The organism is Armatimonadia bacterium (assembly GCA_039679385.1).
GTDB lineage: Bacteria > Armatimonadota > Zipacnadia > Zipacnadales > JABUFB01 > JAJFTQ01.
This window is the reverse complement of record JBDKVB010000134.1, coordinates 1-43,182: the sequence shown is the minus strand read 5'-3', so window position 1 is coordinate 43,182 and position 43,182 is coordinate 1. Positions and strand designations below refer to the sequence as shown.

At 65.7% G+C, this 43,182-nt stretch carries 36 protein-coding genes; 15 read left to right on the top strand and 21 right to left on the bottom strand.

Annotation, left to right across the window (positions count from 1 at the left end; genetic code table 11):
* Nucleotides 1–476 (top strand): glycoside hydrolase (locus ABFE16_15065; GenBank protein ID MEN6346619.1); only part of this gene is annotated, 476 nt, incomplete at its 5' end.
* A gap of 53 nt (nucleotides 477–529) precedes the next feature.
* On the opposite strand, the gene ABFE16_15060 is transcribed toward ABFE16_15065, so the two are convergent.
* On the bottom strand, nucleotides 530–1,606 hold the full coding sequence (locus ABFE16_15060) for a uroporphyrinogen decarboxylase family protein (protein ID MEN6346618.1): 1,077 nt from the start codon (nucleotides 1,604–1,606) through the stop codon (nucleotides 530–532).
* A gap of 48 nt (nucleotides 1,607–1,654) precedes the next feature.
* A complete protein-coding gene (locus ABFE16_15055) occupies nucleotides 1,655–3,367 on the bottom strand; it encodes a hypothetical protein (GenBank protein ID MEN6346617.1) in 1,713 nt (570 codons plus the stop codon).
* A 122-nt stretch (nucleotides 3,368–3,489) separates the two neighbouring features.
* Here ABFE16_15055 and ABFE16_15050 point away from each other — a divergent pair, with 122 nt between their 5' ends.
* The gene (locus tag ABFE16_15050) at nucleotides 3,490–5,946 is read left to right on the top strand and encodes a glycoside hydrolase family 38 C-terminal domain-containing protein (protein MEN6346616.1); all 2,457 of its coding nucleotides are present in this window, start codon (nucleotides 3,490–3,492) and stop codon (nucleotides 5,944–5,946) included.
* On the opposite strand, the gene ABFE16_15045 is transcribed toward ABFE16_15050, so the two are convergent.
* Complete coding sequence (locus ABFE16_15045) at nucleotides 5,879–6,877, bottom strand: polysaccharide deacetylase family protein (GenBank protein ID MEN6346615.1); 999 nt, start codon at nucleotides 6,875–6,877, stop codon at nucleotides 5,879–5,881. The two genes, ABFE16_15050 and ABFE16_15045, sit on opposite strands and share 68 nt — an antisense overlap.
* A 126-nt stretch (nucleotides 6,878–7,003) precedes the next feature.
* On the opposite strand from ABFE16_15045, the gene ABFE16_15040 reads away from it, so the two are divergent.
* The 8 genes from ABFE16_15040 to ABFE16_15005 all read left to right on the top strand — a co-directional run bounded on the left by ABFE16_15040 (nucleotide 7,004) and on the right by ABFE16_15005 (nucleotide 16,716).
* Entirely contained in the window at nucleotides 7,004–7,672 is a 669-nt protein-coding gene (locus tag ABFE16_15040; GenBank protein MEN6346614.1) for a GNAT family N-acetyltransferase, read from the top strand.
* Nucleotides 7,665–9,113, top strand: a complete 1,449-nt coding sequence (locus ABFE16_15035; protein ID MEN6346613.1) for a PIG-L family deacetylase — start codon at nucleotides 7,665–7,667, stop codon at nucleotides 9,111–9,113. The genes ABFE16_15040 and ABFE16_15035 overlap by 8 nt, the downstream gene beginning before the upstream one ends.
* Before the next feature lie 131 nt (nucleotides 9,114–9,244).
* Nucleotides 9,245–9,862: a sigma-70 family RNA polymerase sigma factor gene (locus ABFE16_15030; GenBank protein MEN6346612.1), complete on the top strand. Its 618-nt coding sequence runs from the start codon at nucleotides 9,245–9,247 to the stop codon at nucleotides 9,860–9,862.
* Between the two features lie 5 nt (nucleotides 9,863–9,867).
* Complete coding sequence (locus ABFE16_15025; protein ID MEN6346611.1) at nucleotides 9,868–10,665, top strand: hypothetical protein; 798 nt, start codon at nucleotides 9,868–9,870, stop codon at nucleotides 10,663–10,665.
* Nucleotides 10,662–11,060 (top strand): hypothetical protein, encoded by a 399-nt coding sequence (locus ABFE16_15020; GenBank protein ID MEN6346610.1) that lies wholly within the window; start codon nucleotides 10,662–10,664, stop codon nucleotides 11,058–11,060. Before ABFE16_15025 ends, ABFE16_15020 begins: the two co-directional genes overlap by 4 nt.
* A gap of 5 nt (nucleotides 11,061–11,065) precedes the next feature.
* Nucleotides 11,066–12,940: a M48 family metalloprotease gene (locus ABFE16_15015; protein ID MEN6346609.1), complete on the top strand. Its 1,875-nt coding sequence runs from the start codon at nucleotides 11,066–11,068 to the stop codon at nucleotides 12,938–12,940.
* Nucleotides 12,941–12,955: 15 nt separating this feature from the next.
* Nucleotides 12,956–13,498, top strand: coding sequence for a hypothetical protein (locus ABFE16_15010; protein ID MEN6346608.1), 543 nt, complete (start codon nucleotides 12,956–12,958; stop codon nucleotides 13,496–13,498).
* Nucleotides 13,499–13,542: 44 nt separating this feature from the next.
* Nucleotides 13,543–16,716, top strand: coding sequence for a CHAT domain-containing tetratricopeptide repeat protein (locus ABFE16_15005; GenBank protein ID MEN6346607.1), 3,174 nt, complete (start codon nucleotides 13,543–13,545; stop codon nucleotides 16,714–16,716).
* A gap of 46 nt (nucleotides 16,717–16,762) precedes the next feature.
* On the opposite strand, the gene prmC is transcribed toward ABFE16_15005, so the two are convergent.
* The 18 genes from prmC to ABFE16_14915 all read right to left on the bottom strand — a co-directional run bounded on the left by prmC (nucleotide 16,763) and on the right by ABFE16_14915 (nucleotide 36,330).
* Entirely contained in the window at nucleotides 16,763–17,641 is an 879-nt protein-coding gene (gene prmC / locus ABFE16_15000) for a peptide chain release factor N(5)-glutamine methyltransferase (protein MEN6346606.1), read from the bottom strand.
* Nucleotides 17,641–18,720, bottom strand: coding sequence for a peptide chain release factor 1 (gene prfA, locus ABFE16_14995; protein MEN6346605.1), 1,080 nt, complete (start codon nucleotides 18,718–18,720; stop codon nucleotides 17,641–17,643). Before prfA ends, prmC begins: the two co-directional genes overlap by 1 nt.
* Before the next feature lie 156 nt (nucleotides 18,721–18,876).
* Nucleotides 18,877–19,953 carry a DUF1385 domain-containing protein gene (locus ABFE16_14990; GenBank protein ID MEN6346604.1) on the bottom strand — a complete coding sequence of 359 codons (1,077 nt, stop codon included), beginning with the start codon at nucleotides 19,951–19,953 and terminating at the stop codon, nucleotides 18,877–18,879.
* A gap of 73 nt (nucleotides 19,954–20,026) precedes the next feature.
* Nucleotides 20,027–20,248, bottom strand: a complete 222-nt coding sequence (gene rpmE, locus ABFE16_14985; protein MEN6346603.1) for a 50S ribosomal protein L31 — start codon at nucleotides 20,246–20,248, stop codon at nucleotides 20,027–20,029.
* 170 nt (nucleotides 20,249–20,418) lie between these two features.
* Nucleotides 20,419–21,792 carry a zf-HC2 domain-containing protein gene (locus ABFE16_14980; GenBank protein MEN6346602.1) on the bottom strand — a complete coding sequence of 458 codons (1,374 nt, stop codon included), beginning with the start codon at nucleotides 21,790–21,792 and terminating at the stop codon, nucleotides 20,419–20,421.
* A 140-nt stretch (nucleotides 21,793–21,932) separates the two neighbouring features.
* Nucleotides 21,933–22,718 (bottom strand): hypothetical protein, encoded by a 786-nt coding sequence (locus tag ABFE16_14975; protein MEN6346601.1) that lies wholly within the window; start codon nucleotides 22,716–22,718, stop codon nucleotides 21,933–21,935.
* 121 nt (nucleotides 22,719–22,839) lie between these two features.
* Nucleotides 22,840–23,622 carry a zf-HC2 domain-containing protein gene (locus ABFE16_14970; protein MEN6346600.1) on the bottom strand — a complete coding sequence of 261 codons (783 nt, stop codon included), beginning with the start codon at nucleotides 23,620–23,622 and terminating at the stop codon, nucleotides 22,840–22,842.
* A 9-nt stretch (nucleotides 23,623–23,631) separates the two neighbouring features.
* Nucleotides 23,632–24,216 (bottom strand): sigma-70 family RNA polymerase sigma factor, encoded by a 585-nt coding sequence (locus tag ABFE16_14965; GenBank protein MEN6346599.1) that lies wholly within the window; start codon nucleotides 24,214–24,216, stop codon nucleotides 23,632–23,634.
* Between the two features lie 212 nt (nucleotides 24,217–24,428).
* Complete coding sequence (locus ABFE16_14960) at nucleotides 24,429–25,130, bottom strand: hypothetical protein (GenBank protein MEN6346598.1); 702 nt, start codon at nucleotides 25,128–25,130, stop codon at nucleotides 24,429–24,431.
* A 55-nt stretch (nucleotides 25,131–25,185) separates the two neighbouring features.
* Nucleotides 25,186–26,019, bottom strand: a complete 834-nt coding sequence (locus tag ABFE16_14955) for a 4Fe-4S binding protein (GenBank protein MEN6346597.1) — start codon at nucleotides 26,017–26,019, stop codon at nucleotides 25,186–25,188.
* A gap of 189 nt (nucleotides 26,020–26,208) precedes the next feature.
* On the bottom strand, nucleotides 26,209–26,358 hold the full coding sequence (locus ABFE16_14950; protein ID MEN6346596.1) for a CD1871A family CXXC motif-containing protein: 150 nt from the start codon (nucleotides 26,356–26,358) through the stop codon (nucleotides 26,209–26,211).
* A 76-nt stretch (nucleotides 26,359–26,434) separates the two neighbouring features.
* On the bottom strand, nucleotides 26,435–27,271 hold the full coding sequence (locus tag ABFE16_14945; protein ID MEN6346595.1) for a sugar phosphate isomerase/epimerase family protein: 837 nt from the start codon (nucleotides 27,269–27,271) through the stop codon (nucleotides 26,435–26,437).
* 85 nt (nucleotides 27,272–27,356) lie between these two features.
* A complete protein-coding gene (locus tag ABFE16_14940) occupies nucleotides 27,357–28,415 on the bottom strand; it encodes a Gfo/Idh/MocA family oxidoreductase (protein MEN6346594.1) in 1,059 nt (352 codons plus the stop codon).
* 209 nt (nucleotides 28,416–28,624) lie between these two features.
* Nucleotides 28,625–30,964 carry a POTRA domain-containing protein gene (locus ABFE16_14935; GenBank protein MEN6346593.1) on the bottom strand — a complete coding sequence of 780 codons (2,340 nt, stop codon included), beginning with the start codon at nucleotides 30,962–30,964 and terminating at the stop codon, nucleotides 28,625–28,627.
* 86 nt (nucleotides 30,965–31,050) lie between these two features.
* Complete coding sequence (locus ABFE16_14930) at nucleotides 31,051–32,331, bottom strand: HEAT repeat domain-containing protein (protein MEN6346592.1); 1,281 nt, start codon at nucleotides 32,329–32,331, stop codon at nucleotides 31,051–31,053.
* Nucleotides 32,332–32,433: 102 nt separating this feature from the next.
* On the bottom strand, nucleotides 32,434–33,597 hold the full coding sequence (locus ABFE16_14925; protein ID MEN6346591.1) for an LpqB family beta-propeller domain-containing protein: 1,164 nt from the start codon (nucleotides 33,595–33,597) through the stop codon (nucleotides 32,434–32,436).
* A gap of 62 nt (nucleotides 33,598–33,659) precedes the next feature.
* Nucleotides 33,660–35,669, bottom strand: coding sequence for an FAD-binding protein (locus ABFE16_14920; GenBank protein MEN6346590.1), 2,010 nt, complete (start codon nucleotides 35,667–35,669; stop codon nucleotides 33,660–33,662).
* 73 nt (nucleotides 35,670–35,742) lie between these two features.
* On the bottom strand, nucleotides 35,743–36,330 hold the full coding sequence (locus tag ABFE16_14915; GenBank protein ID MEN6346589.1) for a GNAT family N-acetyltransferase: 588 nt from the start codon (nucleotides 36,328–36,330) through the stop codon (nucleotides 35,743–35,745).
* Between the two features lie 388 nt (nucleotides 36,331–36,718).
* Between ABFE16_14915 and ABFE16_14910 the strand changes: the two genes are divergently transcribed.
* From ABFE16_14910 to ABFE16_14890, 5 genes are all read left to right on the top strand, one after another.
* On the top strand, nucleotides 36,719–37,411 hold the full coding sequence (locus tag ABFE16_14910) for a response regulator transcription factor (protein ID MEN6346588.1): 693 nt from the start codon (nucleotides 36,719–36,721) through the stop codon (nucleotides 37,409–37,411).
* A 222-nt stretch (nucleotides 37,412–37,633) separates the two neighbouring features.
* Nucleotides 37,634–38,644: an FHA domain-containing protein gene (locus tag ABFE16_14905; GenBank protein MEN6346587.1), complete on the top strand. Its 1,011-nt coding sequence runs from the start codon at nucleotides 37,634–37,636 to the stop codon at nucleotides 38,642–38,644.
* A gap of 45 nt (nucleotides 38,645–38,689) precedes the next feature.
* A complete protein-coding gene (locus ABFE16_14900) occupies nucleotides 38,690–39,562 on the top strand; it encodes a sugar phosphate isomerase/epimerase family protein (GenBank protein ID MEN6346586.1) in 873 nt (290 codons plus the stop codon).
* Between the two features lie 36 nt (nucleotides 39,563–39,598).
* On the top strand, nucleotides 39,599–40,924 hold the full coding sequence (locus tag ABFE16_14895; protein ID MEN6346585.1) for a DUF2961 domain-containing protein: 1,326 nt from the start codon (nucleotides 39,599–39,601) through the stop codon (nucleotides 40,922–40,924).
* A gap of 113 nt (nucleotides 40,925–41,037) precedes the next feature.
* Nucleotides 41,038–42,996, top strand: coding sequence for a hypothetical protein (locus tag ABFE16_14890; GenBank protein MEN6346584.1), 1,959 nt, complete (start codon nucleotides 41,038–41,040; stop codon nucleotides 42,994–42,996).
* Nucleotides 42,997–43,182: the final 186 nt, after the last annotated feature.

Genomic DNA, 43,182 nt, shown 5'->3' with positions numbered 1-43,182 from the left:
CCGGGGTGTACGTCGGCACGTCGCCCTTCCGCCTGCCGGAGGAGTACATACGCTCCCAGTTCGACCCGGCGATCCGTGTCCCGCTGCGGGAGTTGGTCTATCACGACAGCACCTGGGTCACCTGGCGCTGGAACCATACCCCAAACCGCTGGGAACAACGCGAGTACTGGGACGACTGGGACCTCCTGCACCTGATCAACGCCCAGATGCCGATCTTCATCCTCTCGGCCCGGGATCTCCCGAGCCAGGCTGAGCGCGTCCTGAAGACCTATCGCGATGTCTGCGGGTTTCTGGAGAAGGTCGGGGGAGTGGAGATGACCGATCACCGCTTCCTGACGCCGGACCGCACTGTGCAGGAGTCGCGGTTCGCCAACGGCTGGGCCGTCGTGGTGAACTTCAGTGCCGAACGAGCGTATCAGTCACCCGAGGGGCGCCAGGTCCCTCCGCGGGGCTTCGTGACCTACCAGACGCAGTAGCCGACTGCCGGACCGCCTGCTTCTGCGGGAGGACCCTGTGGTGCCCAGGACGCTCACGCTTTGGCACGTCCGTCCCACCACCACGTTCGGAAGTCGCGCATGGCCTCGAGCACGGCGTCCACGTTCTCTGCCGGTGTCGGCGGGTAGACTCCGCAGATAAGCTCCAGGCCCCCCTCCGGCGCGCCGAGGGTCCTGACCTCGTACTCGATCAGTTCCCGAATCTCCTTGCGCGTGCCGAAGGGCACGATCTTCTGCCGGTCCACATCGAGGCGGATGCAGAACCGACCCTTCACCTCGCGGGCCAGGTTCTCGATGCCGTTGCACAGGTCCTGCGGGTTGATGATGTTCACGCCGGCGAAGCGGAACTCGTCCATCAGCCCCATGATGTTGCCGTCGCTGTGCAGCGCCACCAGCATCCCGGCCTCAGCGCAGGGGGCGATGAGCTTCTCGTAGGCGGGCGTGATCCACTTGTGAAACATGGCCGGACTGAGGAGCGGCGCGGACTGCGCCCCGAGGTCCTCCCCCAGGTTCATCAGGTCCACGCCCATCGCCACGTACTGCTCGACGATCTTTTGATTGTGCTCCACCAGCAGGTCAAGGAGTCCCTGCAGCCGCGGGGCCTCCGTGGCCATGTCGATCATCAGGTTCTCGAAGCCGCGCAGGTACGTCAGGCGCATGAACAGGAACCCATGCGGCACTCCGCCGACCGTCAGGTTACCCCGGGACTTGGCCTCGGCGACTCGACGCGCTGTCTGCTCCCAGTCCACGGGGCCTCGATCGCCGGTCACCAGCGGGTCCGGCGGCTGCCAGGTTTCCAGCGCCGCCCAGTCGGTTAGGGGATGCTCGACGACGACGCCCTCCAGGCCGTCGATGGCGCTCTCCCAGACACAACCCCAGGCATCGCGGAACCTCTCCCCTGCCCGGTGGGCGTTTCCGAAGTCCCAGTGCTCGTAATCCCGCTTACCCTTCTCGAAGCCCGGGTACATCCAGGGATGCCGCACCAGAACATCCTCCAGATCGCCGCGGAGCTGGTTCCAGGAGGCCCCGGAAATGCTCACCGTGCACGGAAGGTACTCCGGCCCGCCAAAGCGCGCGTTGCGAAGGTAGTTCTCCCGGTGGGTCAGACCCATGAGTTCCGCCCTCTCTCCGTGGCGTCTGGGCACAGCGCTTGGGCATCGCTACTGCTGCTGTTGTTGCTGCTGTGACGAACCCGGCGTCGACGTCTCGTCCTCCTCTTCCTCGCCCTCGCCGGCCACAGGCAGGACGCCGGCCAGCATCGGCCGATCGTTGCGCAGCCAGTAGTAGTGCCGGTTGATGCGAACCAGCGTGTAGTTCGCCTGGAGGAAGCAGCGTAGACGAGTGGCGTCCTTCTCCCCGATGATCCCCACCATCCTGAGACGGTCCGCCAGGGTGCCATCAGTCTTCTCGGCTTCGGCCTTCTCCGCCTCGGTCTTCTGACTCGTCGACGTCTCCGTGGAGGTGCCCTTCTCGACCAGCGTCGCATCGCTGGACCCGGCCAGTACGAGCACCGGTCGCGTCTCCACGATCTTGTCGACGATACCGATCAGCCGGGCCTTGATCTCCGGCTTGTGAACCCACTTGTACCACTGCCAGGGTTGGTTCAGATCCGTGGCGTCGCGGGCGGAGATCGGGTGCTCTGAGGGCACAAGGACCACCGGCGCGCCGTCGGCCGTGGCGTTGAGAGTGGCGATCTCGTCCCGCCCGCTCAGGTAGGGTAGCTTCGGGCCGAAGTAGGCAAGGACGAGAAGCGTCGGCGCCAGGTAGACCGCGCCGATCAGGCCTACCACCCAGCCTCGCCGCGAGTTCCACAGGTAGGTCAGGGCCCGCTGAGCTTCGCCTGCCCCGACGGCGACGGATAGCAGGCCGAAGACCTGGCCACCGTACAGGAGCTTGTGGAAGGGCTGGACGAAGATCATCAGGACCGAGGCCACCAGTGCCGCAGCCATCACTCGGTCCCCAGGGCGCAGCTTGCCCCAGCGGTCTGCCCGGACTCGCACGAGCCACGCCCCGACGAGCAGCACCAGCAGCAGCGGGAACTCGCCGCCGAGGCGCAGCTTCGGGTCCTTGTTGTACTGCACGACCCAGAACAGGAAGTCGCCCACCAGTCCGTGGAAGGCCAGCCACAGCGCCAGCGGCGCGAGGCCGGCCAGGAACCCCATCAGGTGCGCTGCCACCACCTCGGCCGTCCGCCGTGCTCCCAGGCCTTCCCACAGAATCACCACCGGCAGCACAGCTACCAGCGGCAGGTGCTTCGGCGTGAAGGCCCCGGCAATCCCCAGCAAGGCACCACTGGCGAACACCGGCCAGGGCGAGCGCGTGGAGACCAGGAGGAGCAGTCCGCCGAGAGCAAGGGCATTGGCGAACAGATCGGGACGCAGGTCGTGGAACTCAAGGGGAGATGCCAGGCCCAGGCACAGGAAGGCCGTGCAGGCGACTGTCACCGGGACCCGTGCCAGCCGGCGGGCCAGGAACACGACCAACACACAACCCAGCGCGCTCACACTGAAGGCGACAACCCGGGCGAAGTCGCAGACGATGCCGGTATGCCCCAGCAGGCGGACGACCGGCCCCAGCAAAATCCATAGCAGCGGGGAATGGTGCTGCCAAAAGTCCCTGAAGGGGAGCAGCCCGTTCCCCACAAGCCACGAGGAGTGCATGTGCTCCATCTCGTCCCAGTCCGGCGCGCGACACAGACACAAGCCCACCAGCGTGCCGGCAATCAGTACGCCCAGACCAATCGGTCCCGCATACCGGCGCACGCGTGCGGGCACGAAGCGCGAGACCCAGGCGAGGAAAGCCGCCGCCGCGATAAAGCACAGAGCTGCCTTGGACAGGTTTACGGAGAGGGGTTCAATCCACAGTGCGATCATTGACGTGACTCATGCAATCCGTGAGGGTTAGGGCTCTTCCTTCCCTCCAGGGAAGGTTGATGCTCGGCCGCTGCCGAAAGACAGTAGGACGCGTCTTGTGCCCCAGGCTCGGAGGGATAGGGATGACGGAAAAGCAACAGCATGACTTGTCGCGCTACACGGTACACATGATCGGCAACGCCCACATCGACCCGGTTTGGCAATGGCGATGGGAGGAAGGACGCCAGGAGGTCCTCGACACCTGCCGGGCTGCCATCGACCGCATCCTCGACACCCCGGGCTTCATCTTCTGCCGCAGTAGCGCTGCCTCCTACGCCTGGATCGAGGAGACCGACCCAGAGCTCTTCGCCGAGATCAAGCGCTGGATAGCCAGGGGACGCTGGTGTGTGGTGAACGGCTGGTGGGAGCAGCCGGACTGCAACGTGCCTGGTGGCGAAGCCCTCGTTCGTCAGGGCCTCTACGGACAACGCTACTTCCACTCACGCTTCGGTGTCATGGCCCGGACCGGCTGGAACGTCGACACCTTCGGCCACGCTGCTACGCTGCCCCAGATCCTCCGCAAGCAACGCATGGGCTCCTACTGCTTCTTCCGCCCCGATCCCGGCGAGAAGCAGCTACCCTCTGCTCTTTTCTGGTGGCAGTCTCCCGACGGTAGCCGGGTCCTTGCCGCACGAGCGCCAGGACATTACTGTACATGGGCGGACGAGATCGGGCAACGGATTCTTGACGCCGTCTCCCAGACTCCGAAGGGTCTGCAGGACGTCCTGTGCTTCTATGGTGTCGGCAACCATGGCGGCGGTCCCACCAAGGCCAACATCGCCAGCATCCTGCAGGTGCAGGCCGACCCCAAGGGTCCCGACGCGATCTTCAGCACACCGGACCTGTACTTCGAGAAGGTCGCGGAGCGCGCTGACAAGTTGCCGACTGTCGCCGAGGAACTGCAGTACCACTCCCGCGGCTGCTACACCGCAGTCTCCGCCATCAAGCAACACAACCGTCTCAGCGAGAACCTGCTCCTGCAGGCTGAGAAGCTCGCGGTCCTGGCGAACCAGCTCACCGATCTCCAGTACCCGGCCGAGTCACTGCAGGCGGCCTGGAAACGTGTGCTCTTCAACCAGTTCCACGACATCCTCGCCGGAACCAGCATCCGGCCTGCCTGTGATGATGCGATCGAAGACTACCGCGAAGCCGAGACCACGGCAACCAGGATCGCCCGCGGCGCCATGACACGGGTCTCGGCAGCCATCAACACCGCCGGTCAGGGACGTCCTCTTGTTGTTTACAATACCCTTTCCTGGCGCCGAACGGAAGTGGTCGAGACCGAAGTGACCTGGCCGAATCAGGACGACCGCGTCCGTATGGTCGACGACGCCGGGGAGCCGATTCCCTTCCAGATCCTCCACAGCACCATCAGCGGACGCGGCATGACCCTCGGTGTGGCCTTCCTGGCTGAGGTGCCGGCCTGCGGCTATCGCACCTACCGCATGGTGCCGGCCACGACGGAGGCCGAGACGCCCGAGACGAACTGCCCCTTCAGCTTCGGGACTAGCTACCTGCAGACCCCGCTGTACCGCGTGGAGTTCGACGCGGAGAGCGGCTACCTGACGCGCCTGCTCGACCGACGTACCGGGAAGGACCTCCTGGCGGGTCCGGCAAACGTGCCGGTGGTCATCGACGACCCCTCAGACACCTGGAGCCACGGTGTGCCCGCCTTCCGCGAGGAGATTGGGCGCTTCCGGGCAGTCAGGCCGCCGGAGATCGTCGAGGCCGGTCCCGTGCGGGCACGCATGATCGTGGAGATGGCCCACGGCGACTCGCGATTGCGTCAGGATATCCGATTCTATGCCGCCGTGCCGCGGATCGACGTGCGGCTCTGGGTCGACTACCACGGACACCACGAGTTCCTGAAGCTCGACTTCCCCACTCGCCTTGCGGAGCCCGAGGCGACCTACGAGGTGCCCTACGGCTACGTGACCCGTCAGCCCACGGGCAACGAGGAGCCTGCCCAGCGCTGGGCCGACGTCAGTGGAAGGCTGGCTGAGGACGTGCAGGCCGGGCTCGCCATCCTCAACGACGCGAAGTATGGCTATGACGTCTGCGAGGGGCAGCTGCGGCTCAGCGTTCTGCGTACGCCGATCTACTGCTTCCACGACCCGGCCAAGGTCGACCCGCGCCGCCGCTACGAGTTCACCGACCAGGGCGTCCAGGAGTTCACCTACGCGCTCCTGCCGCATGCCGGTGACTGGCGTGAAGGCGACGTCGTCCGCCAGGGTCAGCAGTTGAACCACCCGTGCCTGCTGCGCGAGGAGCCGGCCCATTGCGGAACCTTGCCACCCGCCGCCTCACTGGCCGAGATCGAGGCGCCGAACGTGATCCTCGAAGTCCTCAAGCAGCAGGAGGATGGTCGAGGCTGGTGCCTGCGGGCCTACGAGACCACCGGCGCCGAGACCGAGACCAGCATGCGCTTCGGCCCCGATGCGGTCTACCCGCTGCACTTCGGCCCCTGTGAGATCAAGACCCTGGTGCTGCAAGACCGCAAGCTCGTGGAAACCGACATGCTGGAGTGGACAGAGAGCTGAGGGCACTCCGGGGACTCACCTTCGGCTTGGAGGCATCAGGCGGCATCTGCTGCAACATCTCAGGCACGGTGACGAACTCGAAGCCACGGCTCTTGAGGTACTCAAGCACTCGCGGCAGGACCCTCGGCGTGTAGCCATAGCCGTCGTGCATGAGGATGAGGTCACCATCCTTCACGCCGTGAATCCGCTCCATGATCCGGTCGGGCTTGAGGCCCTGGCTGTCTCCGGAGTGCAGGCTCCACAGGACGACGGTGTACCCAAGCGCGTTGGCTGCATGGGCCACGTAGGTGTTGTAGAACCCGAAGGGCGGGCGCAGGATCGTCGGGGTCGACCCGGTGAACCGCTTCACCGAGGCCCCACCTTCCCGGATCTCGTTCTGCACTTGCTTCTCGCTCAGCGTGCGCAGGTTAGCATGAGTGTAGGTGTGGGTGCCGATACTGTGCCCGTCCGCAATCTCCTGCTGCACCAACTCAGGATAGCGGTCTGCCATCTCGCCGACCACGAAGAACGTGGCCTTCACCTTGTAGTGCTTGAGGGTCGCCAGCAGTCGGGGTGTGTACCCCGGATGCGGGCCGTCGTCGATGGTGAGCGCGACCCAGTGCCGACTGCGGGGACCGTGGACCACCTTCGCCACTTGCGGTGCTCGTCGCACCGGTGCCTCAACTGCCGGCCCCGAGGCGGCAGGCTCAAGCGAGTTCTCCAGTACCGAAGGGGTCGGCGGCTCCGCTGCCGTCGGTGCGGGACTGGCCTCACCCGGTGCCGCAGGCCCAGGATGGGAGTCGGCACCACGAGCCCCGGTATGGTAGCATCCAGGGAGCACCCACAGCATCGAGGCCGCCAGGAACAGTAGCAGTCCCAGGCCGCGTTTACGAGGTAGACTAAGGGCGCTGCAGGTGATGGCAGGCAGCGAAGGTCGCAACTCACAGTTCATGCTGCACTTCCTGGTCCCCCGGAGGGTACTCCCATCCTTCCGGTAACGCCTTCCGCCGACATCTAGACTTCCCACACGTACACCAGTCCGCAACTCCAGGCCCCGGCCTCAGACAGGAGACCTGCCTTGCAGGAGTCCCTCGAGATCAGACAGGCCACCGTGCAGGACCTCCCGGCCATCGCAGAGGTCTTCCTGGCTGCTTTCCCCGAGAGCGTTGAGCACTACGTCGGCCACCCGATCGGGCCCCAGGTGATGGCCGATGTCTTCGCCATCTGCCTTGAGGCCGAGCCCAGGGCGCTCCTGGTCGGTACGGTCGAGGGTGTAGTCTCCGGCTACGTCTTTGCCCCACGGCGTCTCTCGCGCGTCTTCCGCGTGGCTGTGTTCCGTGGCCATATCTTCCGCCTGCTCCTCCGCTGGCTCACCTTCAGGTACGGGATCGGTCTTCGTCCCGCGGTGGTGGCCGTGAGGAACTGGCTGGCCCTGTGGCACGAGTCCCGACAGCCCGAACTGCACAGCGACGCCCGTATCTTCTCCGTCGCGGTACGTCCGGACCTTCAGGGCCAGGGGCTCGGCGGGCAACTGGTGGCGAAGGCCGTGGAATACCTGGAGAGCCTTGGCGCTCACCTGATCCGCCTGGAGGTGCGGCCGGGCAATGAGCCCGCGATCCGCATCTACGAGCGCGTGGGCTTCGTCCAGCGTGGCACCACAAGGGACACTCAGGGCGAATGGCTGATCATGTTGCGTGACCTCCGTACAGCCGGCGGCGCTCCCTCAGAGGAGACCGACCATGCCTAGGCGTCGCTGGCTATACTGGCTGATCCCGGTGGTCCTTGTCATGCTCCTCGGCGAGGCAGGGCGCCGTCTGGCCCTGTCTCATTCCCTCTACGAGCTGAACCGGCACTCGGAGCCCCCGCTGGAGCTGATGCAGGAGCCCCGGGCGGGCGAACGGATCCTCATCTTCGCTCCCCATCCCGACGACGAGACCCTCAGTTGCGCCGGGCTGATCCAGCGTTCCCTGCTGACGAAGGCGCAAGTGCACATCGCCCTGATGACCAACGGTGAGTACCCCGAAATGTCCGTGGTGCTCTTCGAGGAGGCCTTGCGGCCAAGCTCTGCCGCTTTCGTCCGCCTGGGCTATCGGCGTCAGCAGGAAACACTGAAGGCGATGGAGTACCTGGGGCTGCCCGAGTCCGCCGTCACCTTCCTGGGCTATCCCAACAACTACCTCAACCAGATGTGGCTTCCCAACCACTGGTCCCGGGAGTACCCCGTGCGATCAGTGAGAACGCGGACCACACGCTCACCCTACACCAACACGTTCTCCCGTAGCACGCCCTACGCCGGGGAGTGCGCCCTTGCCGACATCAAGACGCTGCTGAAGCGTCTGCAGCCTGACGCCGTCATCACGCTCCACCCCAACGACATACACGTCGACCATTGGCCAACCTACGCCTTCGTCCGCTACGCCCTGGAGGAGCTGACACTGGAGGGCGAGAGCTTTGCCGGCCGCTGTCGCACCTACAGCTACCTCATCCATCGTCCTCATTGGCCGACGCCGAGGCGCTACCGGCCCTGGCTTGCCCTGGAACCGCCTGCGCGCCTGGCCTCCGGCAGCGACACCCGGTGGCTTGCCTTCCCGCTCACACTGGGGCAGACCATCGACAAGCGCAAGGCCATCCTGTCCTACCGTACGCAGGGCGGAGGCATCGACCCACTGCTGACCTCCTTCGCCCGCGCAAACGAGCTCTTTGGCGAGGTCGGGGTCCGCACCTGGCCCGGTCGACGCTTCGTCCCGCCGCAGGTCGTGATCAACGATCCCATCGCAGACACAGACTCCTCGGCCAGGTACCCCAGGGCCGACCTGCGCATTGTCACCGTGTCGCGGGCGAACCGTCACCTCATCGTGGATCTCATCACACGGCGGAAGCCCTCGCGGTCCTACGGCTACCACTTGTCAATCAACTTCGGTGGTACGAGCGCCAAGAGCCGGGTGGCCGCAGCCTACGACTGGCAGGGAGACAGCCTGCGCGGCGTTCTGTTTCGCAACGGCGACCTCACCGAGGTGCCGCCCGAAGCCTGCCAGGTCGCCTACACTTCCACCGGCGTCGCTCTGATTGCCCCCTGGCCGGCCGTCGACGACGGTCCGGGCTTCTTCATGATCCGCGCCTGGTCCACCCGCGGCAAGCGTGTGGTTGACCAGACCACCCTCGCCACCTACCGCATCACCCAGCCCTAGCCTCCTTGCTTCGCTCCCAGAGATTCCTCCGTCTACCGGGAAGAAAAGCCGCCGTGACTGCACCAACGAATCGCGGCCCCGGATGATACAATAGTGGGAGTTCGTGGCTTGACCATCAGCGGAGGACCGCTATGGCCCAGGAGCTCAGCCCACGAGACGTCCGGAGAGCCCAGCAGGGCGACCAGGCCGCCTGCGAGCTGGTCACCCAGCACTGCCGGGGCATCTTCGAGCGCGCACTCTCAAAGCGAGGCGTGCCGCCCGAGGCCCGCGAGGAGATCCTTCAGGAAACGCTCCTCGTCATCCTCCGACAGCTTGCCGGGTTCCAGTGGCGAGCGCGTTTCGAGACCTGGGCGTTGGCGGTTCTCTTCAAGACCCAGATGCGGTTCCACCAGCAGGAGGCGACACGCAGTCAGCGCTACACCCTCGAGAGCGAGATGGGTGCCGAGGAGGACCCGGAGGCCTTCGAGCGGGTCGGCGGAGCCAACGGATCGACCGGCAATCCTGAGCGCCTCACCTTGCAGTCGATGCTCAGACAGGCTCTAGCCGACTGCCTCCAGCCGGTCGCTCTCGAGATGCGCGAAGTCTGGGTCAGGCATCGCTTCCACGGTCAGCAGCACAACGAGATCGCCGAAGCGCTCCACCTGAGCATCAACACCGTGGGCACGCGCGTGTACCGGACCGACCGAAAGCTGCGGGACTGTCTGGAGAAGAAGGGCTTCACCGCCGACACCCTTGGGGTCGGGAGCTGAGAGCCATGGACACACCTACCCCGGACGACGGGTTCTGGAAGGCCGTCACGGATCAGGTGGGAGACGAATGCCCCGCCTTCACGGCCGAGGAACTCGCGCGGTACGCCGAAGGACGGATGCCCAAAGGCAAGGCGCAGGTGATCAAGGCCCACCTGCAGATGTGCGACCAGTGCCGGCGCCTGGTCGGCGAGCTCACTGCGGAGGTCGCGCCGCCGGTCTCAGTGCGCTACCGTTTCGAGCCGGCCGTGGGACGTCGCTGGGCCCTCGCCTCCCTTGCAGCGACGGCCCTGGTCTTGCTCGTGGTGACGGTCCTCGGCCCCGGACGGTACCTGCTTCCGCCGCCAACTGCCCCTCACGTAACTGCACCCTCCGTCACGCCGCCGAGTCCTCCCCAGGTCGCACCGCCTGTTCCTTTGCCTGCTTTCGCACCACGAGTTCAGATGGCGGCAGCCCGGCATCCGCTGCCTCGGACGCGTCGGGCACCCCGGCGCGCGCCGTCGCGACCGCAAGGCGTCAGGCCTTCAGCTCCGGCCGAGACCACGCCGACACCACCCCAGGAGCTTGTCAACCCAATCGCACCTTCCGCTCTCCTGGCCTTCGCGGAGCCAACCAGCCCGCGCAAGCCCGTGACCGTCGACCTCGACCGCATGGCCCGGGAGGGCCTCGTCAACGACCTCGACAAGGGCGCAGTAAGGCGCTTCGATGTGGAGGAGACCGAAGGCCTTCGCCGCGACACGCCCCGGGCGACGGCGCTGCTGCAGTCCCTCGAAGCCGCCGAGAACGCGGAGGTGCGCCAGCCATGACACGCATCGCCCTGGTGATGGTGGCCGCTGCGCTCCTCTGCGGGTCAGGCTACGCTGAGGAGGTCTCGCTGCCGGCAACTCCGACGACCACGCAAGTCTTCCCCGCGGTCGAAGCGCCGGGACCTCATGGCTGGACCTTGAGCGGCCTCGCAGTCGAAGCCGCCTTCGCCTGCAATCCCTGCCCGCGTCCCTGCGCGCTCTCGAAGTCGCCTTGCAGGCTCAGTCCTACCGGGCTGACGGCGTCGCTGGTTCCCAACACACTTCCGCACGCCGGTGCCCTGCTGACGACGCTCAGCGCGTCACCAACACGTGTGACCTTGCGCACCAACGATCTGACGGCTCTGAGGTGGCTTCAGGTAACGAGGCAGCCAACCGGGCCTGGACTGAGGAGGTGAGATCGATGCGCCGCCTGGCACAGATGGCTTTGGCTCTGTCCCTGCTCGCAACCGTCGTCACGGCCACCTTCGCCGAGACCACGCACCCGGTCTCGTGGTGGCAGGCTCGTGCGGAGGAGGCCTTCGCTCGGCTGTGGTCCGCTACGGAGGCACCTGCCTGGCTTGCCGGACGGCCCACGGTGACCATCCGTCCCGATGACGACCCGAACGCTGCTTCTCGCATACTGGGTGGTACGCCGGATCACCTGGAGATTGGCATCTCGGTGAACCTCGGCCTGATAGACAAGGCTGCCGATGACAGCGTCGATGCCCTGGCCTGTATCCTGGCCCACGAGCTGGCCCATGTGGTTCTCGGACACCACCTGCAGGAGTCCCGCGACCGTCTCCGCGCTCTCCAGCAGGAGGATGTCGTCTTGGAGCTGGCCACCTCGCGGGAGATGGAGATCGAGGCCGATGCTCTCGGGGCCAAGCTCGCTGCCAGTGCCGGCTATGACCCCGGCGGCACGGTCCTGGCCTTCTCTCACCTGCGCGAGCGTCTTGGCGACAACAGCTTCTGGGAAGCCCTCGGCGGCGACCATCCCACCTACACCGAGCGTCTCGCCGCCCTTGACAAGATCAGCGCAGAGCTCTGGCAGGCGGCCCTTGACTTCGAGGTCGGCGTGGACCTGCTTCGCGCCGGCAACTACCCCTGTGCCGAGCAGTGCTTCCGTGGCGCTCTCGAGACCTTCCCCAAGTCGCCCGAGGTCCACTGCAATCTTGGCTACTGCCTGCTGCTGCAGTACTACCGCGAGCTCCCCGGCGACTACTGGGAGCGCTGTGATCTCGGCCAGCCGGTGCCCATCGGGTATGCCACCTTCCTTCCGGTCGAGCCGCGACGCGCAGGTCTCACGCCGGAGCAACTCGCTGCCCTGCGCAGGAAGTGGGAAGAGGCCGTCGGTCACCTCAAGGAAGCGCTGACGCTCCAGACCGAGTACCCGCTTGCGATGGGCAACCTTGCCTACGCCTATCTGATCGCACCGGACGGTCCTCTGGCGGCCATCGCGAAGGAGACCATGGCGGCCGTGCCGCTGGAGCGCCATGCCGAGGACACTCGCTGGGCGATGGCAAACAACATGGCGCTGGCGCTGAAGCTGCTGGGCCAGCCGGACAAGGCTCTGGAGCTGCTCCGTCTGGCGCCGGAGTTGGTGTCCAGCGATGCGCCCGCAGCTCTGGCCAAGTCGCCCACTATCAACCTGGCCCTTCTGCTGGCCGGTCAGGGCACGGAGGCCGAGCGCCAACAGGCCGCCGGTGAACTCGAGACCGCACTACGTGAGCTCCCCTACCCGAGCGCACAGTGGCAGTACACCTACCCGCGCTATCTCTCCCTCTGCCGCAGCCTGGGGCGTGAGCCGAGACCCGAGAGCAAGCTCCTTGCGCCTCGGCCCAGGGAGGTCAGCGTCCACTTCCTCTGCCGCGAGGCGGCGCTGTACCTGGGCACGAGCTTGCAGGCAGTGGTGCGCCGACTGGGAAGTCCCGAAGCAGTCGTGCCCTTTGGCGGCAAGTCTGGACCGGCGGCTGCGGGAGCGTCTGCTCCGCTCGCGAGCTGGCGCTACCTGTCCGACGGTCTCGAGTTGACCTTCTTCCACCAGTCGCTGATCCGCGCCCGCCTCACGGGGAGCAGCACAGCGGTCGCCGTCGTCTCGGTCGATGGAGCCGAGACCGGTCGCCTGCGCCTCGGCGACCCGGTGGCGAGTCTGGACAAGCTCCTCCCGACCTTCGATGCCACGGTGCGTCTCGGCGACGGTCGCCCGTACCGCTACTACTCCGGCGCCCGTCTGGCGGTTCTAGTCGACGCCGGCAAGATCAAGGCTCTGGCCCTGACCCAGGGCCCAATCTCCTAGTCCAGGGTGATTGCGATGCTCGCGCCCAACCGCGCTCCTAGCTCAATATCGCAGGGCAACCGCACCAGGGCCGTCGTATGCCTCGCCCTTGCACTGGTGGCGATACTGGGTGCCCTGACTCAGCTTGCCTGGTGCGAGGAACCGGCGGCAACGACTCCGCCGACGCCACCTCCGCCGGGCAAGCTGGAGACGCTCCTCAAGGCCACTGGCCTCCACTACATGATGGAGGACCCCACCACCGGCTGCCTGCTGATGCGCGGCGACAACGGCCTGCAACTGGTCGTTGTCCGCCTTCACGAGAACCGAGCGGTGGCCTACGCCGATATCGTGGCGGCCAAAGACGAGGACGTGCCGACTGCCCTGTGGCGCAAGGTCGCCCAGGTGAACGCGGGGCCCTGGCTGTCGCATGTGGGCTATGAGGACGGCATGTTCTTCGCCGGTTGCGGCGTCGAGGAGACGCACATCAACGACAAGCTGCTACGCGCGATGGTGATGGAAGTCGCGGGGATGGCCGACGAGCTCAAGCCCGTCTTCAAGGACTTGCTCGCCGTGGAGTAGCTGCGCGGGAAGGACGCCCGACGCCCTTCAGGGGATGGTTGGCGATGCTGCGCGCCCTGATCTGCACGCTTCTGTTAGGCTTCACCGGCTTCGTCGCCTGCGCGGCTGACGAGGTTGAGCAGGCTCGCGCCGAGTTCCGTGCCGGGCTGGAGGCCGACCGGGCCGGAGACACACCGGCCGCTATCGCCCACTGGACCGCCGCCCTGACCAGCCTCCAGCGAGTTGTGGGCACCGAGGCCCTTCAAGCCGGCTGCCTGTACAACCTCGGCACCGCCCAGACCCGAACCGGTCAGCCCGCAGCGGGTCTTCAGCGTCTCTCCGAGGCGCTGGACCTGTACCGGCGCGTTCCGAACACGACCTGGGAGCAGGCCCAGTGTCTCCAGGCGACCGGAGACGCCCGCGGACACCTCAAGGACAGCGCCGGGCAGGAGTCCTCCTGCGAGCAGGCCCTCAGCCTCTACCGGCAAGTCCCACAAGCCGAAACGGAGCAACTCCAATGCCTCCTCACCCTCGGCGTGCTGGCAGGCGACCGCGGGCAACACCAGCGGCAGATCGAGTGGCTTGAGCAGGCCGTCGAGTTGGGCCGCAAGACGCCGGGCACGGAGTCCCTCCAGGTCGACGCACTGCGGGACCTTGGCGTCGCCTATGGGCGACTGGGCGATCTGGAACGCAAGATCTCTCTCACGCAGGAGGCGCTGCGTCTTGCCGAAGGCCAACCGAACTCGGCCCGCAAGCAGGCTGAAGTCCTCCAGAACCTTGGCAGCGCCTACTGTGAATCGGGGCTCTCGCAACGCTCCGTGGACACCACTCTCAGGGCCCTAGAGCTGTATCAGTCCCTCCCCGACACAGCCCGCCAACAGGCCTCCTGCCTGCAGAACCTTGGCGCGGCCTATGGCGACCTTGGCGATGCCGCCGGAGAGTTGCAGGCCTACCAGAAGGCGCTTGCCCTCTACCAGTCGGTGCCCGGGACGGTCCTCGAGCAGGCCTCCTGCCACAGCAACCTGGGCATCGCTCTGCTGCGGGCCGGACGCAACGAGGAGGCGCTCAACTCCCTGCGCCAGTCGGAGACCAGCCTGCGTGAGATGGCCCGAACACTCACTGCTGCCGGTGCGACCTGGCTCCCGGAGGACCTGTACAAGGTCGAGGCCGGTCTCGGTGAGGTCCTGCGCCGTCGCGGACAACCCGGCGACTACTACGCAAGCTACCGGCACTTCGCCCGCGCGGTCAACCTCATCGAGCAACTGCGGACCCGTGCCGCCACGACGCCTGCCCTGCGTGCCGGTCACTTCGGCCAGAGAAGCTGGGTCTACGACCAGCTCCTCGAACTGCTCCTCAAGATGCGCCACAGCGGCCTGCCGCTGGTCCCGCAGGAGCTCGGCGAGAAGGAGCCGAGCTTCTGGACCGGCTTCGGCCTGCCCGTCCCCTCACTGTGGCAGGGCTGGTCGAGTTACGAGGAAGCGATTCTGCACTTCTCCGAGAGCGCCCGTGCCCGGGTCCTCGGCGACTGTCTTCTCGCCTTTGCGGCCCTGTCGCCGGACGCGCGAGCCCAGAGCCCCTGGACAGAGCTAGCCGACCTGACCGACCGCGAGGCGCTGCTAACCTCCCGGCTGCTCAGCACGCCCGGCGCCCCGGCGCAGCAACTCGCCCTTCGCACGGAGCTTCAGGAGGTGAGTGCTCGGCGTCGCAGCGCGGAGATGGCCTGGTCCGACACACTCTTCACCCGGCCGCTCGCGCCGCACCTCATCACTCTCGACGGACTGCGCCGCAGCCTTCCGACCAGCGCGGCGCTGCTGGAACTCAAGCTCCTCCGCGGACGGCTTCTCGCGATCCTCGTCACCCGCGACGGTCTCAGCCTCCGCGAAACCCCAACCCTCTCAGCCGGAGCAGGCGACGAGCTCTTCACTGGTCACGTCCGCGAGCTGGTGGGCCAACAGGTCCTGGGCCGACTGCATCAGGCGCGTCTCCGGGCAGGACAGGCGGCCGGTCTGCCACCCGACACCGAGGGGCTCCTGACTCCGCAGGAGCTGGCCGCCCAGTTCACCCTTGAGGAGCTTGTCTGGCTGCTGCGACAGCCGATGGAGGCCCTCGGCAAGGGCACAGAAGCGCAGCGCACCGAGGCCCTGACCTGGCAAGACCAGCATCTGCGCGTCGCGGCTGCTCTCTATGACCTGACCTTGCGCCCAGTGGAGGATGAGCTGCAGCAGACCGGGGCCGCCACGGTCGCCGTCGTGCCCGATGGTCCGCTGTGCTACCTGCCCTTCGGAGCCCTGGTGACCACCTTCGCACCCGAGGTGGACGAGGCCCCTGCGGGACGGGTCTTCGCGGCGCCCTCAGTCCAGTTCGCCGCCGAGCGCTGGGCCTTCCACGTGCTGCCTTCGGTCACGGTCTATCAGATGCTGCAGGAGGCCTGGGCTACCAGGCCTGCGCCCTCACCGAACCTGTGTGCCTTCGCCGATCCCGTCCTGACCCTGGCCGATGCGCGGGCTCGGACGCGTGACCGGCCCATCCCGACACCGAAGGTTCTGGCTTTCTCTCCCGCTTCCCTGGATCCGCTGCCGCCCTTGCCCGGCACGCGTCTTGAGGCCCAGGCGGCTCTCTCAGCGGCCCCAGGCCCGGCAAGCCTCTACGAGACGCCTGAGCAGGTGCGCTGGCAGGGCAACCTCGGCCTGCTCTCCTGGGCAGCTTCTCCCTCGCTGCTGCAGGCGCCAGAGCTCGACCGTTTCGGCTTCCTGCTCCTCGCGACCCATTGCGTCCTCTACCCCGATCGGCCGCAGCACTCTTTCCTGGCCCTCACGAATCCCGGTCTGCGTGGTTCGCAGGCGAGTCTCCCCTCGCCCGGTGACGGACGCCTCTACGCCCCCGCGATCCTGGGGCTGCGGCTGAACGCCCGCATGGTGACCCTCTCAGCCTGCGACACCGCCCAGGGAGCCTATGCCCGAGGTGAGGGCATCCTCGGCCTGGCCGTCGCCTTCATGCTCGCTGGATCACAGGCCGTCACCGCCACCCTCTGGGGCGTTCCGGATGAAGCGACTGCCGACCTGGTGGGCCGCTACCACGCTCTGCTTCTTCGCGGCGCTGACCCGCCTCTGGCCCTGTGCGAGGCTCAGCGCGTCTTCCTCCGGCAGGCACGAGAGGCCTACCAGCGGGCTCCAGACTCAGCCGCCGCCAGGTACGCCCATCCCTACTACTGGGCGGCCTTCTCTCTGCTTGGATCGTGAGGCAAGGGGGAAACACAGGGGAACGACGGACAACAGGTGGAGGGACTCAGGCGTTCCGCGCAGCCCAGATGACCCGCGGCAGACCCGCCAGGTCTAGCTCTACGTGCCAGGACCAGCCGGGCAGCAACTCCTCGAACAGCCGCCCCAGCGGCTCGTCTTCGTCCACTCCGAACTCAAAGGCCACCAGCCGCAGTGACGGCAAGGACGCCACCTGGGGCAGTATCCGCCGGTAGAACTCCAGGCCGTCATGACCGCCTTCCAGCGCCACACGGGGCTCCGCCTGCGAGACTTCCGGCTCCAGCGTCGGCACTTCGCCCGCGGGTATGTACGGGGGATTCGAGACCAGTACAGCGATTCGGTCCAGCAGCCCGGCGGCCTTCAACGGCTCCAGGTCAGGACCGCAGGCGAACTGCACCCGTGCCTCGACCTCATTCATGCGAGCGTTCTCCCGGGCCAGCTCCAACGCCTCTGCAGACACATCGCTGGCAAACAGCCGCACTGCGGGCAAGTGATGCGCCAGCGAAACCGCGATGCACCCGGTTCCGGTGCCAACCTCGCCAATCAGCACAGGCTCTTGAGCAGTTGCCGCGCCCATCTTGCCCATCTGCTTGAGCACGGTCTCCACCAGTATCTCGGTGTCCGGACGCGGCACGAAGGCTCGCGGATCACAGTGGAACTGCAGGCCCATGAACCAGGTTTCGCCGGTGATGTACGCCAGGGGCTCCCGTTGGGCACGCCGCGCGACCAGCGCATCAAAGCGTTCCTGCTCCACTGGCCCAAGCTCGCTGCGGAACCGTGTCGGCAGGTGGCTTAGCGTCTCCCCCAACACGTGGGCCATGAGCACACAGGCGTCGGTTCCCGGGGAACCGACGCCTGACTGCCGCAAAGTGTCTTCCGCCTGCCTCAAGGCCTGGTTGACCGTCATCAGGCTTCTGACAGCTCCTTGAGCCGCTCGGCGTCCTCGTTTTCCTGCAGCGCCAGGAGCAGGTCGTCAACCTCGCCGTTCAAGATGGCCGGGATGTTGTGGATCGTCATCCCGATGCGGTGATCGGTGACGCGGTCCTGCGGCCAGTTGTAGGTGCGGATCTTCTCGCTCCGGTCGCCGCTCTTCACCTGCAGACGACGGGCCGCCGACTCCTCGGCCTGACGCTTCTCGACCTCCATCTCATACAGCCGCGTACGCAGCATGCGCATGGCCTGGTCGCGGTTCTGCATCTGGCTGCGCTGGTTGGAGGACGCTACCGAAATGCCGCTCGGGATGTGCGTGATCCGCACGGCGGTCTCGTTCTTCTGCATGTGCTGTCCGCCGGGGCCACCCGCTCGGAAGTTCTCCATCCGCAGGTCGCTCGCGTCAATCTCCACGTCGACCTCTTCGGCCTCGGGAAGCACCACAACGCTGGCCGCCGAAGTGTGGATGCGGCCCTGTGACTCGGTCTTGGGCACTCGCTGGACGCGGTGAACACCGCTCTCATGCCGCATGATCCCGAACACGCCGCGCCCCTCGAGGATGAAGGTGATCTCCTTGTACCCGCCCAGGTCCGACTCGTTGCTATCGAGGACTTCCAGCTTCCAGCGCCGGCGTTCCGCCAGACACGAGTACATGGTGAACAGGTCGCCGGCGAAGAGCCCGGCTTCCTCACCACCCGTGCCGGCCCGAATCTCCACGATCGCGTTGTGATCGGTCCGCGGGTCCTTCGGGAGCAACTCGCGCAGCAGTCGGTGGTGTAGCTTCTCCACCTTCTGGGCCGCTTCCTGATGCTCCGCAGCGAGGAACTCACGCATCTCATCGTCCTCGGCCTCGGCAAGCATCGCCTCGGCTTCCTCGCTGTCCTGAAGCGCCTGCTGGTACTCCTTCCACAACGCAACAGCGGGCTCCAACTCGGAGTGCCGTCGCGACAGGTCGCGGAACAGGTTGTTGTCGGCAATGACCGCGGGATCGCTCAGCCTGTGGGCGAGCTCATCCAACTCGGCCGTCATTTTGTCAAAGGGGCCTGTCAGGTCCATGGGGTGTCCAGCTCGCCTCTGGGATATCCGGTGTCGCGAGAGCGTCACCGGCGAAGGTATGTATTGCGTCGACCTACGACAGCCAACTGTCTGGCAAGGGCGGTCCCGGGACACACCCTGGGCCGCCTCAGTGGGAGAGCCGTTGCGGGGAAGGTCCTACTCGCTTTTCGGCTGGGCGCTGAGTGGAACGGGAAGGCGACGGGCAGTCTGCCAGCCGGAGGGCAGGTCGAACTCGCAGGCAACGGCAGCCAGAGCATGAATGGCCACCTGTATCTGCGTAGCTTCCGGCTTCCGAGTGGTCAGCACCTGCATCAGCATCCCCGGCGCCGCCAAGATCCGAGAGAACAACGACTCGCGGTGGCGTCCGGCCCAGCGGATGACCTCGTAGGCAATCCCGGCAACTACAGGCAGAAGCGCCAGACGGATCACGGAGCGAATCAGCGGTGTGGGCCAGCCGAAGAAGCAGCCAAGGATGATCTTGACCACAACCACCACGAGCAGAAAGGCCGTGCCACAGCGAGGGTGCAGCCGGCTGTGGCGCAGGCAGTTCTCCTCGGTCACGGCCTCGCCGGCCTCGAAGCAGTTGATGGTCGCGTGCTCCGCCCCGTGGTACTCAAAGACGCGCCGCACGTACTTCATCGCACTGATGCAGACGATGTACAACACGATCACCAAGAGGCGGATGCAGCCCTCCACCAGGTTGCGCAGCACGGACTCGCCGTAGGAGGCACCGGTGGCCATCTTCCCCATCGTCCAGTCCACAGCCCAGGTGGGCAGGATCACGAACAGACCCAGCGCAAGCACCGTCGCGAAGACCGTGGTGAGGGTCATGAGCACGGGGCCGATTCCTGTGGCAGGCTTGTCCGGCTCCGGGGCCGCCTTTCCCTCCTCCACGGCCTTTGCGGCCGCCTTCTCGTTCTCTTCCTGGGCGAGAACATCGGCCGAGAACTGCAGCGCCGCGAAGCCGAGAATCAGGCTGTCGACCATCGCCACGTTGCCGCGGATCAGCGGCCACTTGGCCCACTTGTGCTTGTCAGTGTAGTTCTCGATGGGTTTTTCGCCGACGACGACCTCCCCATCCTCCCGGCGTACCGCAACAGCATACCGGTCGGTCCCGCGCATCATGACGCCCTCAATGACCGCCTGGCCGCCGTAGAAGTGCTTCTCAGCACCTCCTGCAGGCTGCGTGTCGCGGTCCTCGGTCGTCGCCTCGCCCGTGGGTGTCTCGTCCATCGTCCACATACCTCAGGGGTAGCGCAAAGCCCAGGCGCCATGACGCCTGGGCCTGTCGGTTAGCCTCGCGCAGCTAGGACTTCTTTGTGTAGCGTTCCTGCAGACCGTAACGCTTGATGAAGCGTTCGACCCGACCCTCGGTGTCAACGATCTTCTGCGTGCCGGTGAAGAACGGGTGGCACTTGCTGCAGATCTCCACCTTGATCTCGGGCTTCGTGGAGCGCGTCATGAAGGTCTCGCCACAAGCGCAGATTACCTTGCACTCAACGTACTGGGGATGGATATCCGGTTTCATGGTGCCTCGTCTCCTCGATTGCAGCAGCCTCGCGGGCTCCTGCCCAAAGCAAGGCTGGAGTATACCACGCTACTGCCGTGTCCGCAAGGGGTGGTCTCCAAAGGTGAACACGACGAACTCAGCCCCGGTGTGCCTCGCCCGGGGTTGCCACGTATCGGTCCGGTCTCCGGCTAGTCCTTACCCAGCGCCATCCCGGAGCCACCGCTCAGGCGGCGTCCGGAGTTCGCTTCCTCATTGATCCGGCTCGAGACAGCCGCCAGCTTCTCACGCACGTCGCCCGACCCCTCGTATACCCGGTGCGAACCGGAGACTGTCCTCACCAGACGGCGGCTCTCCAGCCGGTCCGCCGGCGTCTCCTCAAGACCATCGTTTCGGGCGATCCGGGGTTCCGGGCGCGTCAGGGGCGCAGAGGGCCCACCGGAGCCCAGCGACCGCACACCGGTGACGCCCGTCGAGGCCATGCTCGCCGAAGGTGCCAAGGTGCGAAGGACGTTGGGGCGGTAACCCGCTCGCGGAGTGCTGGCCGTTCGACCGGCGGAAGCCAGTCGCGGTGCCTCGCGAGTGACCGGCGGCGCAAGGACGGCAACCCGACGCGGAGCCGAAGTACTGCCGCCCCGGACAGCCGACGTCGCCGCACTCGCCACCATCCTCGAGACAGGCTTGGTACCACGTGAGGGCGCTGCTACGCCACGGTTCGTCGTGGCTCTCGGAAGCCCCACAGTTGCCGCGGGGCCTGCTGCCAGTCGTGCCTCTTCCGGCTTCGCCAGGGTAGTGGCAGGCGGCGTGTTCACAGAAGGTGCGGCGACCGGCGTCCCCGGTGCGGGCGTTGCCGGCGCTTCAGTATCAAGGCGATCTGACGGGACGGTGGCAGACGCTTCCGGCTGCACAGACGGGGCTGATGCCACCGTGGCCGCAGGCTGAGGGCCGGGAACTCCAGGAGCGCTCGGCTGGTTCATGACCTGCACCACGCCGAAGCACAGAACCGCCATCGCAGCAATCGCCATCGTCGGAACAAGGACGCGGCGCCATCCTGATGCCGGCGCAAAACGGACACGCACCATCGGCGGAGCGGGTGTCGGTGCAGCCGATACCTCATCAGCAGCCACAGCCGCCAGGATCCGCGCCTTCAGCCCCTCACTGGCCACCACAGGCGGGGCCTCGCGCATGGCTTGCGCGGCTGTCCGCATCGCAACGTATTCGTAGAAGCAGTCATCACAGGCGAAGAGGTGGGCTTCGAGGGTCTCACGCTCAAGCTCATTGAGCTCGTCGTCGATGTAGGCACTGGCAAGCTCGCGCGCTTCCTTGCAGGCGAGCTTCCGTACGGGAATCGCCGTCGCCACAAACTGCAGGATGTGCTCAAGCAGGCCGGCCGGCGGCTCAAGGCGCTTGGCCCGCAAGAGCCAGCGCAGACGTTCGAGCTCCGCCAGGTGCTTGGCGCACGCATCGCAGCCAGCCGCATGCTCGCGGAGCCGCCGCAACTCCTCGTCGCTCGCGGCGCCGTCGATCAGGCTCTGCAACTCATAGGGATGTGGGCAGGTGGGCATCCGTATCGTTCGCCCGCCGAAAGGGCGAGCCCCATTCGTTTCGATACGTGCCTAAGGGTGCGTTGTAAGCCACGATGCAAGGCACTTGTTCCGTGACTCAATAGACAGACCTCGAGCCCCTTGGTTTCACCTGTTAGCCACTAGGATGCCGGAATCTTTTGTACCTGAGGAGCGCCCAGTAGCGCGGTGCCCCAGTCCGCCTCAGCGATCCCGGCCTGCGCCAGCAACTCCTCGTGGTAGCTGAACTCGCCAAACTCCCGCTTGCGGTGTGTGTCGGTGCCAATCGCAATCGGCACACCCGCCTCAACACACCTCTGCAGCATCGGAAGATCCCACTCCGGAACCTTGTAGTGGCAGTTGAGCTCGATCGCCGTCTCCGCATCGGCGGCCGTCGTGACCAGCCAGTCAATCAGGTCCATCGGTACCGGGCGTTCCTTCTGCTTCCACTCCCGGAAGGGGTGCGCCAGGGCATCCACGCCCGCTTCACACAGGTGCAGCGTTCGCGTCTTGAACTCGTCAATGACGTCTTCGAGCGGCAGCTCCTTCTTGAGGGCCCGGGCGCCATGGACAGCCCCGATGACGAAGTCCAGTTCGCCGAGCAGCTCCGGGTCGAAGACCAGCGTGCCATCGTAGAAGACATCCAGCTCCGTGCCGACGAGCATCCCACCCGTCTGCGCACCTCTCACCCACTCCGCGTAGTCCTGGCAGCGGGCCATGCCCTCGTCGTAGCCTTCCGCGAACTTCTCTTCTGCATCGTCTTGCCAGAAGCCCCAGGGGTGCTCCGGGCCGTAGAACAGTTGCGCGCTATGGTCGGTCACCGCAAACACCCGGTCACTGGTGCGCGCGATCTCCACATACATGGCCAGGCTGACGTCCTCGGCGCAGGCAGAGCGTTCCGTGTGGCAGTGGCAGTCAAAGAAGGTCATGGGCCCTATCCTCTGTTGCGTGTCTTGGTCTCCGAAGGCAGACGGTACCGCAGACCTCCGGGCACAGTCAAGCCTCCGGCATCTCTGCCGGAGGCGAGTAGTCGAGTGTAGTTGTGCAGCCTCAGAAGCTGCGGACGGTCGAGGCCTGGGATCGTCTCGCCGAGGCAAGCGCCAGCAGATCACTGGGGCCGGTGCGCCCGACGAGAATATACGTCACCCCTGCCGACTGCCACGCAACCATCGTGCCCCTCGGATCGCTGCGCACTGAGTACTCGACGTCACGGTACCTGACCGGCGTCAGCCCACACGAGTGCAGGATCTTGGGCGATACGACAAACTCGGATATAGGTGTGCGGTCGACCCGGTACAGGGTGTGCTCCGCCAGTTCACCCTCAAGCGGGAAGAGCGCTCGGGCCACCGGGACCCACTGCACGCCACCCGGACTGGGCGTCACCACGTCGCGCACGTTTGGCATCGGTGGTGTACTAGCCCGCAGGTTTGAGAAGGCGGCCGAGTGGGTGCGCAGGAAGACCGAGCTGTACCTGCTCGCCGACTGCAGCCCATAGGAGTGCCAGACCCCGGCCACGATCAGCAGTAGTCCCGCAAAGGCCAGCGCTTGCGTCGTATCAAAGCGCCAGTGCGAACCGTGCACGCAGGTGGCACGCCGAACGCCGTCTGCAGCATCCAGGGCACTGAGCATACGCTCCCAGGAACCTGCCGGAGCTTCCACCGGCTGAGCGCGAGCTCCGAGGAGCCGCTTACTCGCCAGGGTACCGCCGGCAACGGCGCTGCAGATCGGGCAGGTCACCACATGTGCCGCGATCCGTTTCTGCTCACGACCAGATGTCTCACCATCCACGAGGGCGTTGATCTCGTCTTCGGTGATGGGGCACTCAGGACTCATAGCGCAAACCTAGATGATCCCGTTGGCTCTGGCGTACTCGGCCAAGGACTCCCGCAGCAACCGCCTGCCACGGAAGATCCGGCTCCGTACCGTACCCAGAGGGATGCCGAGGCTCTCGGCGATCTCCTTGTACGACAGCTCGTGCATGTCCGACAGAATGACGGCCTCACGGAACTCGTCAGGCAGCGCCGCCAGCGCAGGTCCGATGGTCTCGTCCGGGATCCCGGCGAGAACCTCGTCCTCCGGAAGTGGGTCCTTGGAGGCTTCTTCCGCCACGCGACGTGTCCCGCCGTCGGTCAGGTCCTCCCACGCCATGGTGTCTGGCGTGCGACAGGCCCGTCGGTACCGGTTGATATGTGTGTTCGTGACGATCCGCAACAGCCAGGCCCGGAAGTTCGTGCCCAGGGTGAACTGATCGAAGGCCACGTAGGCCTTCATGAAGGCCTCCTGAGTCAGGTCTTCCGCATCCGCATAGCTGCCTGTCATTCGCAAGGCCGCGTTGAAGATGTCACGGTAATACTTGCCGGCTAACGCTTCGAACTGCTCGCGTCTCGCCCGCTGCTTTTTCTCTTCCCTGCCGGAGAAAAGGCCCACCCTAACTCCCTCTTTGCATGGGACAATCGGTGGCGGGTTCGGTCATCGCTACAACCTCAGTAACGTTGCCCCACAGCCGCCGAGTTCCCGACCTCCACAGTTTTGCGTGCCGTTCCCTCCCGCAGCCGGGTTCGAACCCCTGCCGCGGTCAATCCAAGCCCCCAACGACTACATCATACCCGCCGGCCACCACTACCATACATAAGCAGACCCTATTTGAGACGAATCGAGGCCCGCTCCTGTTCGGGCGTCGAGTACCGCTTCACAACGTAGCGCACATAGCGTCGTGACCACCGGAAGGCCTTCTCGACCGCGCTGCGCTCCTCCAGGAACGCCTCCTCCTCCGGCGTCACCAACTCCGGCGCCAGCCGTGACTTCAGCTTCACCACGGCCCGCCGGTCGTCATCGCAGATCCACGGGAATGCGACGGCCGTCAGCGGGCTCGACCCCGTCACGAAGGCTGCCGTGAAGTCCACCAGCGCCGGCTTGCCGTCGGGCGTCACCAGCGTGTTCTCCAGCTTCTTGAGGTCCCCGTGAACGATGCCGCGTGCGTGCAGGGCCTCCACCAGGGCCGACAACTGCTCGAAGAACTCCGCCGTGAGCAACTCCCGCGGCGCCGAAGTTATCTCGACCGACTCCAGGTACTCCGTCACGAGCGCGGAGGGACCGATCGTGCCGACCACTCGCGGAATGCCCTCGATGCCGGCCGCACGCTCGAAGGCCACCTTCTCGCGCCACACCAGATACGCACCCAGGACCCGCTTGAACAGCGGCCCCTGGTTCGCGTAGTCCTTAATCACGCACAGCTTGCCGTCCAGGTTAAGCAGGCGAACATCGGGACGCGCTCGTTCCCCGGGACGCAGCACGCGTACGGTCAGACTATCGATCTGCGAACGTTCGAAAGGATCAGCCATATCGCTACTGGTGGCGGCACCCCGACACGCCTGCCCCCCGGGGTCCTGGCTCCACCTAACTCCCCTTGAGTTCCGGCTCTGTCTCCTCGCGTGGCGGCGCCCACTTCGGCGCGGAGTAGATCGCGTCGTAGGGGCATTTCCGGCACTCCAGACAATCCACGCAAGTGTGGCTGTTCACCTCGCGACGCGGATCAATCCCCTGCGGGCAGTTCTCCACACACCACAAGCAATCCACGCACTTTGCCCGCTCCCACCGGATATCCCAGGCGCTGAACCGGTGGAAGAGCGCAAAGATCGCACCCAGCGGGCAGACTACCTTGCAGAACGGACGCCGCCAGAAAAGCATCGCCACGAGCGTGCCGAGAAGGATGACCTGCTTGAGCCACCACCACTCGCGCATCATTGGGCGCAACTCAGGGTGCAGGAGCGGCTGTAGCAGGCCGCCTTCCAGCGCTCCCTGCGGGCACAGCTTCGAGAACCACGGCGTGTGCGTGTAGTACGGGATGACAAAGACCAGCGCGACCAGGATCAGGTAGCGCGGGTAACTGAGCCACTGCGGTAAGGGTGCCTTGGCCTTCCGCAGCCGCCCCACCTGCTCCTGCAGCCATCCGAAGGGGCACAGCCACCCACACATCATCCGGCCAAACAGGCTGCTGAATAGCAGCAGCGTGCCCAGAGCGTACACCGGCAGCGCAGCCAGCACAGCCCGGACCGGGTTCGTCGCACCGGGAACCGTGTAGCCAGCGTCACTGCAGGCGTTCTGCAGCGCCCCAATCGGGCATGCGAAGTTGGCCGACGGGCAGGACCAGCAGTTCAGTACCGGGTAGCAGAAACCCTTCCAGCCCCGCAGAAAGAAGGAGTTGGCGAAGACCACAGAGGCAACCTGCACTGCAAGCCGATTCCGCAATACCCAGGGGAGCTGCCTTGGGGAACGCCCACGTCGTGCCGGCGGTGCAATCGATCCGTCGCCCGGTGATACCCCAGGCGGATTGGACCCTCGATCCTGGTTGCCGACCTGTGGATCGCTCATGCGCGTAGGACGGCCTCTGCGGGAACTGCACCGTCAGATCGAGCCCGCTCACTCAGAGGAAGCTTCCGTGAGGCCGATGCACGCGGTGCACAGGGCAGTCGCGTGGCGGAACACGACCTTCCACTCACCCCGGCTAAGCCCGGCAGCCATCAGGGCCACCGCTGCCACTGCCGCCACGACCCACAGATGACGTCTCACCGCAACCTCCCGCAGCGCTGCACAGAGCCGCCTCGGCCAACCAGGGAAGGCCGGTCCTCGACTGTCAGGGACCGTCTCAGCCGCAGATCGACCGCAGGAAACTCAGGTCCTCCTCCAGGGCCGACGCCCGATCCTCGCAGTTGTCATAGGGGAACTCGAGGGCGATGGCGCCCTGGTATCCCGCCTCTTTGAGCATACCGATCAGGACCGGGTAGTTGGCAACTCCCGTTGCCAGCGGGACACGCCGAACAGGGTCAGAGGGATGCTGAGGGATGTCGACGTAGTTCTGCGCATGGACGTGTGCCACCCAGGGCATCACCATGGACAGCCGCTCCTCGCACGACTGACCGTCCTTGTGCGAGGCGATCTGGAAGTTGACCTTGAAGTTGTCGCGCCCGATCGCCTCGACCAGGCGAATCGTCGACGGACCGGTGTCTGCCAGCGTCCCGGCATGCATCTCTACCACAAGGGTCGTGTTCAGCTTCGCAGCACGGTCGCAGGCCTCCCGGGCCTCACTGACCGTGGTGCGCCAGACCTCCTCCGTAGCCTGTGCAGAACCAACATCTGAGGCCCAGACGCGCACCAGGTTGGTCTTGAGCCAGCGCGCCACGTGAAGCGTGTCGCTGAGGTTGACATCAGCCTCGTTGCGGGTCCGACCAAAGCGCAGATACGACCCCAGCACGTAGGGAGTCACTCCACGGCTGTCCAGCAGTTTCCGCGACGCACGCATGCGCGTCTCGTCAAACCGCTCAGACACGTGAGGCTCGCGTCCCCACATTTCGATCCCGTCGAAGCCGAGCTTCCTGGACACGCCGAGCGCGTAGTCCAGGAGCTTGTCCCGGAACGCGATCGTGCACAGAAGCAACCTAATCCCGTTCGGACTTGCCTCGCCAGGCATGTTGGTGTTCGTCATGGCTGACTCTCACTGAGCATAGGGTGGGCGCAAGGGCCCTGTCTGTGCTGATCGGCACACTGCTTTGCCACAGACTGACGTGAGGCTAGACCTCCACCTCCACCGGTTGACCCAACTCCGCCGACTTGTGGATCGCCACCAAGACCGCCGTGTTCCGCACTCCGTCTTCGGGGGTCACCAAGGGCTTCCTCAAGCCCGCTACACAATCTACAAAGTGCCAGATGCTCTCGAACCCGAAGCCCCTGGGCTGCCCGTGAATCTCCATCGCGACCGAGACATCGGGATAGACCGCGCCGGGCGTCGAGGAGATCGGCAGGACCGGCTGGCTCGAGTATTTCTCCACCATCCGGTGTGCGATGCAGTCCAGAAGGCAGGTACCCTCAGACCCGATGACCTCGCCCCGGAAGTCGCAGACGGTGGGCAAGGCATCCGACATGATCCAGCAATTCTCAATGTGCGCGACGCCGCCGCCCTTCAACTCACAGATCGTGTGGAAGAAGTCCGGGGTGTTGACCCCGCGGGCTGCCAGAACACGCGACCGGCTCACGGAATACACCCGCACAATCTCATCGTTGAACAACCAGCGCACGACGTCGACCGTGTGCGACCCCAGGAACCACACCACCGTCGAGGTCCCGCCCCAGGAGAGCATGCCTGTCGGGACATAGATGGTGTCGTTGAGCCGGAGACTGATCATCTGCGGCTCGCCAAGCTCGCCCTGGTCGATGGCCGCCTTCACCTGACAGATCGCCGGATTCCACCGGTTGTGGAAGTCCGTCATGACCATTACGCCGTTGGCCTTCGCAGCATCGGCAATCGCCTGCGCCTCAGCCACACTGGTCGCCATCGGCTTCTCAAGGAGCACGTGCTTGCCCGCTTCACAGGCGGCCACGGCGATCTCACGGTGCAGAAAATCAGGAGTGACAACGGAGACGGCGTTGATGTCCTCGCGAGCCAGGAGTTCCCTGTAGTCGGTCGTCGCGAAGTCCACACCGAACTGCGCCTTCCGGTCCTTGAGCCGTGCTTCGTTCTGGTCGCAGATCCCCCGCAGCTCCGCCAGTGGGTTACTAGTGTAGGCCCGAAGATGCGTCTCCCCCCACACACCAAGTCCGACGATGCCAAAGCCCTTCTTGGCGCACGACATCCGGATCCCTCCCGATATCACGGCAGAACGAAACGGCCATCACGAGGATTATACGGGAAGGCGAATCGCGTTGTCAACGCGCGTCGGCCCCGCCCTGTTCACACTTGCGAAGATACCTTATCTGCAGGCTGTGAAACCCGGCCGAGGGCCGGTCTGAAGGCCCAATCTACGCCCTGAATCGGCCGTGCTGCGGCTTTGCCGGTGCCCCTCTACTGCACGAAGTACCGGTACCGCAACAGATTCGCCAGCTCGTCTTCCGGGTCGAGCTTAAGGGACTGACGGAGCGCGCTGCCGGCCTCCTGGGCCTTGCCTTCCACCAGACTCAGGGCGCAGCACAGGGCGTAGCCATACCCCGAGTGCGGAGCCAGGCTGAGGCCCTGCTCCAGCAGCTTCCCTCCGCCCTCATCGTCGCCCCTTCGCAGCTTGTACCCGGCCATCGCCAGGTAGCCCAGCGCCTCCTGCGGGAACTGTGTCATCGCCTGCTCGAAGGCTTGGCCGACCGCTTCCTGGTTCCCCTGCCGGTCGGCGATCTTGCCTAGCAGAATCAGGTCCTCGGGCGCCGGCATCACAGCCATGCGCTTCCGCACCAGACGGTCCATCTCTCCCCAGTCCTCCGCCTGATAGGCCAGCCCCAGCAGGGCATTGTAGTTCTGGCGGTCGAAGGGGTTCAGCGTCACTGCCTTGTCGAAGGTCGCCTTCGCCAGCTCATTCTGGCCCGCCAGGAACTGCATGATCCCCAGCAGGCTGCCCGTGGTACGCAGGGAGTTCGGCCAGCGCTCGGTGATCTTCGTCAGGGCCTCCGCCAGCGAGCGGAACTCCTGGTTGATGCGCTCCTCCGAGACCGCCACCTGGGGCGCACCGGTCAGGAACAGCACCGCCGAGGTGCTCTGGACGAAGCTGGACCACAGGGCAACGCCCGCGTCGGAATCAGCCAGCTTCTGCACCTTCGCCGCCGCGACTTCGGCATCGGCACCCAAAGCTTGCCACACGGATTCCTCCTGGCCGGCAGCGCCCAGCGCCGCGAACAGGGTGCCGATCACTGTCTCAAACTCCGCCCGGCGCACACGGGGCTCTTCAGGGGCCACACGCAGGGCCTCGGCCAAGTGCTGCCTGGCTTCGCGACCGAGCTTACTGAGATCGTCTTCCGTCGCTCCCGGGGGACAGACGGCCCGCATCGCCGCCGCAGTCTTCTCCCAGGGCACCAACTCGACCATCGCCCGAATCGGCGCAGACTGCCGCAGGGCCTCCGTTGTCACCGGTCCCTGCTGCGCCGCCATCCAGTGGCCAAGCTCAGTGTACAGATGGCTGGCAGCCGTCTGCACAAACCGCGTGTGCGCCTCCCACTTCTGTGGCTGCAGCTCGCAGGCCTTGCGCAGGGCATCGAGCGCCTCCGGCCGCTTCCCGCTGGAGCCAAGGGCCTCACCCAGGGCCACCAGCAGCGCATAGTCCTTCGGGTCTGCCTGTGACAGCCGCCCGTAGACCTCACTGGCGGCACCAAACACGGCCTTTGCCTCGGTGCCGCGATCCGCGGCCTCCAGTGCGCGCCCGTACTCGAGCAAGGTGGCCGCCTCATCGCGACCGGCTTTGGCTGCCTCGACCTTCTTCGCGGCCGCTTCGAGCCTCGTCAGTGCGACCGGCACCTCTTCCTTCGTATCGAGAAGGTACTCATTGAGGCGGACGGAGGCCTGGTACTGGATGTCCAATCTGGGGGGAGAGATGTCCGACCTCAACCGCGCCACGTCAATCTTCTCCAGCGGCGCCCCAACACGCTCGGGGAAGATCCCGGGGCGTTCACTCACCACAAACTCCAGCACGAGCCCGGTCTGTCCGTCGGGGGCAGGGGTTAGGCGGGGTTTCACTTCGCTGAACCAGCCGGTGTGGCGGAGTGCCGAGACCGACTCCGCGATCTTGTCCTCCACCGGCGGCCCGCCGGCCTTGACCGTCACCAACCCGGCAACTTCTTCGGGTTTGACGACCCTTAGCCCGGTCACGCACAACTCGCTGATCTGCGGCTCAGCCACCGTGAAGACGACTTCGCCTGCCGTCGATACCCTCAGGTCACTGACCGAAGCCTTCAGGCCCTTCTGGGCATAGGCTTCTGCGACCCGCTGGGCGTCACGCTGCAGAAGCCGCTCATTCAGGAACAGCCCCGGCTTGGTGGTGATGGCCGCCGTCAGGTCGTCGCTGGACATCAGCGCATTCCCGACGAAGGTGATCTTGGATGCTCGCCGCAACTCCTTAACCGTCACCAACAGGCCCGCGCCTCCGGCCATCGGGGAGGGCACCACCTGAACGCTGTCAAAGTACCCCAGCTTCATGATGGCCTGGCGGACGGGCTCAGCCACGTCCTGCAGCGTTGCATCCTTGGGACTCTGCGCAAGGGCCGCTTCGGCCGCTTGTCGAATCGTCTCCGTCTTCACTTCCTGGTTGCCGAGAACCTTGACCTGGGCAAGCCGTCCCGGAGCCGCCATCGACGGAAGGCAACAGACACACCAGGACAACACGAGAAGAAGGGTGACGAGGCCGGTCCGCCTGCACGATGGGGTCATAAGGTGCTCCTGCGCGAGAAAATGACGGCTGTATCAGTTGTCTCAGAAGCGGTGCGGGCGACGCGGCCTGCAGCCGGGCACGACCCTTAGGACGGTTTACCCTCACGCGCAGCCACGGCGGCCTCAGCAACACCCCGTACCAACTCCGGCTGCGACTCGTCCTGGGCCGCCTTCGTCACGATCTCCTGCGCCTCGGGGCAGTCGAGGCGCGTCAGAGCCTCAATCGCTGCCCAGCGCACGTCCTCCTCGGGGTCGGCCAGAACGCGTCCAAGGGCCTTCGCCGCACGAGCGTCGCCGATCTCGCCCAGGGCACGGGCAGCCGCCTGTCGCACCGGCCACCCGGGGTCGTTGAGCAGCCGCACGAGCAGCTCCACACTGGCGAGGTCCTTCATGATCCCCACGGCTCGCGCCGCGGCACCCCGAACTCCCGCATCCGGACTGGTCAGCGCGAGCCGCAGCACCGGAAGCGCCGCCGGATCGGTGTTCACGCACAAGGCCTCAGCGGCTGCGCGTCGCACTGCATACTCATCGTTATCCAGCGCCGCAATCAACTTCGGGATCGCGCGCGCATCCTGAAGCTCCTTGAAGGCCCAGGCCACCGTCTCACGCACACCGGGCGAAGGGTCGTCGAAGTGCGTCAGCAGGGCCCGTATTGCCGTGTCGCCGCCGATCTCACGCAGGGTCCAGGCCGCCGAGCGACGCACGAAGGGCATTGGATCGTGCAGCAGGGCCACCACCATCTCCACAATCATCGGATCGCCGATCTCACGAAGTGCCCAGGAGACCGCTGCACGCACGTTCCAGTTCTCGTCGGAGAGCGCATCCACCAGCGCAGGAACCGACGCCCGGGCCTTGAGACGGCCGAGACCTCGTGCCGCCTCGCGTCGCTCGTTCCATTCCCGTGACTTGAGGCCCTCCATCAGCGCCGCCAGCGTCTCCTGCGGCACCGGTGGCGGCATCTCACTGACGACCTTGCTCAGACGGGCAGCGAAGGACGCCAGGCCATCGGCGGTCGGCTCGAGAGGATAGGTGATGAGCTGTGCCCGGGCGGGAGGCAGCGGGCTCTGCGAGCCCTCGCGGCCGACCAGCAGGATCGGCCGGTCGGCATGGACGGCGTACCCCAGTTGGTACATGACGCTCGGGTCCCGGCCGGTGATGTCCGCGACAATCAGCTCAGCCCGGTCGATGCTCTGGTGGATCGTGTCGGTGAAGGGTGCGGCAAGGAAGAGGTCTTCTCCTCGCACGCAGCGGTAAGTCTTCGACAAGGGTGGCGTCCCGAAGGCCGCCGCCACGCCGGCGGACCAGACCTCGGCGTAGAATGGATCGAAGGGTACCAGTGCCAGGCAGAGCGCGTGCTGTTCGTCCATGCCCGTACCCACTCCCCTAAAGTGCGTCATGTGTGGTGTAAGCGCCCACACGAACCGGGCGCGTTCTGCGGTGGTGCTCCCTCTGGGTCCCTCTGCGCAGCTCTAGTCTGTCTTCGGGCGCGGTGCAAACACTCCATCTCGATCTGCACCCGGGTTGAGCGTCAGCCGACGCACTGAAGCCGAAGCCACCTCCACCAGGTACAGCTCCGGGTCGCTCTGCCGATCCGACACGATCAGCAACTGCTTGCCATCCGCCGAGACATCGCACAACTCATCGTTATAGGGGCTGCGGGTCACATTCGCAAGGTTCTTCCCGTCGATGCTCTCGCGGCACACCTGCAGGTTCGACTCGAACTGCCAGGAGAAGTACACATACTGACCATCGTGACTGAACACCGGCCGCCCCTCGGCGATTGGGTTTGCATTGAGCCGCCGGACCGTCCCGGTGCCCAGCTCAACCAGGTATATCTTCTGCACCCCGTCCCGGTCGCTCAGGATCGCGAGCCGTCGCCCATCGGGTGACCAGCTTCCAACCCGGTTGTTCCCTGCACCCCGCGTGATCTGGCTCGTGAAGCCGGTGTCCAGCGACACAGTATACACGTCCCAGGCTCCCCCACGGTTCGACTCGAAGGCAATCTGTCGGCCCTCGGGCGACCACACCGGGTGGCTGTCAGCCGCCGAGTTGTCGGTGATGCGCTGTACCTCACTGCCGTCGAGGGTGGTCACATACACTTCGCGGTTCCCGTCGCGCTCCGACACGAAGGCGATTCGGCGACCATCGGGCGACCATGCCGGCGAATCGTCCACAGCCGGATGGGCCGTCAGCCGAATCAGCCCGCCACCGTTCACATCCATCGCATAGATATCGGTGTTGCCTCCCCGTTCCGAGGCGAAGGCAATCCGACCGGCTTCCCTTCCTCCGCTGTAGTCCGGCCCCAGCCGAATCCGCTGGATCGCGCGCGCCGACTCAATCGCCTCCGGGCTCTGCGGGGCGATGCGGATGACCTCGCGGAACTCCTCCACTGCCTTGTCACCGGCTCCTACCTGCCGGTACAGCCAGCCCAGAGCGTAGTGCGCCTCCATGTACTTGGGGTAGAGCTGGACCGCCGCCTTCATCTCCGCAAGGGCCTGATTCACCGCCCCCGTCCGCTTCAGGCTCATACCCTTCTGGTAACGCTTGACGGCAGACTCCGGGGCCTGAGCCCAGCAGGTCACCGTCAGGCTCACCAGCACTGCAAGAGCGATCACAAGCTTGCTTCTAGGCACGATGAACGCGCTCCGTATCGCCGTGACGTGTGGGACTCTCTGTGAGCCGCTGCAGGCAAACCTCAATCGAACACGGTGCCCTCTCGCCACTCCCGCCAGGTCGTCTCATACCACGAGTCGTCCTCCGGAAGCGGACGCACGGGCGTCACCAGGGCCTTGAAGTGCCTGCCATCCTCCGCATGGACCTCCAGGACCTCCTGGCGCATCGGCAGATTCTCGCTTCGGTGCCGCAGGCTCTCGCCCTTCGGCGTCGCCACCACCCGGTCACCCTCTTCGTCCAGGACGACGTAGGCGCCTCGTGACCCTCCGCCACGCTCAATCAGGTTCTGCAGGGCCGTCAGGAAAGCGAGGTGAGTGCGGCACAGATGCTCGTTCTCCAGCGCCGCAACCAACTGCTCCCGTCGGTGCAGCTTCTGCCCTACCGTAGCAATCCTCTCGCAGAGCACTTCCGCCTCCCGCAGGGCCTTCTCCACACCCTCCCGGCTTCGCACCTGGGAAGCGTACTCGGTCATGCGCTCCTGGATCTCTCGCCGGACTTCGCCCACGTTCGGCGCGTCGGCACCCGCCTTCAGGTACCGGCCAATCTCTTCCCTCTCCGCCTCAATCTGCGCTCGCACTTCCTCCGGGGACGGAAGCTCCCCCGTCTTCCCCGTTGACTGCTGGTGCGCGATGTACTGAGCCACTCGCAGGCCGCCGACCTGCCCGGCATTCAGTGCACTCCCGCCGGGTCGCACGCCATGGGTTCCGGCGACCTCACCAATCGCAAACAGGCCGTCCACCTTCGTCCGCCACCACAGGTCCACCGTCAGGCCACCGTTGCAGTGTTGCGAGCAAACCGCAACCTCCAGCGGTTCGTGCAGGTCCACGCCGTGCTCGGTGTAGATCTCGATCGCCGCCGGGTTCATGTGCTCCAGGCGCTCGTAAGGCGTCGCCTGTAGCGCCCCCGACCGCTCCAGGTAGACGCGAGCTTCCGGTTCGAGGTTCTCGAGGCTGAACTCCTCCAGGTTGCCGCCACTTACCGGGTTGCGCAGGAAGTCCATGTAGACCTTGCGCCCTGCCCGCGTCTCGTTGAACACCGCGATGTCCACGAGGGAGGAGCCGTAGTCCAACAGCCGCTCCGCATGGAAGGGCCACTGGTAGCCCTTCAGGAAGATGTTCGTGGCCTCCTGGCGCATCGACTGGAAGTAATCGTTGAGGAAGTACCGCACGTCTCCGCCGGCCGTATCGGTGCTGAAGTAGCAGGGGATCACCTGCTGGTAGGTGCCCGACAGGTTCCAGCGGAATCCCGTTGAGGCCAGTCCGAACTGCGACTCGGTGAGGTTGCTCGCCTGGCAGCCGACTTCCAGCGCCAGCCCGTGACTACCGACCTGGCCCGGCGGATACACCGAGGTCTTGTACAGCTCCCCGGGACCTCCCGTGGCCAGAACAACCTGCGGAGCCAGGAACACCACGAGACCGGTGCTCTTCTCCGCCAGGCGTGAGCGATCCAGGGCCAGCACGCCGACGATCCTGCGGGCTGTCGGGTCGCTTCCGACGGGCGCGGTCAGCAGCCGGATTGCCTCGAAGCCGTCGAAGATGGGCGTCCCCTTCCGCCGGACCTTCGCCAGGCTCTTCTCGACCATCTGCATCGAGGTCTTCGGGCCTGCTGAGGTAGCGCGCTGCCGCGGGTCGTGGTCCGTCTTGTAGCCCACGTAGGCCCCGTAGCGATTGTGCGGAAACCCCACCCCGTTGCGCACCAGGTGGAAGAACTCCGGCAGCGATCCCAGGCCCTCGACGTAGGCCATGTCACCGTGGCACATGCCTCCGGCAACCAGCGACTGCGCGAACTCCATCGGGCTGTCGGCGACGTCGCCGAAGACCCCCATCTTGTAGTAGGTCTGTTTGTCGGAGCCCGAGTTCGCCGAGGTCCCACTTCCCAGCCGCGAGGTGAGTAGTGCGATGTCCGTCACACCCAGCTCGTGGAGGTGCTCGGCGCAGTTCAGGCCGGCGGCGCCGGATCCGATGATGACTGCCTGGAACTCCTGCACAGGCAACCGCTGGCCGCCTACCTCAAGTTCTTTGATAGCGGACATGTCCCAACTCCTCAGAAGGCCTGCAAGGCACACCACCAGGTCCCGCTCCTCCAGCGCCAGGCCGTAGGGCCACTCACTTGGTGCAGCAGTCGGAGGGTGCCTCTTCGCTGCACACAGCTTCTTGTTCTTCGGTCTCCGCCACAGCCTGCACCTCCGTCGTGGGTACCAGGTCGCGCTCCATCTGCAGCAAGTCAGCAGGCCAGTTCTCGATGTGCCAAGACCCCATCACTTCGTAGCCCAGGGCCTCGTAGAAGCCCTTCAGATGCGGCAGGCAACCCAGGCGCACACGGGTGTAGCCGCGTCTGCGCAGTTCCTCCTCAAGAAGCCGCACCAGGAGCTTCCCTCGGCCCTGCCCCTGGTTAGCCGGGGGCACAGCCACACGGTTCAGCCAGCCCTTGGCGGGCACCTCCTGGTCGGGTGAGCATCCACCGCAGCCAACAGGAAGGTCATCTTCATACAACACAAACATGGTGATCCGGCGTTCCACCATGTGCTTACGAAGGTGGGCGGCAGTCTCAAAACTGGCGTAGTTGGGGAGCTTCTCTCGGGTAATCCCCCACTGCTGGGCAACAGGGCAGAAGGCCTTGCGGATGATCCTGGCCATCAGCGCCACCTGCTCGGGCATGGCGGGACGGAGTTCAACACGGGGTGAATCGCTCATTGGGTCGTCCTCGGAACGGCGTCAACTCGTCTGCGGCGCCGATGCGTCGTGGCTTCACAAGGGGCAAGCACACAACGAGGCCCAGCAGTCCGTGGCCGCTGGGCATCCTGCACTCCCCTTCACCTTATCCCGTCGTGTACCCCCCTTGTCAAGTACCCTTTCCGCAATCCCCTGTCCTGCCGTCGGCGGGCAGTCCGTACCCCGCACTAAACCCCGGGGTACGCTGGCCGATATCCACTCCGTAGCTCGTCTGTCGCCGTCCCGTTACAGACGCGAGAGAGCTTGTCACAACCCGCCCAAGTCAGGTTTTGTGTTTCCTCCACCCTCCTGGCGGCTAGAATAGACCTGCTGGGTGGGGGCAGATCACTGAGTGGGGAGTTATGCCCTCATGAACGGTACGGCCTTGATTGTGGAGGACGATCGTTACCTCCATGAAGCCTTAACAGATGCCCTTACGGACGCGGGGTTGGCCTCTGTCGCAGTGAGCAGCGGGGCGGAGGCCTTGGCCAGAATGCACGACGAACAGCCGAATCTCGTTCTGCTTGATCTCAGTCTGCCGGATATGGACGGGCTGGACGTATGCCGTGAGCTGAGACGCTTTTCCGTGGTACCTATCATCATGCTCACGGGACGAAGGGGCGACATCGACCGAGTGGTTGGGTTGGAGGTGGGCGCAGACGACTATCTTGTTAAGCCTTTCCAGCGTGCCGAACTGGTCGCCAGGGTCCGGGCTCTGATGCGAAGAGTCCGCGAGTACTCCCAGCGGCAGCCGCAACGCGAACTCGTGGCAGGCCCGCTGGTCATCCGTCGTGACCGCCGCACGGTCTCCTGCGACGAGCACGAGGTTACGCTCACGCCCAAGGAATTCGACCTGCTCTGTGCTCTTGCTTCGCGTCCTGGGGAGGTCATTCCGTCGAAACAGTTGCTGTGGGAAGTCTGGGCGTACCCGGAGGGCATTCGTACCCGTACCCTCGATGTTCACATCGGGCGCTTGCGCGGCAAGCTCGAAGAGAACCGGAAGAGCCCTAAGCTCATCATCACGGTGCCCGGTGTCGGATATAAGCTGGAGGCCGCTGCCTGACCCCCCGCAGGTAGTTTCCGGCTTCTCAGCGAAACACCCTGACGGCTTCTAGCCGTCAGGGTGTGTTTTTCTGCGACGAGTGTCTCCGTGCCTCTGCCGACGGTCAGGGGAATCCCCTTGACCGTCCCGGTGTTACTGGTATTGTATGCATAGACATTCGTGACTACGCCGCCATGGTTGCACGGGCAGCCGGGTGGTCATCCCTGATGGGGGTTGTGTTCCATGCGACGCATCGCGCCCGCCTTCCTGATCCTGGCTCTTCCCTTCCTGTGCCTGCCGCTAGGGGCTCAGCAGGACGAGGGGTCCGGCACCACGTCGAGCTCCTCGTCGGACCGCCAGGAGGCCACTCGGTCCGACAGTGACCGGGCTTCCGAAGCGGTGCGCGCACTCATGGGCGAGTCCGCGAAGCCCCGCTCCGGCAGCTCCGAGACCTCCACCACCCGCAACGGCAGCAAGCCTTCCTCCACCTCAACCCACAAGCCGGCAGCGCCTCGCGATAGCAGCCGCACGACTACGTCGCGCCCCTCTTCCACCTCTCGCACCGAAGGCGCCACCGGGACGGCCGTGCCCGAGGTGCCTGCGGTCCCGACGACACCCATGGCGCCGGCTCCTGCTCAGCCGCTTGCTCCGCTCCCACCTGCACAGGACAACGCCACGGTGCAGCCTGTGGCGCCGCAGGTCCCGATCAACGACTACCGTATGCCGCAGACCCAGCAGCCCGCGGCAGACGCTTCGATCACTCCCGAGAGCGCCAACCTGGCGGCACCGACCGCGCCGGAGGCCCCGGCAGGCTCTCCAGCTACAGCCATCATTGTGGGCCTAATCGTCCTGGCCGTGCTGCTTGTTGCCCTCGCCGCAGTGGTTGGGGTCATGGCGGCACAGCGAGCGAAGACGACAGCTCCGGCAGGCGCTCCGGTTGCCGCTGCGGGAGCTGCGGTGCCCGCCGGTTGGGCCTATCTCACCGCTCCGGGCGCACCGAATATCAGCCTCCAGAAGAGTCCCTTCCTGGTCGGCAGCTCAGCCGACTGCGACCTGCGCCTGGCCGACCCGAAGGCATCACCGCAGCATGTAAGAATCGCCCGCACCGAGGCCGGGTATGTGCTGTCCGACCTCAACAGCCTCAACGGGACCTTCCTCAACGGCGAGCGTATCGCCAGTCCCGTCACTCTCAGACCCGGCGACCAGATCCAGATGGGCGACATCAGCGTCACCTTTGAGATCTACCTGGGCTAGTCCCAGCCGGCCATCACTATCTTAGATTGCGAGGCGTGTCGCGTCATGCGTCCGTGCATGTGGACCAGCATCTACTACGAACTCTCACCGGAAGAGGCCCTGCGTCGTATCGCAGAGGCCGGCTGGCAAGCCGTCGAACTCTCCACCGAGCACCTGGAGGTCCTGCGCGACGCGCCGGATTCCCAGGCCCGACTGGTCTCCCTGCGCCAGCTTGCCCCCTCACTTGGGGTCGCCATGCCGCAGGCCCATCTGACGATCACTGCCAACGTCGCGCACATCGACCCTGAGCGCCGTCAGCATGACCAGGAGACCATCCGCCGCGACCTGCAGGTGCTGGCGACCCTGGGCATTCCCACCGGCGTCTTGCACACCGGCGGCAACAAAGACCTGGGGAGCTCGGCGCAGGTCCGTGAGCAGCAGGAGATCCGCCTCCGGGCTGTCAGCGACCTCGCCGACTGCGCGAAGTCCCTTGGCGTCCGCATCGCCCTGGAGAACGGCACTGGGCGCAGCAAGGGTCCTGAGGACTGCGCCGGCTGGGGCGGTTCAACGGCTGACGTCCGCGAACTGATCGGCCAGATCGGCTCGCCGGCGCTCGGTATCTGCCTGGATACCGGTCATGCCATCCTCGAAGGCTGGGACAATGTCGAGGCCGTGCGGACCGCCGGCGACCTGCTTATCGCGCTGCACATCGCCGACAATGACGGCTCGGGCGACCAGCATCGCATCCCCTTCGCCTATGGCAGCAAGGCGGACTGGCCCGCAATCATCGCCGCGCTCAGGCAGGCCGACTATCATGGCCCCTTCAACCTTGAGATTCCCGGCGAGCGCGGTCGGCCCCTGGTGATCCTTGACGCAGCGATCCGCTATGCCCTGGAGGTCTGCCGCGTGCTACTCGGCGACGGCGTCGCCACGGCCTGATCACGGGCCCAACGGACAGGAGGGACAGTCGCCGCGATGCAATCCTACCCGCTCTTGCCCTCAATCAATGAACCCCGGCAACGCCGTGTGGCAATTCTCAAGCCTTCCCTGTCGCCTGGCGAGGTCTGGCCGGTAGCCAATCTGGTCGGCCCTGGCGTCATCTCCCGACTCTGGCTTGGTCCCTCCTGCAGCCTGCCCGGGGTGGTCCTCCGCTGCTCCTGGGACGAGGACGCCACACCCAGCATCGAGATACCGATATCCGACCTGCTCGGCGGCGGCAACTTCGATAGCCTGGCTCTCGGCACCACGACTAACGGGGGCATCGCCCTCCGACTGCCCATGCCCTTCCTTCGGCAGGCGCGGGTCGAAGTGGCCAACCTGGCGGCGGATAGCCTCCAGCCCGACGAGCCTTTCGCCGTCCATCTCGACTACGACGTCCACAAACCCGAGGAGCTCACGCACAGCCCGGGAATGCTCCATGCCCAGTGGAATCGCGAGACGACCTCCGGCACCGGTCCCCACAGCCTCTGCTTTGCCCGTGCACAGGGCCAGGGCGCTTTCGTCGGCGCCGTCCTCCAGGTTCGGCCCTCCTTCGCCGACGTGGACTGGCAGGAGCTCACGGGCGAGCTCCATGTGATCGACGGCCTGGGTCGCACCCATGCCCTGTCGGGCACACGGGCCGCTGACTACTTCGAGGGTATCGAGCAGCAGGCCGAGGGTCCCTGGTCCCTGCGACGCTTCCACCTGGGCAGCCCACTCCAGTTCCGCTCCAGTCTCTTCTCCCAGGTGGGTGTGCCCGCAGGGGATTGCCGCTCCGTCGCCTTCTGGTACCAGCACGAGCCGCACCGCGACTTCATGACCCCGGTGGAGGCCGAGGCGCTGGCACCGGAGGCAACCCTCTCGGCCGGAGCCCGTGATCTCCCACCAGGGCCCCAGGAGACCATCGAATGGCTCTGCGGCGACGGTGCCCGCAAGGTCATCAGCCGTCTCAGTGTCCTCGATCTGAACGAGTACCGGTCGGCCTCGGAGCGTTTTCAGGACGGCGAAGAGGTCCTCTGGACGAGCTTCCACTGCCCGGAGACGCGAAGCGGACAGCTCTATGTCAGCTACGATGACCGGGTGCGCATCACCCTCAACGACCGTGTGGTCTTCGAGCGCGAGCGCACCGATGGCTTCGGTCTCGACCCGGTGGCGGTCATGATCCCCGCCGGCGAGAACAAGATCCGCATCGAGACCACCAACACCATGAACACCAATGCCCATACCTGGGTCATCGGCTTCCGCATCGCCAACAGCGAGGGCAGAACCATCGAGCAGATGGAGTTCGCCACCTACCCGGCGATCCCATTGCGGGAAGCCTGATCGCCCTCAAAGCTGGAGCCTCAGCGGCGCCTTCGGAACTCGGAGGCGCCGCTTCGTAACAAAACCGCAGCCGCCTGAGAACCGCCCACCTCGGCCACGGGAGGCCTGACCCCATGGACCCTGTCTTCCGGCTGTCAGCCCTGTTCTCCCTCGTCGCCCTCTTGCCCACTCTAGCCCCTTCACAGGCAGCCAACCTCTCCCCTGAGGACCGCGCACGAATCGCCTCCTCCCTGCAGGGGCGAGTGCCTGGGCTGCTCGGGCGCTACCAGCTCTGGGACGCCACCAACCGCAACGGTATGGGCAACTCCGATGCCAAGACCTCCGGCGGCCTGGGCTGGGGTGAGGCAAGCTACCTGCGCGACTACCTCTACTGCTACGAGGTCAGCCAGGACACCTACTGGCTCGACAAGTTCGTCAGCCACTGGGACCGGATGCTGGAGAGCCTCAGGCCCAATCCCCAGGGCTTCCGGGCCTGGAGCGACGCCGACTACTCGGTAAGCGTCATCGAGGCCAAGCCCGTGGGTGACGTCGGCGCTCTGACGCTGACACCGACTTCTCAGCGACCCTGGTCGCGAGCAGATCAGCCAAAGGCGACCGGTCACCGCTACCTGATCACCTTCCCGGCGCCGGACTCCTATGTCATCACCGACGCGACCACGAGCCAGGAGATCGCTCGCGCGGCCTACACGGGCACGGTGCAGATCACCCAGATTCCGCCCGCGCAGCTCACTCTCGCCGGACCGGCCAAGACCGGTGCGACCTTCGAGGTCACCACTCTTGCACCCGAGCCCTGCGAGTACCAGGTCCATGACGGGATGGTCACCTACCGCCTCGCGCAGTTTCTTGAGCTGGTGACGAAGTCCCCCGGGCTGCAGACCAAGTACGGCGCGAAGGCAGCCCAGTACCTGGCCTTCCTCGACCGCGACGTGCTGCAGAAGTGGGAGAGCACCTGGCTCGACCTGCCTGATGGAGCAGGCCTGTACAAGTTCAGCGACAACCCCACGCAGCGTTTCCCCGGCGGCAGCCTCCCACACAACCAATACCTCGCCCTGGCGCGCACCTGGCTGGTGCTGGCAGACTTGCCCGGGTACGCGAACGCGGGTCTGTGCCGTCAGCGTGCAACCGCCATGGCCCGCTACTTCAAGCAGAATCTGCGGCTGGTGAAGGACGCCTACGACTGGTACTACTGGGACCCACTCCCGACCGAGGACCTCCGCCGGCATACCGAGGACTACAGCCACGCGACGATCGACATCAGCCTCGCCCTTGAGGCCTGCCGCCGTGGTGTGGTGTTCGATGAGGAGGACCTCCGGCGTTTCGCCCGCACCTACGTTGACGTGATGTGGAATCAGGATTCCACAACGCCGCGCTTTGGGAGGGCCGTCAACACCCGTCAGGGCGATCAGGTCGCCTGGTCGGACTGGGTCGAGCTGGCACCCGCTGACCTTCGTGTCTGGGAGGTCGGCCTGGCCCTGTACCGCTCCATGAAGTACGCCACGTCCCAGACCCCGACCATGCTGTATCTGTATGACCAGCTAGTCGGCGTGTCGGAGCAGGACCGCGCTGCCTGCCGCGAGACCACCGCCGAACTGACGAAGCCGGACAAGTCCGTACTCCTGAACCCCGGCTTCGAGATCGGCGACGCGGATGGCCCGCTCCTGTGGGCGGGGTCAGACTGGTCTCCCGGCACAGGTCAGAGCCAGGTGCAGCGGGTTACCGGCGGGCATGGCGGTCAGGCCTGCGTGGCCCTGGTCGGCAAGGGCGACAAAGTCAACCTCGTGGTGCAGTCGACCCGTCGCGAGGTGCCGGCGGGAGCCTCCCGGCTCGTGGCAACTGTCTGGTATCGCACCGAGGGGGCCGCAGTGCCACGCCTCTCGATCCTGGGCTACGACGGCGCAGGCAAGCGCTTGCAGTATGACGACGGCCCCGTTCTGACGGCAGCGAAGGACTGGACACAGGCGCAGCAGAGCTTCGAGCTCAAGCCGGGCGTGGTGGCCTACGAGCTACTGCTACGCAACGCTGCGGTGGGCACGGTGTGGTATGACGACGTGACGGCGACCGGGGGCAAGTAGCCTGCGAGCTTCCCGGTCGGTGACCGGAAGCAACCGACACCAGGGCCTCGCCTGAGGGGGGGGGAATCCAATCTGAGGAAACAGCAAAAGCCGCGCGAGCAGATAACTCGCGCGGCTCAATGCGTCACCTGTTGAAGGTGCTAGTCGACTACGTAGGGCAGCAAAGCCATTTCGCGCGCGAGCTTC

Coding starts and splice junctions, on each gene's coding strand:
- ABFE16_15060 (MEN6346618.1), bottom strand. CDS start 1,606: ATGGGTCTGACCCACCGGGAGAACTACCTTCGCAACGCGCGCTTTGGC.
- ABFE16_15055 (MEN6346617.1), bottom strand. CDS start 3,367: ATGATCGCACTGTGGATTGAACCCCTCTCCGTAAACCTGTCCAAGGCA.
- ABFE16_15050 (MEN6346616.1), top strand. CDS start 3,490: ATGACGGAAAAGCAACAGCATGACTTGTCGCGCTACACGGTACACATG.
- ABFE16_15045 (MEN6346615.1), bottom strand. CDS start 6,877: ATGAACTGTGAGTTGCGACCTTCGCTGCCTGCCATCACCTGCAGCGCC.
- ABFE16_15035 (MEN6346613.1), top strand. CDS start 7,665: ATGCCTAGGCGTCGCTGGCTATACTGGCTGATCCCGGTGGTCCTTGTC.
- ABFE16_15030 (MEN6346612.1), top strand. CDS start 9,245: ATGGCCCAGGAGCTCAGCCCACGAGACGTCCGGAGAGCCCAGCAGGGC.
- ABFE16_15025 (MEN6346611.1), top strand. CDS start 9,868: ATGGACACACCTACCCCGGACGACGGGTTCTGGAAGGCCGTCACGGAT.
- ABFE16_15020 (MEN6346610.1), top strand. CDS start 10,662: ATGACACGCATCGCCCTGGTGATGGTGGCCGCTGCGCTCCTCTGCGGG.
- ABFE16_15015 (MEN6346609.1), top strand. CDS start 11,066: ATGCGCCGCCTGGCACAGATGGCTTTGGCTCTGTCCCTGCTCGCAACC.
- ABFE16_15010 (MEN6346608.1), top strand. CDS start 12,956: ATGCTCGCGCCCAACCGCGCTCCTAGCTCAATATCGCAGGGCAACCGC.
- ABFE16_15005 (MEN6346607.1), top strand. CDS start 13,543: ATGCTGCGCGCCCTGATCTGCACGCTTCTGTTAGGCTTCACCGGCTTC.
- prmC (MEN6346606.1), bottom strand. CDS start 17,641: ATGACGGTCAACCAGGCCTTGAGGCAGGCGGAAGACACTTTGCGGCAG.
- prfA (MEN6346605.1), bottom strand. CDS start 18,720: ATGGACCTGACAGGCCCCTTTGACAAAATGACGGCCGAGTTGGATGAG.
- ABFE16_14990 (MEN6346604.1), bottom strand. CDS start 19,953: ATGGACGAGACACCCACGGGCGAGGCGACGACCGAGGACCGCGACACG.
- rpmE (MEN6346603.1), bottom strand. CDS start 20,248: ATGAAACCGGATATCCATCCCCAGTACGTTGAGTGCAAGGTAATCTGC.
- ABFE16_14980 (MEN6346602.1), bottom strand. CDS start 21,792: ATGCCCACCTGCCCACATCCCTATGAGTTGCAGAGCCTGATCGACGGC.
- ABFE16_14975 (MEN6346601.1), bottom strand. CDS start 22,718: ATGACCTTCTTTGACTGCCACTGCCACACGGAACGCTCTGCCTGCGCC.
- ABFE16_14970 (MEN6346600.1), bottom strand. CDS start 23,622: ATGAGTCCTGAGTGCCCCATCACCGAAGACGAGATCAACGCCCTCGTG.
- ABFE16_14960 (MEN6346598.1), bottom strand. CDS start 25,130: ATGGCTGATCCTTTCGAACGTTCGCAGATCGATAGTCTGACCGTACGC.
- ABFE16_14945 (MEN6346595.1), bottom strand. CDS start 27,271: ATGACGAACACCAACATGCCTGGCGAGGCAAGTCCGAACGGGATTAGG.
- ABFE16_14940 (MEN6346594.1), bottom strand. CDS start 28,415: ATGTCGTGCGCCAAGAAGGGCTTTGGCATCGTCGGACTTGGTGTGTGG.
- ABFE16_14935 (MEN6346593.1), bottom strand. CDS start 30,964: ATGACCCCATCGTGCAGGCGGACCGGCCTCGTCACCCTTCTTCTCGTG.
- ABFE16_14930 (MEN6346592.1), bottom strand. CDS start 32,331: ATGGACGAACAGCACGCGCTCTGCCTGGCACTGGTACCCTTCGATCCA.
- ABFE16_14920 (MEN6346590.1), bottom strand. CDS start 35,669: ATGTCCGCTATCAAAGAACTTGAGGTAGGCGGCCAGCGGTTGCCTGTG.
- ABFE16_14915 (MEN6346589.1), bottom strand. CDS start 36,330: ATGAGCGATTCACCCCGTGTTGAACTCCGTCCCGCCATGCCCGAGCAG.
- ABFE16_14910 (MEN6346588.1), top strand. CDS start 36,719: ATGAACGGTACGGCCTTGATTGTGGAGGACGATCGTTACCTCCATGAA.
- ABFE16_14905 (MEN6346587.1), top strand. CDS start 37,634: ATGCGACGCATCGCGCCCGCCTTCCTGATCCTGGCTCTTCCCTTCCTG.
- ABFE16_14900 (MEN6346586.1), top strand. CDS start 38,690: ATGCGTCCGTGCATGTGGACCAGCATCTACTACGAACTCTCACCGGAA.
- ABFE16_14895 (MEN6346585.1), top strand. CDS start 39,599: ATGCAATCCTACCCGCTCTTGCCCTCAATCAATGAACCCCGGCAACGC.
- ABFE16_14890 (MEN6346584.1), top strand. CDS start 41,038: ATGGACCCTGTCTTCCGGCTGTCAGCCCTGTTCTCCCTCGTCGCCCTC.